Below are 56,876 nucleotides of genomic sequence, written 5' to 3'. Positions count from 1 at the left end.
CAGACTGCGGATTGGTGTTTCTGGCCTACGATACTCCCGTGCGAGACGATGACACCTCGGATCTAACAATTCTGGAGGAGGCAATCGCCAAAATTGGTTCCCACCTCAGCCCCAGAACGATTTTGATTGTCAGCGCTCAGCTGCCTGCTGGCACAGCCCGACAGTTTCGCGCCCAGCTGAAGGAGTTTGAGCCATCGCTAGAGCTGGTGTATTCTCCAGAAAATCTGCGCTTGGGCGAGGCGATCGACTGCTACCTGCATCCCGGACATATTGTCATTGGGGCGGATGATCCCCAGGCAGGGCAGACCGTCACTGAACTATTTGCGCCGATGCAGGCCGAATGCCTATTGATGAACTTGCCCAGTGCTGAGATGACCAAGCATGGCATTAACTCATTTCTGGCGGCTTCGATCACGCTGGCAAACCAGTGGGCAGATATCTGTACTGCCGTGGGTGCTGACTTTACTCAAGTTGCCGCCGCCATGAAGCTAGATCCCCGGATTGGCAAGCGGGCGTATCTTAGCTCTGGCATTGGCTTCTCCGGCGGCACTCTGGGGCGCGATCTGAAGGTGCTGGAAGCCATTAATCAACGGTCAGGTAATGAGTCTCCGATCTTTGGTACCGTCTGGCAGTACAACAAGTCCAGAGTCAAGGTGGTGGCTAAGATGTCAGAGGCGGCGATCGGCTCTCTGAAAGGTAAAAGAGTGGCGCTGCTTGGCATGACCTATAAGCCAGGAACTAGCACCCTACGCCGCAGTTTGCCTCTAGAGGTTGCCTCTGATCTGATCGCTAAGGGGGCAGAGATTAGAGCTTATGACCCTAAGGCAAATTGGAATGAAGTGCAGATTCCGGCGCAGCTACAAGTTTGTTCTACGGCATACGATGCGGCGGCGGACGCAGATCTAGTAGTGCTGCTGACGGAATGGGCTGAGTTTAAAGAGCTGGATTTTCAAGAGATTCGCGATCGCATGAAGGGCAGCACTTTCTTTGACACCAAGAATTTTCTGTTGACAAAATTTGACCAGATTCGCGAACTAGGATTCACTGTCTTGAGCATTGGGCGCAGCTGCTAGGCAAAAAATTGGGGAAAAATTAGAAAAAGTGAGGCAGAGATTGTGTCTGAGGTAGCGATCGATCTATCCAATAAAAATATCTTAATCACGGGTGGCAGCATGGGCATTGGCTATGCTGCTGCTGAAGCCTGTCTCAAAGCTAATGGGCGTGTAGTGATCTGCGCTCGCAACTCAGAAGACATTGACAAAGCTCTGAGCCAGCTTCGGGCGATCGGATCGGGGCAGGTCGTTGGCGTATCTGCCGATGTGACTCAACACGATCAGGTGGAGGCAGCGTTAGACAAAGTTGAATCTAGCTTTGGAGTACTGAATGCCGTCATCCATGCAGCCGGAATTTATGGACCGATCGGCGCGCTCACAGAGGTCGATCCGGAAGCCTGGTTCAATGCGATTCGGATTAACCTTTTCGGCTCTTTTTTGGTGGCGCGGCAAAGCTGTTTGCGGCTGCAAAAAACGGGGGGCAGAATTGCGCTGTTCTCCGGCGGCGGTGCGGCGACTCCGTTTCCCAACTACACCGCCTACGCTTGCGGCAAGGTCGGAGTTGTGCGGTTCACAGAGACGATCGCGCAAGAAATGGCTCCTTTTAAGATTCAGATCAACTGTATTGCGCCAGGTTTTGTGATTACCCGATTGCACCAACAAACCCTGGAGGCAGGGGCAAATCTGGCAGGCGAGAAGTTCTTGGAAAATACCAAAGCGCAAATTGAGAAAGGGGGCGTACCTGCTTCGGTGGGTGGCAATGCAGCAGCCTTCCTGATTTCTGACCGGGCGGACGGCATCACCGGAAAATTTGTTGCCGCTCCCTATGACGGTTGGCAAAACTGGGTTGATCATCTAGAAGAGCTAAAAACCACGGATATCTTTACGCTGCGCCGAATTTTGCCGAAAGAGCGCGGCATGGACTGGCAATAGAGGCTTGCTTGGCTCTTTCTCTAAACGAACAAGCTCAATCAATCAGGGTTCATCAGCGAGATAGGAAAGCATGAAAGTTGCAGTGATTGGGTGTGGGCTAATTGGCAAACGACGATCGCAAACTGCGATGGAACATCCGTTATCAGAATTAGCGATCGTCGTAGACATCAATCCGGCAGCGGCGGAAGCTGTAGCTGCGCAATATGGCTGTGAGTCTGCAACCGACTGGAAAGCGGCAATCGCCCATCCCGATATTGACATCGTTGCTGTAGCGACACACAACGGGCTACTGGCAGAAATCGCGATCGCCGCCCTGCAAGCCGGAAAGCACGTGCTGATCGAAAAGCCAATGGGGCGCAACTTAGCCGAAGCTTTGAAAATGGCGGAAGCTGCGAAAGCCGCCAATCGCATTCTCAAAATTGGCTTCAATCACCGCTATCATCCGGCTCTAGCTAAAGCCTATGATTTGTTTCAGGCTGGGGCGATCGGTGAGATTATCAATATCCGCGCTCGATATGGGCATGGCGGACGACCGGGCTACGAAAACGAGTGGCGCGGCAATCCAGAGCTAGCGGGCGGCGGCGAACTCACCGATCAGGGAGTGCACATAGCCGATCTGATTCACTGGTTCGCCGGACTGCCCACTGAAGCCTTCGCCTATCTACAAACGGCGATCTGGCCAATTCAGCCCCTCGAAGACAACGGCTTTGGTCTGTTTCGGTTTGGCGATGGAGCAATCGCCAGTTTTCACACGAGCTGGACGCAGTGGAAAAACCTGTTCTCCTTTGAGATTTACGGGCAGAAAGGTTCTCTGACAATTGAAGGGCTAGGCAAAAGCTACGGCATCGAACGGCTGACGATCGCCTATCGCAAGCCCGAAGGCGGTGTGCCTGACCTAGAAGATCTCGTTTTCGATTTGCCAGACACATCTTGGGAGTTAGAATGGCAAGATTTCATCGAAGCGATCGCTGCCAAAACTCCCTACTGGGGTGCTCCAGAGGAGGGGGTCAGCGCTATGCGGATGCTGGACGCGCTCTATCGATCGGCAAAGGCAGGAGCGCCGATTCATGTCTGATCGGCTTAGACTTGCCAATGAGGCTGGCTTAAGACCAGGAGTTTTTCTCGATCGCGATGGGGTAATTAATCAGGTTGTCTACCGAGATGGACAGGCTGTTTCTCCTCGTTCACTCCCAGAGTTTGTCTGGACAGCGGGTATTCAAGCGGCGGTTAACCAAATCAAGCTAGCGGCTTTGCCCGTGTTTGTGGTCACCAATCAGCCAGACATTGCCCGACACAAGATGGAGGCAGCCGTCTTGGAGCAAATGACAGCCCTGATCTATCAAACCTTGCCGATTGACGATCTGCGGGTTTGTCCCCACGACAATGGCGATCGCTGCTCCTGTCGTAAACCCCATCCTGGTATGCTAGTTGAGTTGGCGACTCAATGGAATATTGATCTGAGTCGGTCTTTTATAGTAGGGGACTCCTGGAAAGATATGCAGGCAGGAAAACAGGCAGGCTGCCAGACAATCTTAATTCAGCGAGACTACAACCAGGGCACCGAAGCCGATTTTGGAGTGCCAGATGTCTTATCAGCTGCCAATCTGATTTTAGAGTTAGTTTGAGTTTTAGATTTGATTTGTTTGAACCGCGAGGGAGGGCTTTGAAAATGGGATATGTGGCCGAATTTTTTGCAGATGCGAAAACAATTATTGATGCGATCGACATCAATATCGTTGAGAAAATGGTGGATGAAATTGTTGCAATCCGTGAAAACGGCGGGCGGCTTTTTTTCATTGGCGTGGGCGGTGGTGCAGGACATGCTAGCCACGCGGTTAACGACTTTCGCAAGATTGCAGGCATCGAATCCTATACACCCACAGATAATGTCTCAGAGCTGACGGCACGCATCAATGATGATGGCTGGGAATCGGCATTTGTTAACTGGCTGAAGGGCAGCCGTCTCAACGCAAAGGACGGCATTTTTGTGTTCTCGGTCGGAGGCGGCAATGCTGAAAAAAATGTTAGCGTCAACATTGTTTCTTCCCTGCAATATGCCAAGGAAATTGGCGCAAAGGTGTTTGGAGTCGTTGGTCGAGATGGCGGCTATACGGCGCAGGTTGCAGATGCTTGCGTAGTCATTCCCCCCATCCGCAGCGAGACTGTAACACCCCAAGCAGAGGCTTTTCAGGCTGTAGTCTGGCACCTGGTAGTGTCTCATCCTAAGCTGCAAAAGTATGAAATGAAGTGGGAATCAGTTAAATAATTGCGAAAAGCGAGAGATTTTGCGGCGCACCCGGCGATCGACTGTAGATTCAAGCGATCGCCGTAAGACTTCGATTTCTTCGACTTGCTCTCTAATCACTTGTCGCTGCTCTTTTAAGGCGGCTGTTGCCCTGCGAATCCGCAAATTTTTGCTTTGCCTCAAGGTCTGAATTTCCTGCTGCTGCTGACGCTTTAGCTGTTCGATCGCATGTTCGTTCTGGGCGATTTTTTGCTGCTGTTCCTGAATAATCTGTAGACGTTCGTCGGCAGTTTGTTTTAATACATCGATCAATTGAAGTCTTGCTTCAGCAGCTTGTTTTAATACATTGATCAATTGAAGTCTTGCTTCAGCAGCCTCAAGCAGCTCGTGCATCTGGGATTGCATCGTCTCTATCTGCTCTCTCGTCTGATCAGAAATCTGATGAGAGGTCTGGTGAGAAATTTGTCTCTCATTCCTTAAAGCACCTTGAAATCTCCGAGCATTCATAGCTATATCCCACCTATGGATGAGATCTTTAGCTAAAGCTTGAGTTGTCGAACTAGCCCCATCAAGGCGATCGTTAGCTTGCTTTAAGTCGGTAACCGCAAACAAATTTTTATAGGGATATGTGCTGTGATAAGGCTCTGGCACAAGTTGAAAATGAGTTGCATCAAAGTAACAAATTGTATAGCCAAAATCTTCTAAAGCAGTCCGCAGTTTTTGAGTTGTGCTTCCGGCAGCAACAGCATTTTCCTCAGTAAACTCAATCATCCACAGAGGAAATTTTCCTGCCTTAATGGACTGCTCTGCACCGTTAAGAACCTGAAGCTCCCATCCTTCTACATCTAACTTTGCTAGATCAACTTGCTCAACGTTTAAATCTGAGATAAGCGCATCTAACGTGTGGCTTTTGACAGATATTTTACTGGGACTCATACGATCGCCCAGTTGCTCACCCGTTGCAAAAGTGCTGAAGGCTGCTAGTCCGTCTTTACCGAGTATGAGGGTTGCATATCCCTCTTGGTCAGAGAGACCTGCTTCAATAGCAGTAAAGTTGCTAAACCCCAACTGACTGAGATTGTAATTGTAAAGCTCAAAGCAAGCTGGGTTAGGTTCAAAACCTACGATGCGCCCACTGCCCTGAAGGGCTTTGGCTGCAACACAAGAAAAAATACCGACATGCGCGCCACAGTCGAAGAAAGTGTCTCCCGATCTTAAGTAGAGCAGAACGAAAGCTTGTTCAATTCCTTCAAAAACACCTTCTTCAACCAGTTGCCCAACATGATCATGCTTTGGAAATCGAATTTTACCGATATACGGAGCGTTTAACTCATATTGTGATGGCTCTGAGTTACTCGAAGCATATCGATTAACCCTAACAAATTCTAGATTTTCCTCTAAATCATTGCTTTGCAATTGAGAAGAGATTAGTCTAAAACCTCTATCAGTCAAATACTCTAAAACTTCTTTTTTGCTAGAACTATTGACGTATAAGGGAACTTTTTGAACCTCAACAATAATATTTTTGATCACCGAGAGTGCATTACCTGCACTTTTAAGGACTTGAAGGCCATAGCCTTTAGCATCGACCTTCAGAAGATCTACTTCCTCGATTGAATGTTGCTGAATAAAGGTATCTAGGCGAGTCACTGGAACTTCAATCGTTTTAACCTCTTCTAGCTGCTCAGCATAGGGCTTCCAAGATTCACTCATCTCAACGGTAGACAAAGATGAGGTTTGCAAATCTCTGTTGAGGTGGAAGTTAAATAAACCCTCTTGCTCTCCCACAGCTGCACATAGCACATGAATGTTGGGGAGCTGGTGTGAGCGAATCACCTCAGCGAGTTCGGGAATAGGCTCAATGGCATACACAACATTGTTACTATCTTGAGCATAAGGGAGTGAAAACAGCTTGCCATCATGAGCACCAACATCAATGATAATCATTGCCTACTCTACCTCCCAATATTTTTTAACTAAGAAAAATCAGTAAACTTTAATGAAATACGCTGGGATTTGTGGATGTGGATTAAACATTAGGGTAGCAAGCTGTCTGTTGCTTTCAGCTCACTTAAGCTCAGTCCAGAAAAAGATCATAACTCAGCAGGTCTTTGCTATCGACTTAAACTTTCTGTAGTCCGTATGCAAGAAGAGGGGCGCTCTCTTCTCTAAGAAAAAATCATCAGCGCTATACATGATGATGCTAAATAGCCCCTCGTACCAAAATCACAGTCCGATCGCTGCTGCGGGCGATCGCCTCTGGAATGTTGCCTTTGATCACCTGCCTCAGCAGTCCTTCCCGACTGGCTCCCAAAATGATCACATCACAGCGCTCTTTCTCAGCCAGATGCAAAACAGCTTCAGCAACGGGCATTCCCCATAAGGGTCGAGGGGCGATCGGGTGAGTGATTTCTGCTGTCAACTCTTGAATGGTTTGCCGCAGCAGTTGGGTATCTGCCCAGGTTGGCTCCCGGTCAAATACTTGACAGAGACGAATGTGGGGGGCAGAATTCAATGCCACTAGAGCAGGCAATAGCTGCAAGGCAGCCTGAGCATTAGGGCCTCCCGCCATTGGCAGGAGCCATTGGTTAAAGGTGGGATTTTCTTTAAATTTGACCAAAACCACCTCACAGGCAGCTTGTCGGATAATGGTATCAACCGCACTGCCAAAAATTCGTCCCGGCGTAGTCGTTTTACCGTCCCAGCCCATCAAAACGCGATCGATATGGCGATCGTGAATGGCTTCTAGCATTGCCTGAGCCGGATCATGGGCAATGCAAATTTGCGTATGCACCGAAATTTGCCACTGCCGACCCACTTGCTCTGCCTGCCGTAACAGACGGCGACCGCTCGTGGTGCGTACGGTCGTTTCTGCCGGGGATTGCCCTCTAGCAATCACCATGACATGCAGACATTCCAGCTCATACTGGTGGTGATGGGCAATCGCGGCGGCTAGCTGCAAGAGCAGCGGCGCAGTTTTGGGATTGCTGAGGGGAACCAGCAGCCGACCTCTGCCCGTGGCGGGCGATCGCGTTTGGTACACGCCATAGGAGGGTTCTGGCTTAGAACCGAGCGGCTGTGCGTTACCCATCACCTGATCGGCTTCTGCCCGAATGATATCGGCGCGGGTGATGATGCCCAATAGCTTCAGCCCCTCTGTCACAGGCAAGCGGCTAACCTTATGGCGATTGAGCACGTACAGCACATGGGGCAGGGGATCGGTGGGGTTGACGGTGACAGGCTTGGGGGTCATGATGTCGGCGAGGGTAATTTCCTCAGCTTCGACCGGACGGCGGCTGGTGTCGGCAAGGTCGCTCTGGGTGACAATTCCCACCAATTTGCCATCATCTACCACCGGAAACCCACGATGGTGCGATCGCGAGAAAGCCTGAATGGCATCACTCAAAGTCATTTGGCTAGAAAGAGTTTCGACGCGGCGTTGCATCAGATCAGAGGCGGTCAGCTCTGCCCAAGATTCGCCTCTAACATCGCGATCGAGATAGATCCCGTTCCAAGCCAGCAGCCGCGTGTAAATGGAGCCGCTAGCAATGCGATCGCTAATCAAATAGGCAATCACGGAGCCAATCATCAAGGGCAGCACCAGGTTGAAGTCTGTGGTGATTTCAAAGACAATGACGATCGCCGTAATTGGCCCTCGCGTGACGGCGCTGAAAAAAGCCCCCATTCCCGCCAGGGCGTAGGTGGTCGTGGAGCTAACGCCCACCGGGACGCCCAAAGGTAACCCGACATAAAGCTCTAGCGTCTGCGCCATAAACCCCACGAGATGTCCTAGAGCCGCCCCCAAAATCAGCGAAGGGGCAAACAAGCCGCCGGGTGTTCCTGCTCCGTATGCCACCAGCGTCAGGACAAATTTGGCCACAAACGCCAGCAGCGTCACCTGCCAGACGGTATCGCCCATGCTGAGGGATTGCTGAAGTTCGGTGCTATCTCGAAAGGAAGGGGGCAGCAGCATGACAATCAAGCCAGACACCAAACCCGCCATAGCCATCTTTCCTGGCAGACCCAGCTTAAAGCCCCTGATGCCCTTGCGGTAGAGCGCCAGACTCAAGAATACGCCCTGACTCAGCAGCGCCCCAAACAGTCCGGCAAGCAGCCCCAAAATCAGAAAAAACGGCACGTCTTGCAAAGAAAAGTTAGTGAGATCGCTCGTGGTGTCGAGGGTGAGGCTGAGTCCTTGCCCGCCCAGCAGCCGGGATACAACCGCGCCAATAAACGAAGCCAGGATCGCCGTCCCCAGCGTCAGATCAGAAAAATCTTGCAGAAATTCTTCTACGACAAATAAAATTCCGGCAATCGGCGCATTAAACCCTGCCGCCAGACCTGCCGCTGCGCCTGCCGCAATCAGCTGACGACGGCATTCGGGCGAGGTGGGAATCCATTGGCTGAGCTGCGCGGCAAGGGCTGCTCCGATCTGCACCGTCGGACCCTGCCGCCCCAGATTCAGCCCAGAGCCGAGGGCAACAATGACGCTGACCATTTTGACGATCGCTACCCGCAAATTCAGCAGAATCGAGACATTCGCCAGCACCGCCTTCACCTGCGGAATGCCGCTCCCTGAAGCCTCTGGCGCAAATCGCTCAATCAGCCAGCCTGACAGCGCGCCGCCCACCAACCCCATGAGTGGCAGCACGATCCAAACCGGATGCTCAAACGACATCTGCACGCGCCAGCCCCCCAGCCAGCCAATGCCCTGCTTGAGCAGGACTGCGGCTAGTCCGGAAACCAACCCAATCACGCAAGCCTCAAAGATGGCGAGATTCTTCGCCTCAATTCGCAGATGCTGAAGTTGTCTAGGAAGAACGATGCGCACTATGCTTGAGTATGCGTAACAACTCGATATATCGCTTTACTAGAGCTGCGAACCTTTCAAAACCTTTTTGAAAAGTTCAGATGCGAACCTTTCAAAAAACAAATAGCATACTTGCGACCTCGACAGTCTGACTCAATAGACCAACCCGATAAAAAATCAGCACAATGAAAGTCAGCCGCATCATTTTAGCTTTATGACTCCTCAACCTGCCTCCACAAATGTTTGGCATCAAAAACCCTGGTGGTGTCAGCCCTGGTCGATCGCCCTTACAGGAATTGTTCTGATTAGCGGCAGCTGGCTGCCGTTTCACCGAATTTGGATCACGGCGATCGTCGCTCTACCCGTTCTCACCTGGATGGGATTTTTTCTGATTCTCTATCCTCAAGCTGTACAGCAAGAAGCCCTGCAGCAAGCCCTTTCCCAAACCGGATCTTCCCCTAGCGAATCGCAAAAACCTTTAAATTAAACCACTGAGTCAGGTCAAGAGCGCATCAGGAAGGGTATCCTGATCCTACGTCGATCGATTTTTTGGGAAGCGCTGTGAGCATTTCATCCCCCTTTTCGTCTGCCCTGTCCTCTATTCAAGTTTCGTCCTCCCCCATTCGTCAGCAGGGCTGGCGGGGACTCATTGAGGAGTATCGCCAGTACCTCCCTGTCAGTGAAGCTACGCCTGTGGTGACGCTGCACGAAGGCAACACCCCGCTGATTCCGCTCCCGGCGATCGCCGCCCTGATTGGCAAACAGGTACAGGTCTGGGGAAAATATGACGGACTCAACCCCACGGGCAGCTTTAAAGACCGGGGCATGACCATGGCCGTCTCGAAGGCAAAGGAAGAAGGGGCGAAAGTCGTCATTTGCGCCAGCACAGGCAACACCTCAGCAGCAGCAGCAGCCTATGCCCGCCGCGCCGGGATGCGGGCCTATGTGCTGATTCCCGATGGCTATGTGGCGTTGGGCAAACTGGCGCAAGCGCTGCTCTATGGGGCAGAAGTGCTGGCGGTTAAAGGCAATTTTGACTGTGCCTTGTCGATCGTCCGTGAAATGGCAGACCATTACCCCATTACGCTCGTCAACTCGGTGAATCCTTACCGACTGGAGGGGCAAAAAACCGCGGCTTTTGAGATTGTGGATGCTCTTGGCACCTCGCCCGACTGGCTCTGTATTCCAGTGGGTAATGCAGGCAACATTAGCGCCTACTGGATGGGCTTTTGTCAATATCATCAAGTCGGCAAGAGCGATCGTCTGCCACAAATGATGGGGTTCCAGGCGGCAGGAGCCTCCCCCTTGGTTACAGGTCAGCCCGTCGAACATCCTGAGACTCTGGCAACAGCAATTCGGATTGGCAATCCGGCGAGTTGGGATAAAGCGATCGCCGTCAAAGAAGCCAGCCAGGGACAGTTTCACGCCGTTACCGACGAAGAAATTTTGGATGCCTATCGGCTACTGGCTGCCCAAGAAGGCATTTTTTGTGAGCCAGCCAGCGCCGCTTCGGTCGCAGGACTGCTCAAGGTCAAAGATCAGGTGCCGCCGGGTTCAAAAATCGTCTGTGTTCTGACGGGCAACGGTCTCAAAGATCCTGATACAGCCATCAAGCACTGCCAAAATCAGTTCAAAACCGGAATTGAGCCAACGCGATCGGCAGTCGCGCAAGTGATGGGATTTTAAATCATTTGATGGGATTTTAAATCATTTGACGGCGCGTTCTTCATTAAGCTGATCGATCGCATCTCCCAATGCAGTCGTCAGGCTTTTGCGGGTGTCGGCATGGGCAATCTGCTCAGCGCGTAAAGACCGAGCAAGACGATCGCATTCCTGCAAAGCATCCACCAGCCGTTCCTTTAAGTCTTCGAGACTGGACAGCGATCCAATCTCTGACTGAAGGCTGGCGCGATCGCGTCCTAACTCTCCAGAGGGTTCCCGAAGTTCTTGCAGTTCAGTTTTGAGATGCTCTAGAGTCTTCCGAGACAGGTGGGTGTCCAAACGCCGCTGTTTCGCCTCAGTTTCATAGAGACTACGCCAGCTTGCCGCACTGACATAGGCTTCATCACGCTCTTGATGGGCGATCGTCACCTGCTGCTGAAGCGACTTAATCTCGGCTAACCACTGGACGATATCCGGACGCATAGATGGCTCTAAAGCGTCTGACTTTACAGCATCTGATTCAACAACATCTGATTCAACAGCATCTGATTCAACAACATCTGGTGCAGCGTTTAGATTCGGTGTAACCTCTTGACTCATCGCATTCCCCCATGCAGCTTCTACGAAGCTGTAATTTATAGCAACCGCCTTGGCGGTTAGGACGGGGACATTTAGGGTGAGGCGCGAGGTGCCCCACCCTAAATGTCCTAAGCAAACTGGCGACAGCTATGCATCTTTAAGCAAGTCAATCTTTGAGCAAGCCTAAAACACAATCTGCATGATGGCTTGAGGAGCAGGAAGAATAATGCTGACGAGCAAGAATAGCGCCATTAAACCCAAAAAGTCACGGCGGTTGTCTAGGTCAGACACGTCATTGAGCGCGGCTTCATCGACAACGGGCATCAAAAACAGCACCACCGCCCAGATCAACAGCTCCTGCTGCACCAATATCAACAGCACAAAAACCAACAGCTGAGAAATTCGACCAATGGAGGCTCCTACGCGCTGACCAAACATGGCGTGAACAATATGCCCCCCATCCAGCGAACCCACGGGCAGCAGATTCAGGGCAGTTAGCACGATGCCCAAACAGCCAGCGATCGCCACCGGATGAAGCTTCAGCGCCTGTTCTGCCGTCAGCGCATTGCCCAACGCCAGCTTGCTAAACAGGGCAATTAGCAGCGAGGCGGTCGGCTCAAAGGAATTAAAATTCAGCAAGCCTGATTCTTCGCTAAGCGGAATCGGCGTAGAGTGCGCCAGACCCCACAGCAAAATCGGTACGGTGACCACAAACCCAGCCAGAGGACCCGCAATGCCAATATCAAACAGCGCCTTGCGGTTGGGGATGGGCGATCGCATCTGAATAAAAGCCCCAAACGTGCCAAACGGAAAGATATTCGCGGGTGGAACCGGAATCAGATAAGGCAAGGTAACGCGCATATGATGACGACGCGCCATCAAGTAATGGGCTAATTCATGAGTTACCAGAATAGTCATGAGCGCCAGCGCATAGGGCAACCCAGTCATCCATTCAGCCTGGGTTTGCGGCATCTGTAGGGCTGGCGGCACCTGAACGGGTCTGCTCAGAATAACACCCGCTAAGGTTGTGGTCAGCAATGTAGCAAGCAGCAGTCCGATCGCTAGAAAAGGACGAGCAATTCGCTCTGGCTTTGATGATCGGGCGATTGGGGTACCTGACTCCTCCGGTATCGCCTTAGACTGCGGATTGGGGACAAGAGCAAAGAAAGGCTTGCCGTTGATACCTTCCTGGAAGACTACTAAAAAGCGATCGCTAAAGTTGGCTTCGATATTTTTTTGAACCGTGTTGTAGGCAATCTCTGGCGAGGTTCGCAATTGCCCTCGACAGATTAGCGCCTGGGGACGCGGCTCAATATTTTGAAGAAAATAGATCGACCAGGGGAAACAGGTTTGAAGACTGGCTTCCTCCTCCCGGCTCATGGGGCGCAGGGGCGATCGCGGTTCTGGCAGGGCAGCTAGCGCGGGCTGAGCATCCAGTGGCGGCTTCACCGTAGGCTTGACCTCGGCAGCGGGCAATCGCCCCCGTTGCACCAATACCCAATACAGCGTTGAGCTAACCACAAACGATACAGAGAGCAACAGTAGCAGATGAAAATCATTGCCTTGACTGCCGTTGACCATGAGCCAGCTCATCCAGGCAAACGCAGGAATCATCATCACCAGCCACAGCAGCCAGACTGGGGTACGGGTAATGCCCGCAACGCTACGTTGCACGATAAAGTAAGTAAAGATTCCAATTAGAATCAGAAGCAGCAAAATCATGCTGTAAATCTCGAATGCGGTTGTGCGGCTAAACTAGGCAGACTAACAAGCTTTGTTCTGAGAACTTGTCAGACTTGCCTGATTCAATCTTAAGTTCTAATCTTTCTCAATTTCAATTTGTCTCCAAATACTGACACTCAGGTCATAGCTAACCTCTCCGAATGACGGCTGAACTTCCCCTGCACCCCCCATTCAAACCTCCTCGATCGGTTTTCGACACGGTTCTTGCTTTTCCACCCAACCGAGAAACGCTAGGGGGAACTGCCTATCTAATTCTGGAAAACACAGGCAATATCCTGATCGATTGTCCAGCCTGGGAGCCTGGGAATCAGGCATTTCTGCAAGAAAAAGGCGTACGCTGGCTATTTTTGACCCATCGAGGGGCGATCGCTCACGTCAAGGAAATGCAGGAAACCCTTGGATGTGAAGTGCTGATTCAAGAGCAGGAGGCATACCTGCTGCCCGGAATTCCCGTCACTTCCTTTCAGCAAGAGTTTAGCCTTAGCGCCAGCAGCCAGGTAATTTGGACTTGCGGCTATTCCCCTGGATCATCGTGTTTACACTACGCTCAAGCAGGCGGCATATTGTTTAGCGGACGGCACCTCTTGCCCAATCAGCAGGGCGAACCCGTGCCCTTACGGATTTCGAGAACCTTCCATTGGCGCAGACAAATCGGGAACGTGCAGAAATTGCGCGATCGCTTTTCCTCTGAGACGCTGCAATACATTTGCCCTGGAGCTAGCACGGGCTTTTTGAGAGGTGAACGGGCGATCGATCGGGCTTATGAGCAGCTGATGCAACTTGATCTACAAGCCTGTCTGCAAGCCCGACCCATCCTATAGCAGCTAGGGCTGAGCAGGGTGCGAATCACGTCAAGCACTGGTGAGGCGCTTCACTTACAGCACCTCACTTACAGCAATTTTCAGTTGCATAAACCACAGTTATTTTTGTAGAAGCCGCGCGGAGCACGGCTTCTACAAAAATAACCCATACTTAATCAAGCGCAAAGCACTGTAAGGCGATCGATCGCCCGTACTACCTATAAGATAGATTTGAGCCTGAGAAAAGCAACCGCTATGACCGTCAATGTATCGCCACCCGCTTTTGAATCCCTCGACCTAGCTCTCAAACATTACTTTGGCTATGACACCTTTCGGCTAGAGCAGCAGTCGATTATTGAGGCGGCGCTGGAGAATCAGGACTTGCTGGTGATCATGCCCACGGGCGGCGGCAAGTCGCTGTGTTTTCAGCTTCCGGCATTGCTGAAGTCGGGTTTGACGATCGTTGTTTCCCCTCTGATTGCCCTCATGCAAGATCAGGTGGAGGCGCTGCGGGATAACGGCATCGGAGCCACTTTTCTGAACAGCACGGTCGGATCATCAGAGGTGCGCGATCGTGCCAGCCAGATTCTCTCTGGAAAGATCAAGCTGCTGTATGTCGCCCCAGAGCGGCTGCTGACCGAGCAGTTTTTGCTGTTTCTAGAGCAGGTGCGTCATCAGGTGGGCATTGCGGCGCTGGCGATCGACGAAGCCCACTGCGTCTCTGAGTGGGGACATGACTTTCGCCCAGAGTACCGCAAAATCCGCGAGGTGCGATCGCGCTTTCCTGATGTGCCCGTCCTGGCGCTGACGGCTACCGCCACCGAGCGCGTCCGGCTAGATATCATTCAGCAGTTGGGGTTACAGCAGCCGAATATTCATGTCGCCAGCTTCAATCGGCAGAATTTGTATTATGAGGTGCGCCCCAAGCAGAGTCAGTCCTATCGGGAGCTACTCCAGTTAGTACGGCAAACGCCCGGAGCAGCCATCATCTACTGCCTCAGCCGCAAGAAGGTCGATGAAATTACCCTGCGGCTCCAGCAAGACGGCATTGAGGCATTGCCCTATCATGCGGGGTTGAGTGATGGCGATCGCTCCAAAAACCAGCGCCGTTTTATTCGAGATGATGTGCGAGTCATGGTGGCAACGGTCGCCTTTGGCATGGGCATCAACAAGCCAGACGTGCGCCTCGTTGTTCACTATGACCTGCCGCGCAACCTGGAAAGCTATTATCAGGAGTCGGGGCGCGCCGGACGGGATGGCGAAGCGGCAAAGTGCATTCTCTACTTTGGGTTGGGCGATATTAAGACGATCGATTTTCTGATTGCTCAGAAAATTGATCCCGTCACGGGGAACGCCCTGGAAGAAGAGCAGCAAATCGCCCGTCAGCAGTTGCGCCAGGTGATAGACTACGCCGAAGGTTCCGACTGCCGCCGCACCATCCAGCTCAGCTACTTCGGCGAACGCTTTCCCGGACAGTGCGACAACTGCGACAACTGCCTCCGCCCGAAGCCGCTGGTGGATTGGACGATCGAAGCCCAAAAGTTTCTCTCCTGCATCGCCCGCTGCCAAGAGCGGTTTGGCATGAAGTACGTGATTGACGTGCTGCGCGGCTCCAAGGACAAGCGAATTCTCAGCAACCGACATGACCAGCTTTCCACCTACGGCATCGGCAGAGAGCACAGCCTCGACGAATGGCGGGCATTGGGACGATCGCTTCTGCATCAAGGTCTAGTAGAAGAAACCAGCGATGGCTATGCTGTCCTCAAGCTGAATGCCCTGAGCTGGGAGGTTTTGCGGAAACAGCGATCGGTGCAGGTGGCGCTGCCCAACCAGCCCACGGCCAAATCTGAAGGCAGTTCGCAGTCTAGGGCACAGGCAGAACTGCTGTTTGACCAATTGCGATCGCTGCGTAAATCCGTTGCTGATGAACATTCTGTGCCGCCTTACGTCGTGTTTGCCGACTCTAGTATCCGCCTCATGTCTCAGGTGCAGCCCCAAACCCTGGAGGAGTTTTCCGAGATTTCCGGCGTGGGCAGCCACAAGCTGCGGCAGTATGGCGATCGCTTTGTTGCCGAGATTCGCGCCTTCTGCGAACAGCAGGGGATTCCCCTCCGCTCTGCCTCAGCGCCCCAAGAGGTGCTTGCCTCTGAGTCAGCCAAGCCGCTGGTATCCCACACCCACTTTCAGACCTTGGAGCTGTACCGCAACGGCTTCAGCCCCAACCAAATCGCCGAAGAGCGTAACATTCGCCTCACCACCGTCTACGATCACCTGGCGCTGCTGATGGAGGCAGGGCAGTCGATCAACATTGATCAGATTGTGTCGCCAGAACGCCAATGCCAGATTCAGGCAGCGATCGAAACCGTTGGCGATCTATCTCTGCGAGAAATTCGGGAGCGCCTAGGCGAAAACTTTGCCTATGACGAAATTCGGCTGGTGCGGTCTTGGTGGCGATCGCAAGAAGCCAGAGTGGGAGAATAGGAAAACTACGCTTTCCTATTCTTCAAAAAACATGAACCCCACTGGCGTTATCTTCAAACTCCTCATTTTTTCTGCTCTGCTCTCGGTCGCGATCAAGTACGCTGCGCCCAGCCTTGCCATCGCCAATACCAATCAGAATGCTTTGATTGCCGTACTGCTACCCACGATTGTGATGGCGATCGCTCTGGGCTGGAGAGCTTGGAAAGCTGGCGGGAAAGCTGAGGTGTAAACAGCTCAATGATTCTCAAGATGAGATTTCCATGACCATTCTCAAGATGAGACTAGCTCTATGTAGTTTTGTAAAGGTAATCTTGCCTGTGGAAAACCTGTCTATTTCTGTGGAAAAAACTGGGGATAAGTTGAGGAAAACTCTAGCTTAAAGTAGGAAAACGATCGCCTCATCTGAATCATCCGAAAAAGAATATCATCTTTTCTAGATTTCTCCACAGCCCGTAGCGGCTTTAACCTCGCTCCCTGCTGAGCTTTCACATCTTTTCCACATTTTCCACAGACCCTACTACTACTAGATCTCTTTAAAGTTATATCTAGATATAAGAACGCTCCAAGATTTCTTTGAGGCGATCGGAGTTTAAAAAGAAATTTCAGATCTAAATTGAACGTTCTCTGAGAACGGTGTTAGGATTTGCTTCCAAGAAAGATGTGTCTTTAGAGTTAGCGATTAAGCTTTGGTGGGTAGCACATGCTCTTTCTCTAAGGTTTTGCTCAGATTTTTGTTCACTTGTCCCTGACTTGCTGCCGTTCTCCTCTCCTGTAACGTTCCTCCCATGAAATTGATCTGCGCTCAAAACGAATTCAATACCCATTTGTCGATCGTCAGTCGAGTAATTCCCTCACGTCCTAGCCATCCAGTGTTGGCAAACGTTCTGCTCGTGGCAGATGTGGAAAAACAGCAGGTGCGGCTGACGGGATTTGACCTGAGTCTAGGAATTCAGACCAGCTTTAGCGCCCAGATTGAAGCGGAAGGAACGCTGACCCTACCTGCAAAGCTTTTGGGTGACATTGTTTCCCGCTTGCCAGACGGTGAAATTACGTTAGAAACCAGCAGCGAGGACACGCTGGTTTCGCTGACCTCGGTATCGGGAAAATATCAGGTGCGCGGTATGGGAGCAGAGGAGTTTCCGGAACTGCCGACGGTGGATGATGGACAGGTGGCACATTTACCCGTAGACGCTCTGATTGAGGGGCTGCGGGGCGCGTTATTTTCGACCAGTGCGGATGAAACTAAGCAGGTCTTAACGGGGGTGCACATCTCTGCGGAAGCAGAAGGTCTGGAATTTGCGGCAACGGACGGACATCGCCTTGCGGTCGTGCAGACGATCGATCCAGAGTCAGACGCCGAGCCGATCGAGGAACTGAAGTTTAACGTCACCGTCCCCGGCAAGGCGCTGCGGGAGCTAGAGCGAATGCTGATGCTGAATGCCACTAGCGGGGCGATCGCCGTGCGTTTTGATCCCGGTCAGCTCGTATTTGAATGGGCAAATCAGCGCCTCACCAGCCGCTTGCTAGAAGGTCAGTACCCCAACTACCGCCAGCTCATCCCCCGCCAGTTCTCGCGCCAGCTCACGGTCGATCGCCGTTCCTTCAGCGGTGCCCTGGAGCGGATTGCCGTCATTGCCGATCAGCGCAACAGCATCGTCAAGCTGAGCCTGGATAGCGTCAAGCAAGAGCTAGTGCTGTCGGTAGATGCGCAGGATGTAGGAAATGGCAGAGAGGCGATCGCGGCTCAAATTTCGGGTGAAGACCTGGATATTGCCTTTAACGTCAAATATCTGGTGGAAGGTCTGAAGGCGCTGAATACCCAGGATGTGCAGATGCAGTTCAACACTTCGACCAGTCCTTCGATCTTGACTCCGTTGGGTGGAATGAAAATGACGTATTTGGTAATGCCTGTTCAGATCCGGAGTTAAGGTTTGAAGAGGCGATCGATAGCTTATGAGTGAGCCACGAGCGCTCAATAGTTCCCTCAACCCCTCACCTGTGTAACCCCAATGGCGCAACTGACGATCGAAATTCCGGATGATTTAGCCCAACGTCTTGCTCCCTTTAACGACCAGCTCTCAGAGCTTTTTACTCGCCTCATTGCCACGACTTTGCCTGGTGAATCTTCTCTTGGCTTAGGATTGCCTGCTACTGCCGAGCTTCCTCCTACGTATTTAGAAGTTCTAGATTTCTTGGTTGCACGTCCTACCTCCGAACAGCTTCTGACCTTCAAAGTGTCTGAGCAGTCACAGGTACGCTTACAGGCACTGCTGCAAAAGAATCGTGACACCTGTCTCGATCCATCAGAAACGGCTGAACTGGATGTGTATGAGCAGCTTGATGCGCTCATGACCTTACTCAAAGCTAGAGCCTACGCTGCCACTCAAAATATCTCTGACAGCCCTTATTCAGTGTGACTCCTTACATTTCTGTTTCGTTGCGGCAGTTGGTGAGCGATCGTGCTCAGGGAAAGTGTGAATATTGCCGGATGCCTCAAGACTTTTCCATCTACACCCATGAGGTTGATCATGCTGTTGCGCTTAAGCATGGTGGAGAAACGATCGCGGACAATTTGGTGCTTTCCTGCCTGCCCTGCAACCGACGCAAAGGGTCAGATTTGACCAGCATTGACCCAATTACAGGGGAAATCACGCCATTGTTCAACCCACGAGGGCAAGACTGAGCTGATCACTTCAAACTTGAAGAAGCCCATATTCTAGGGTTGAACTCTGTCGGGCGTACAACTGGTTTTCTGTTGAGGCTGAATGACCCAACGCGTCTGCAAATCCGCCAAGCCTTGATTTCGCAGCAACTTTATCCCTGAGAATCGAGGCTCAGATCCTCTTATGAAGGGAGATTCTGAGTAAGAGAGTTGTAATTACGCCTCTACCCTCAACGCATCCAATGTCCTCGGATCGGCAATCCCTGCCAAGATTGCCATCACTACCATTGATTCAGCCAGGTTAAGCGATGCACAAAGCGCATCCTCATCTTGGTTTCTGAGGAGCGATCGATTGCAGTTGATGCACCTCACGCAACTGCACCTCAATTTCCGCAGAAAGCTCAATCAATTCTTGCTCAGAAAAAAGGTTGCTCATGGTGATGGAAAGGGGGCGCTTCCATTCAAATAGAACCAGAGCACCTGAATTCCCTGCAATTTAACGCTAGATTTTGCCTATAGATTATGAGCCTGAGCACAAAGCTTTTCAACGCAATCTAGCAGCTCGTCGCTGTTGATGGGCTTGCGTATTAAGTAATTGGCACCCATAGCCATTCCTTCTGCTTGGCTAATGTCGCTGTAGGCTGTCACCAACACAATGGGAACGGTAAACTCTAGCTTATTACGAACGCGCTCGATCACCTCGTAGCCACTCATGTCGGGCATCATCACATCCAGCAGGATCAGATCAGGACAGTGAGCCTTAATTTGACGCAACGCTGCCCAACCGCCTGCTGCCGTTTCCACAGTGTATCCTTCGGTTTCCAGAAGCGTTTGCAAGAGAACGACATTGTCGTCAATGTCGTCAACAATGAGAATGCGGTACACGGTGAGAAGTCTCGCTCGATTAAAAGAACTGCACTGACCCTAGCCTTTGCTGTATTAAAACACTTTTACTACCTTCTGAAAACTGGGGCAGCTAGGTTAGGGCAACCTCTAGAAAAAATACCCGTAAGAACTGATTATCAGGCTGAAGGGCTAGATTCGATCATTTTCTCAATACTAATCTTCTCAGCGCCCATCTCAACGCTGGAAAGGTAGTTTTCCTCTTCAACAAAGCTAGGGCGAGTAGACTCGATCTTGCCTTGAAGCGCCGTCGTCATGACGCGATAGAGCCGCGCCACTTCGCGATCGATATTGAACTCCTTCTCAACCTTGGCGCGACCTGCCGTTCCTAATCTATTGCGAAACTCGGCGCTGGGTAACAGCTTCTCAATCCGATCGCCCAACGCGATCGGGTCTCCGGGCGGCACCAGGAAGCCGCTGATGCCGTCTTCTACTAGCTCACTCACGCCCGCAATTTGGGTCGCCACGACGGGCACTCCTGCCGCCATTGCCTCCATCAGCACCACGGGCACCCCTTCGGCAAAGCTAGACATGACGAAAATATCGGTTTGCTGCATACATTCGCGTACCTCTGCCTGAGACTGGTAGCCGACAAACCGAACGTTTGCTGCCAAGCCCATCTGCGTAGCCTGCTGCTCTAGCTGAGGGCGATCGGGACCATCGCCCACTACCGTTAGGGTAATGTCGGGATGCGATCGCTTCAGCGTCACCAAGCTTTCCAGCAAAATCGGTAAGCCTTTGACGACTGCCAGCCGCCCCACATAGAGCAGGTTTTTGCCAACGCCCTGATGCTTTACTTGCTCAAACAAACTTGGCTCAACGCCGCAATGGATGATGTGCATTCGATTCCAGCGATCGGCGGGAGCAAAAATCATGCCCTGACTGCGGCAGAAGTGGCTAATGCAGGAGACAAACAGGGCGCGCTTAATCTTTTCGCCAATCTGCCAGCGGTGCGGCTCAAAGAAGATAGATGGGCCATGCATGGTAAAGCTGAAGGTAAAGCCACCCAACTCCGCCGCCAGCATAGCAACCGTGCAGCTAGAGTCAGCAAAGTGATTGTGCAAATGCTGAATTTGCTTTTGGCGAATTTGGTACGCCAGGATGCCAGCCTCCAGGAAATAAAAAGCCTGGTAGAAAGTTCCCTTTAGCCCCACCTGCCGCGTAGACCAGGCGAGCTGAATTGCCTTCAGGTAGCGCGCGGGGGAGGCAATTAGCAGGGTGAAATGAGCGACTAATAGAGCGATCGATCTGACGGGCAAAATGTAGAAGGTGCGATCGCGCTCGGCGGCTTGCTCCACTCCGACAATATGCTCATCGCCTGTTCTGCGAATGGAGAAAGTCTGCACATCAACTCCCTGCTTGCGAAACGTGAACACCTCACGCTGGATGAAGGTATCAGTGGCTCTGGGGTATTCGCCAGTCAGGTAAGCAATGCGCATGGGTAACTCCTGGGTTCGCTCGAATAGGGGCTTTGAGAAGAGATTCAGGGTGCTGTCAGCAGATCGGTAGTGCTACAGCTGCGATCGATCGCAGTTTCAAAATCGTACTGGGGCTTCCAGTGCAGCAAGTCTTGGGCAACAGCATTGCTGTAGCGGAGCGGCTTGAATCGGGCGTGAAGTCTTGCCGGAACCAGCAGACCGGGCAGCTTCAGCTTTCCCTTAAGCAGCTTATTAACCTGCCAGAGCGGTTGAGCAACCAGACAAAGCACATTCCAGTGCAGCGGCACAACCAGAGGCGATTTTCTCAGATGTCGGGTGAGGGATTTTACAAATGCACTTTGAGTCGGCAGATCATTATCCACGATATTAACCGTCTGACCGATCGCCCCCTCCTGCTCAGCCGCCAGAACGATCGCCGTGGCGCAGTTTTCGACGTAGGTGAGGGGCATCTGACCATTGGCTCCAATCTGAAGCCAGAGGCGATCGCCTGCCCTGAGTCCCAAATGCGCATTCCACAGGTGATCCCGCCCGTAGATCATGCCGGGTCGCAGAATCGTCACCTGTTCCGTCTGCCCAAACCGCCGGACGGTCGCCTCCTGAATCAGCTTTGTTTGGGTGTAGGCATCACGCTGGGCGGGATTCTGCTCCAGCGGCGAGTTTTCCTCAATTGTTGAGCCATCTGGCAGGTTGAGGTAGTCAAAAACCGAGAAGGAGCTAATGGCGATCAAGCGAGAAACGCCCGCATCCTGCATGGCGCTTAGCAGATTCTCGGTGGCGGTGACGGTTCCCGCATATTGCGCCTGAAAATCTCCTTTCATGGCGGCGGCAAGGTGAATCACGGCATCCACGCCTCGAACTGCATCTGGCAGGGTTTCTCGCTGCAACAAATCAACTTTGGCGAACTCCAGGTTGGGGTGATTTTGCCAGGTCAAACTGCCCTGTAGAGGCGATCGCCCTGCCCTCACGCCTGCCCGTACCTGATGCCCGCGCCGCAAGGCTTCTGCCACCACATATTGTCCCAGAAAACCGGATGCCCCTGTGATCAGTAGCTTCATGCTCCCTTTGCTCCTCGGTGGTCGTTACTTTTACTGGGCTTTTCACTGAGATTTTTACGGGCTAACATTTGCGCTGGGCACCTTATATTCAATTAGCGTGGCTTGCTTTCCTTGCCAACGGGTCAGCCAATACTTCATCTGACCGATCGCCTCAGGAAACTTGCCCAGAATGCAGTAAAAAGCGTAGAGTCGCGCATCTGCGGCAGAGTCGCCAAAGCCGCGGCGGTACTGGTAGACCCGCCAAACTAGGACGGGGTATAGCAAAAATGCCAGCAGACTCAGCCCATTGGTAAACCAGGCAAGACCCAGTGACACGATCGGCACTATCAGCCCCCAGAGCCAGCGATTGCGGCTTTCTTTGACCCTATAGCGCTCTGGCAAATTGCCGTGCATTGCCGCGCCCTCTGCCATTGCCCAGCCGCCCCGGAGCGATCGCTTCCACCATTGGCTGAACTGAAACATGGCTGCATCGTGAAAGGTCATGTCGGCATCAATGCGGTAGATCTTCCAGCCGCGCTGCCTCAGCCGCACACACATTTCTGGCTCCTCACCCCCGATTAGCGTGGGATTGTAGCCGTTGACCTCCCGAATGGCGCTTACCCGCATCAGAGCATCGCCGCCGCAAGCCTGAGCCTCTCCCACGGGCGTATTCCACTCCATGTCGGCAATGCGGTTGTAGGGTGAAGCCTCCGGGGCACGCTCTCGCCGCCGACCGCAGACGATCGCCAGTTTTTCGTCGGTGGCGATTGCCTGTAAAGCTCGATCGATCCACCCTGGACATAGCTCACAGTCGCCATCAATAAACTGGACGTACTGAAGGTCAGGAAAATGTTCCACCAGATAGGTAAATCCAGTGTTGCGCCCTCGTGCCATGGTGAAGGGCACAGACATATCCAGGTCAATCACCTTTACGCCTAGCGCCTGAGCTGCCGCTACGCTGCCGTCTGTTGAGCCAGAATCAACATAGACGATCGGCATTCCTTCAGGAAGCTGGGCAATGAGAGACTTGAGGCACCGAATTAATCGATCGCCCTCGTTTCGCCCGATGGTGACTACGCCAATACTACTCATGTATTTACATCGCTTTGCGCTTGGTTAAGGGCTATTTTTGTAGGAGCTGTGCGGAGCGCAGCTCCTCAAAAATAACTGTGGTTTATGCAACTGAAAATTGCTGTATGGAGTGACTGAATGGAGGAGAGGTTAAATTGAGATCTTATTGTGCCCACCCTGCTCCCTAAAGTGGGTATGCGCAACCTGGACTCTAGAGGAAAGCCAAAAAATGGCGACAGCCCCTAAAATTCTAAGCGTCTTTAAGGTGGTCATAGCTACTGCACTCTAGATTCTGCTAATTCCTTAAAAATGCTGAGAGGATTTATGAAGTTTGAGCAGGGTTGCCTCTAGAATTCCCTCTGAAATTGTAAACCTACAGACATTCTCGTATTCACTCCCTTCACCCACGCAGTTCATCCACCTGGAGGAAGTAAGGGGCAGCTTTTCTGAGCGACTTTAGGGAATCGGGTTCTATGGCAGGTTAGACGATCGCGCAAAACCCCTTTAGCTCAGGCGAACGTTCAGTTAAGGCGAATGCAGAAAACCCTCAGACGACATTTTTGGGCAGTGGGCGCGATCGCCATCACCTACTTTTTGACGGCTAAACTTTCTCTATGGAGCCTAAATCTGGGAGTCGAGGCTTCGCCCCTTTGGCCTCCTGCGGGTATTGCGGTGGCAGTGCTGCTTTGGCGCATCCGATGGGCATGGGTCGGCATTGTGCTAGGTAGCCTCTGCGCCAACTATGCTATCCATGCGCCTTGGTCGCTAGCAATCAGCGATACGGTAGGCGACACCTTGCAAGCCCTGCTCGGAGCCTTCCTGTTGCAACGGAGCGGCTTTCGCAACTCTATGGAGCGTCTGCGAGATGTGCTGATCTTTGTCGGGCTGGTGGTGCTAGCGGTGCCTTTGGTGGGAGCAACGATCAGCACCACCCTAGCATACGGCGCAGGGCTGATCGGCTGGAGCCAGATCCCGCGTAACTGGGAAACGCTGTGGATCGGGGATGGCATGGGCGTTTTGGTGTTGACACCCCTGATGCTGAACTGGCAGATTAACGGGCGGGTGAGATTGCAGAAAAACTGGCAGACAGCGCGGTTACTCCTTTCTCGCTGCCGCAGCCGTAAGTTAGATTACTGCAGCTTGCATCGCCGCACTCTTGAAAAACTGCTGATGCTGGGGCTATTGATCATCGTCAGCAGCCTGGTTTTTTACTCTAAAATTCAGCTTGCGATCGCCCTGTATCCTTTGGAATATGTGTCCTTTCCCTTTGCCATTTGGGCGGCTCTGCGATTTGGCTTGCCGGATGCTGCGTTAGCTAGCTTTGTGCTGTCGGCGATCGCCATTAGCGGTACAGCTTTGGGTCGAGGCCCTTTTGCCGCCATGCCTGCCGATGCCGGACAAGAAGTGCTGTTGCTGCAAGCTTTTACAGGAGTCATTGCCATTACCAGCCTCGTGGTTGCCGCCATGAAGGCAGAGGGGCGCAAGGCAGAGGCGCGAATCCTGATGACGGATATGCTGATCCATGCGATCGCCCATGACCTTCGCACTACGGTCATAGGAATGCTAATGGTTTTGAACAATCTGAAAGCTCAAGCTGGAGAGAAAATTGCGGTGTCTCGCACGCTGGTGGAGCGGATGTCTTGCTCTGGAGAAGTACAGCTCAACAAGCTCAACTCTCTTCTGGAAGTTTACAGATATGAAACGGCAGAGGTGACGCTCGATCGCCAAAGTGCATCGCTCGCGTCGGTGCTGCCCAATGTGATTATTGAGCTAAGTGCGGTATTGGAACAAAATCAGGTGACGCTAGAGAATCATATCTCTGCCGATTTGCCGTCTGTCTGGATCGATCGATCGCAGATTCGGCACGTTTTTTGGCATTTGTTGAGTAATGCAGTCAAACACAACCCACCTGGCATCACCATTACGCTTCGAGCTGAGGTCGAGGGAGAAACAATTCGATGCAGCGTTGCGGATAACGGTAAGGGCATTCGGATGGCACAGTGCGATCGCCTGTTTAACCTAAAAATTGCCAACCTCGACGATCGGCAGCTCATGGGTATTAGCTTAGGCCTATATCTCTGTCAGCAAATTATTTCGGCTCACGGTGGGGCGATCGGGGTAAACAGCGCTCCTAGTTGTGGCTCTCAGTTTTGGTTTGTGCTGCCTCTGGCAACGAAATCATACCCAGGTTAAGCCATGCTTTCTGCATCCTAATTTTGCGCTTTGAATTGCAGGCTTTCCAGAACTACGGTCGATCGTGGCTCAAAGGCATTACGAATTTCAACCGGATAATGCGTGAATGCGTAAAAGGCTCTCCTGTTCTGCTCACCCACATAGATAGAACCCATGAAGAGTTGGGTTGGCGTACGCTGTTGATAAATGAGTTTTTCCTTTGCCCAGCCATAGCTAACGATGTCAGTGCGATCGCTTAACTCCCAACCGTTGCTTGCCATCAGTCCGCCATCCCCTATCAGTAAATCCTGCATCTCCTCAACGCTAATGGCTTGAGTCGGCAAAAAGATGTGGATGTAGGCTTTGTCATTTTTCACGCCCTTAAGGCTGTAATAAAACCGTACGCCAGTCCCTTCTTCAGAAGACCCCACTTCACTGGTGAAATCTTTGACCGGGACATAGGTGGTGAACGGCAGCGGCGGCTGGTCGAAAAGCTTTAGCTCAATCTCTGTCAGCTTCCCTTCAACATTGACAGGCAAAATTCGGGCATCGGGTCTGGAGTGATCTGCCACTCCCCCGACAGAGGCGCTAGCGCTTGCCGAGGGAGTGGCTTCTTGCCAAGGGCGGGTACAAGCCGTCAATACAGCTAGTCCTAACGCCGTCAGCAGATAAGCCACCCTTCGCAATTTCATCTCGCCTCTGTTAACGTAAGCCAAGCGTAAAGTTAGCCAATCACAAAGTTCACTAACTTTCCAGGCACCACAATCACCTTTTTCACTTCTTTGTCTGCAATATAGCGCTGCGCCAGCTCTGATTCACGAGCCAGCTGCTCTAGCAAGGCGCGATCGGCCTGAGAGGGCACCTGGATTGTACCGCGCGTTTTGCCCATGACTTGAATCACCAGCGGAATCTCATCCACCACCAGAGCGGCAGGATCGAGTTTGCACCAAGTTTGGGTATGGATCGAGTCAGCGTGCCCCAATCCATGCCAAAGCTCCTCGGTGATGTGGGGCGCAAAGGGAGCCAGCAATTTCAGCAATGTGTTGATTCCCTCAGCATACACAGGCGAACTCTTGCAGGATGAGTCTCCCAGAGCATTGCTTAACTTCATCATTTCTGAAACGGCGGTGTTGAACTGATATTCGCCCTCCAAGTCGTCGCTCACTGCCTGAATTGCCAGGTGGATCGATCGCCGCAAATCTTTCTCTTCCTTACTTAGCTCTTGAGTTAGTTCTGGCTCCCCGGCTCCTGGCTGCTCAGCAAACCCTGGCTGCTCCGCAAATTCTGTCACTAGCCTCCATACTCGATTCAAAAAGCGGAACTGCCCTTCGACATCGGCATCATCCCACTCCAGATCTTTCTCAGGTGGCGCTTTAAACAAAATAAACATTCGTGCCGTATCTGCCCCCTGTTTTGCCAATACATCTTTGGGATCAACGCCGTTATATTTAGACTTCGACATCTTTTCATAGAAGACTTCCAGCGCCTCGCCCGTGTCGGGATCATGGGGGCTAGAGGGGTCAACTTGGTGCGGCTGCACGTACTTCCCGGTCGTCGGATTCTTGTAGGTCACGGCCTGCACCATGCCCTGAGTCAGTAATCGGCTGAAGGGTTCATCGAAGTTGAGCAAACCGCGATCGCGTAGCACCTTCGTGAAAAACCGCGAATACAGCAAGTGCAAAATCGCGTGCTCAATGCCGCCAACATACTGATCTACGGGTAGCCAGTCGTTGACTTTCTGAGGATCAAACGCCTGCTTGTCGTTCCTGGCATCGGGATAGCGCAAGTAGTACCAGGAAGAACACATAAACGTGTCCATGGTGTCCGTTTCGCGCCGAGCAGGGGTGCCGCAGGTCGGGCAAGGCACATTGATCCAGGAGTCCAGTTTCGATAAAGGTGAAGCTCCGCGACCGGAAAACTCCACCCCTTCTGGCAACAAGACAGGCAAATCGGCATCGGGCACGGGCACCGCGCCGCAGTGGGGACAGTGGATCACCGGGATTGGTGAACCCCAGTAGCGCTGCCGCGAAATCAGCCAGTCTCGCAGACGATAGGTGATTGTGCCAACGCCCTTATCGTTCGCTTCTAGCCACTGAACGGCAGCTTCAACACTTTGCCCTGCCCCCTTACCTGCCGGAATGCCATCCAGCGCTCCCGAATTGACCATCACGCCTTCGTCTACATAGGCAGCAGTCATTTCGGCATCTGTCACCTGATCGACCTGACCAGACGGCTGCACCACAGACTTAATGGGCAGATTGAACCGTTTGGCAAACTCAAAGTCGCGCTGATCATGTGCCGGAACCGCCATAATTGCGCCCGTGCCGTAGCCCATCAACACATAGTCGGCAATCCAAACGGGAATTTTTTCACCGTTTACAGGATTAAGGGCGTAGCTGCCCGTCCAAACGCCCGTCTTCTCCTTATCTTCAGCCGTGCGATCGATCTCACTCTTCCCTGCGGCTGCTGCTTGGTAGAGAGCGATCGCCTCTGCCTGTTCTGGAGTCGTGAGGGATTCGACTAACGGATGCTCAGGCGATAGCACCATAAAGGTGGCTCCCCACAGCGTATCTGGGCGCGTGGTGAAGACCGTCAGCGCTTCCCCGGTTTCGGTGGTGAACGTGACCTGTGCTCCGGTAGACTTGCCGATCCAGTTTTCCTGCATCAGCTTGACGCGATCGGGCCAGCCCTCCAGCTTGTCCAGATCGGTTAAGAGCTGCTCGGCATAGTCCGTAATTTTGAGAAACCACTGCCGCAGTAAGCGCCGCTCGACCAAGGCACCCGATCGCCAGGATTTTCCCTGGCTATCTACCTGCTCATTTGCCAGCACCGTTTGATCGATCGGATCCCAGTTCACCGTCGCCTCTTTTTGGTATGCCAATCCGGCTCTGAAGAACTCCAAAAAGAGCCACTGCGTCCAGTGGTAGTAGTCGGGCGAACAGGTGGCAACCTCGCGAGTCCAGTCAATAGACAGTCCCAGCTGCTTCAGCTGATTCCGCATCTGCTCAATATTTTGCTGCGTCCACTTTGCTGGAGGAACGCCCCGCTCGATCGCCGCATTTTCAGCAGGTAGCCCAAAGGCATCCCAACCCATAGGATGCAGCACCCGATAGCCCTGCATTCGCTTATGGCGAGCGATCACATCCGTAATCGTGTAGTTGCGGACATGCCCCATATGCAGGTTGCCCGACGGATAGGGAAACATGGAGACTGCATAATATTTCGGCAGACTGCTGTTCTCAGGGGCTAGGTCTAGCCCCTGCTCTGCCCAAACTTGCTGCCACTTTTCCTCGATCGCTGCCGGGTTGTAACGGGACTCCACGGACTACTCCTAACTCAATAAAGGGGACTGCATAACTTCACTCCATTCTAGAGGGATGGAGGATGCAAGATTAAATATTAGTAGTTGGATCGTTAATTGAGGCAACTCCTTAATGGAATAGCCCTTGATAAAGGTGATTTTCTACAGCTTGCTAATTTCAAAACTGGCAAACATAGCTATTGCCAGTTTGCTTAGGGCATTTTTGGTGGGGCGCGGAGCGCCCCACCAAAAATGCCCCCGTCCTAACCGCCTTGGCGGTTGCCCTAACTCAGAGAAGGTTAACTGTGGCTAAGTTCGTCAAAGTTTTTGTATACGGAACCTTGAAACCTGGTGAGTGCAACTATGAATCTTATTGTGTAGGGCAGGTTGTCGAAGTGCAGCCAGCCGTCGCCCATGGAGAACTCTTCGATCTGCCGTTTGACTATCCTGCAATGGCACAAGGCGATCGCTCTGTCCATGGCTATCTCCTCTCTTTTGCCGACGTAGCCATCCTAAGCGACCTAGACGAATTGGAGGATTACAGCCCCGATCGCGCTGATGTAGAGAATGAGTATGTTCGGCAAGAGGTAGAAGTATTCAGCCCAGAAGGGCAATCTTTGGGAACTGCCTGGGTTTATCTAATGAGTGCCGCACGGGCGATCGGTATGGGTGGCGTTTTGCTGCCCGATGGGAAATGGACGGCTGCTGAGAAGGCTGCTGAGACAAGTTACTGAGAAGCAAGTTACTGGGGCAAAGAGCTAGGAGTCGCAACTGTCGCCTTCGGAATCGCAATCACAGGGCGATCGAGGGCAATCATCAACCCGTTGCTAGGCACCGCATTCTCAGGCTGGATTCTTGCCATAGAAGGGGCAAACTCGGTGCGAGGCACAATGCCTACCAGCGCTCCTACAAACAGAGCCGCGATCGCTAAACCGCCGCCCCACGCCATCCGCCGAGGCTTGCGCTCAATCTTGGCAAATACCTGCGCCACCGTCTGCTCTACGGGTTGCTCTGAAGGCGGAACGGGCAGACTTCGGAAGCTATAGCGCAGCTTCATCAGGCGGGTGTGCAGCCGCTGCATAGCTGGGTCGGTTGCCAGTAGCACCTCAACCTGGCGTTTTTCATCGGCGGTAACTTCACCATCTAGATAAGCGCTCAATAGCTCAAAGCGATCGCGCTTCTCAATCTCATCGGAAGTCAATTGAGTACGCTCTTCTGCTTCATGATCGAGCTTGCCCTGATCAAGCTTGTTGTGATCAAAGCGAGAAGAATCAGATTCATTGTACTCATTAAAGTTGGGCATCATTTCTATAAAATCTCTTGGGAGAGAAAGAGTGGACAGTGACCTAGTTCAACGAAGTTAATCTAAATTTACCCGGTCTACGCGATCGAAGCACCTGATTCAAGTCAATTTTCTGAATAAGCGGCTCGAATGAATTAGCTTAGGAACCATTATTAACTTAACAAGAGAAGGCTCGTCATCTGTTGAAAGGGTCAAGGTAAAGGCTAAGCCTCCAGGTACGGCTGCAGCTGAGATTGCAATCTCTGACGCGCTCTCGCAATGCGAGATTTTACCGTGCCCAAGGAAACCCCGGTTAGTTCCGCAATCTCTTCATAGGCCATCCCTTCAATTTCTCGTAGCACGATGGTGGTACGAAACACCTCCGGCAGGTCAGCGATCGCCTCTCGCAGCTTTTCGTAAAACTCCTGCGTTGCCAGCTCGTCATCCGGGCGCGGGTCGTCGGAGGCAACGTCCCAGCTCATTTCACCATCTTCTAGATTCAGGGGAGCATCCAAGGAGAGCGGTGGGCTAACCCGTTTGCGCTTGCGCAGCTCGTCATAAAACAAGTTGGTTGCAATGCGGCTCAGCCATCCCCGAAACTTTTCTGGCTCTTGCAGGCGAGTGATGTTGCGATAGACGCGAATCCAGACTTCTTGGGACAGATCGGCGCGATCGCTCCAGTCAGGTGCCAGGTGATAAAGCACCTTTTCGACATGAGACTGATAGCGGCGGATCAGTTCCGCGAACACCGACTTGCCTGGACGTAAACCCGTCTGACATTGCAAGATCAAGTCGTAATTGGAGAGCTTGTCAACGGGCATAGCAGCTTGAGTTGCGATCGCCTCAACCGCCGACCAGGATACGGGCAGAGATTCACGGCTCATGGACAGGACTTGACTCTGAGGGATTCCATTATTGAATGACGCTGACATTGGTGAAATGTTCCCTTTCTTTCTACAGGTTTGCAGGAGATCTGATGGTGCCGTGATGTGCAGGAGGAGCTTAGGTCTTGGCTTGAGGTCTACACTTAGACTTCGAACCTAGCGGCTTCGAACTTAGCGGCTTTGAACCTAGCATACTCTTCTAAATCTTCAGTTTGTTCAATTATTACTGAACATTCAAGAAATAAAAAAAGTTCAAAATGTTTTGAACCTTCTTTAGACCGTCTACAGCTTTATTTCAGAGAATCCGGAAAGTTTTGAAAAATTCTTTGAGATTCTTGAAGCCGTTGAGTAGCAGCACTTTTGCTTACCTGACTTAGTTCAGCGGAGCCGTGCGTTGTGCCCAGTTTAAAGCGCTGTCTTGCACATAGATCTAGCACTCTGGCAGGAGCGATCGCTTCACCCGGTAGGACAATTTTGCATCTGGATAGAACCTGGGCAGATAAGCCTAAGAAATCTGAGGGGTTCTGCTGGATGGCTGACGGACTGCAAGAGACGATCGCGCCAGTCATTAAAATTGGCACAGGCTCCCAACCTAGATCAAAATCGCCTCCAAAATCGGCTCAGCGCCAAAGCGGATCACGTCCGTACAGGGCAGTCCAGTTTCTTGGTGAATTGCCGCGATTGCCCCCCTTGCCTCTGCTTCCTCCAAGTGAAAAGTATTCAGAGCAATGCCCACCACCTTAACCGGAGCAAAAGCCCCCCCAGCGGTTGCCACAGACTCATACATCTCAATCACCTTGGGCAAAGGGGGAATGATGACATGGTCAAAGTTGTGGATCTGCGTCTGTCCAGCCCGATGCACTAGCACCAGATGAGTGGGCTGACTACCGCGCATCAGCGGCAAGGTTGCAGTCGAAGCCGGATTAATAAACGAGCCTTGCCCCTCAACATGCAGAATATCCGCATCTCCCTGCCGCAAAACAATCTGCTCAACGGCTCCGGCAGCAAAGTCAATTCGCACTGCATCCAGCGCTACGCCGTCGTGCCCCAGCATCAAACCAGTCTGCCCGGTTGCCAGAAAGCGCGATCGCAGCCCCCGCGCCAAGCTTGCCCTATGCAGTTCTAGGCTGGTAGACATTTTGCCCACACTCATATCCGTGCCGATCGTCAGCACCCGCCGACAGGAGAGCAGCCGCGCTTTCCCTGAACCCACCGAAAGTCCTGGCGGCTCCTGCCGCACATCCCAAATCCACTGACCGGGCTGCAATAATGCCTGCAATTCCGGATCGGTTGCCATGGGCGTATGCAAACCATTGATCACGGACAGCCCTGCTGCCACCCCCTGCTTGATCTCCTGTCGCCACACCTCTGGCAATCCCCCACCTGAAGGCGCAATCCCGATCGCCAGTACATCCGGTTGATAGGGCAGTGTATCTAGTACAGAACCGACGATCGGCGCATTTCTGGCAATCCCCGTTAGCGCTGTCAAAGACTGTCCTACGGACTGCTGATCGATCACCGCCACGATCGGATTATCGCTGTAGCGCAAAAGAGAAATTCCGGTTTTGCCCTTGGTGCCCTGAGTGCCTTCATGCATCAGAAGAGTTAGGCGATCGCTAGGTTTAAGCATGTTGCACCCCCAGACCGGGTAAGTTGTTCGGTATCAAGCAGCCCTCTTGCATCACTGCCCCCACAAACGGATCGTCGCGCAGATTTAGGTGGCTGTCTAGATCCAGATGGTCAGCATAGGGAGCCAAATGTGCCGCCGCCGTATTAGACAAGGTGCTGTCCGAATAGCAGCCATACATAATCTGCAAGCCATGCGCCTGAGCCGTGTGAATCATCCGCATTGCCTCCGTTAAGCCGCCTGACTTCATCAGCTTGATATTGATGCCGTGCACCCGATCGCTCAATGCCGGGATATCTCGACTGGTGAAACAGCTTTCGTCCACAAAAATTGGCAAGGGCGACTGGCGGTACAGGATTGGCAACTCCGCCTCCTGACCTTCAGGTAGCGGCTGCTCAATATAGGTGATGCCCTGATCCGCCAGCCAGTGGCTCATGGCGATCGCCTCCTCTAAACTCCAGCCGCCATTCGCATCGACGCTAAACTTGGCGTGGGCTGGCGCGACCTCCTGCACGGCTTTGAGCATGGCGCGATCGGCTTCTATCCCTGCCGGACTGCCCAGCTTTACCTTTACCGCCTTCACGGTCATCAGCTCTAGCCAGCTTTGAATTCTCTGCTGTGCCGCTTCTGGCGAACTAATGCCGATTGTCACTGAAGTGGGTACGATCCGAGTGCGATCGAGTCCCCAAAGCTTCCAGAGTGGCAGACCCATCCGCTTGCCGACCCAATCATGCAGCGCCAGATCTAGGGCAGTCCATACCGACGAGGGTAGATGCAGATCCTTCAGGAGAAAATCGATTTTCTGGCGATCGTATGGGGTTGCGTCTTGGAGGAGGGGGGCGATCGTTTGACACTTTGCCAAAATCACCTCCGTCGTCTGAGCAGAGCCACCCACCGAAAAAGGGGAAGCCTCACCCCAACCTTCAATGCCATCTTCCATGACCCGCAGCCAAATGTTAGTGGTCTGAGCAGTCGTGCCTCGGCTAATAGTGAGCGGTATGCGCTTGTGAACCGTAAAGGTTTCGACCTGGATTTGCATGAGATTGATTTTGATGAAAGGGGTCTAGTGCATTCGCGCGTTACAGAGACATGATATTATTTCCCTCTGAACTTCCCGAATGCCAACAGTTCTCTGCAAATCATGCGTGGCAAATTATGCCTGGATGAGAGGGCGGTTTTCCATCTAAGACAGTTTTCCCGTGATTCAAACTTCTATTCTTCTCAAAAAGCGCATGTTTGTTCAAACGAGTCAACTCGAAAAGTGGAGAAACCGCAACCTTTATTACTATCAAGATTTAGAAAAACTCTACAAGTTTTTTGTTCAACCCGGCTCTAAAGTCCTGGAGTTAGGTTCAGGGTTGGGCTACCTGCTGGAAGCGGTAAAACCAGCCTATGGTTTGGGAGTTGATATTAGCGAAACTGCCATTGAAAAGTCTCAAGAAAGGTTTCCCAATCTAGAGTTTCAGGTTGAAGATGCTGAAGAAGTCAATCCCAACCAAACCTTCGATTACATCATTTTGGCGAATACCGTGAGCTACATTCAGAATGTGCAGAGAGCGCTTCAGAATGTGCAAAAGTGCTGCCATCCCTCCACACAGCTTATTCTGACCTATCACAATCCTGCCTGGGAACCGATTCTCAATCTGGCAACGCTAATTGGTCAACGGATGCCGCTACCCGAACTCAATTGGCTAAGTTTTGAAGATGTTGAAAACCTGCTGAACCTATCAGGCTACGAGGTGGCATACCACGGCAAGCGGCTATTGCTGCCTAAAAACCTGTCGATCGTCTCCTGGTTCTTTAATCGCGTTCTGGCTCCCCTGCCGCTGCTGAATCGGCTTTGTTTGAACGAATATGTGGTTGCCCGTCCTCATCCTGGTCATGCCAGTCTTCAAAATCAGGTGCAGACTATGACCTGCTCAGTGATTGTGCCAGCGCGCAATGAGGCGGGCAATATCGAGAATGCCATCACCCGCATGCCGCGTTTAGGCCGCCATACCGAAATTATTTTCATCGAAGGACATTCCAAAGACGGCACCTGGGATGAAATTCAGCGCGTTCAGGCAAAATACGCCGATCGGTGGGATATCAAAATTGCTCAGCAGACGGGCAAAGGCAAAGGTAACGCCGTGCGTCAGGGATTCGAGATGGCGACGGGCGATGTGTTTATTATTTTGGACTCAGATCTGACAGTCCGCCCTGAAGAGATGGTGTATTTCTTTGAAGCGATCGCCTCTGGCTACTGCGAAATGGCAAACGGCTGTCGGTTGATCTACCCCGTTAGCAAAGTTGAAATGCCACTCCTCAACCGCATGGCAAATCGGTTCTTTGCCTGGTTGCTTTCTTATCTACTTAACACGCGAATTAAAGATTCTCTCTGTGGCACCAAAGCTATTTCCAAACAAAACTACGCAAGACTTGCTGCCAATCGATCGTACTTTGGAGACTTCGATCCGTTTGGGGATTTTGATTTGCTTTTGGGCGCTTCCAAACTTAGCCTGAAAATTAAAGATATCCCGGTTCGCTATGTGCCTCGCGAGTATGGCAGCTCCAACATTCAGCATTTCAAGGAAGGGCTAAATCTATTCAAGATGTGCCTTTATGCCGCTCGAAAAATCAAGTTTAGTTAAGAGGATGTCCAAAGCCCCTCATCCCCTAGCCCCTTCTCCCAAGGCAGGAGAAGGGGAACCGGAATGGAATTTTTGAGCTTGAGCCGGAAGGATTCCAGCATCTAAAACCCAAAATCGCCCCCAAAATCGCCCTAGATTGGGGTCGTTGCGGCACTACGCTGAACGCTAAAGCTATACCGTTCCCCGCTGCCCTCGGCGCTGGTGAACCGCAAATAGTAGGTACCAGAACTCAGCGTTGGAGCCAGAATAGAACCCGTTTCGCCATCATCAACATTGACAAATAAACTGCTGCCGTTGGTCTTCCTGACCGGATTGCCACTGCGATCGAGTATCGTTAGGGCGATCGGTTGACTAAAGCTGTTGTTCGTCAGGCGAGTCACGACTCGGCTCGTGCCGCCGATATCAAACTTGAAGAAATCAGGGTCGTTTGAGCTAACGCTGCCCAATCCGGTTCGGGTTTGCCCTAAGCTAATGCTGCCCAAGCTTTGAGCGTTGCCGATTGAACCGCTAGACGAGTTGTCGGATGACTTACCTATAGAGAGGCTCAGCTCATAATCCTCATCTTTGCTGCGGGGCTGGGCACTTTGAACCCTCAGAAAGTAGGTTCCGGCAGCCAGCTTAGAGTCCTTCAATGTGAAAGTTTTCAGGGCTTTAACGTTGGAAAATAGAAACTTGCCGTTACTGCCCTTCACCGCATTACCGCGACTGTCTAAAACAGTAATGGCGATCGGCTGGTTGCCGTCACTGTCGTTCTTCAGCTTTGCCGAAAAGCTGTTGCGGTTGCTCAGCTTGAACTCGAAGAAATCGAGATCATTGCCGCCCACGTCGCCCGAAAAGTTATAGCTTTTGCCAGACTTGAGCGTGCCCACATCTTTAGCGTCGTCGCGGGTGTCGCCAAATTCTTTTCTAGAGCCAAAGCTTAAGCGAGTGCTGCTGATGAGCGGGCTATTTTGAGTTGCAGGAATTTTGTGAGATGCCATATATCTTATCTGCTGTGACTTGTCTGCTGCGATTTATACTATCTTTTTGCCTCAGGAACGAGGAAGATTCAACCCGGTCTGTGACACTTGCTAAAACCCAAAGGTGTCAAACGCAGACTGCTGATCCCTTTCTAGACGCAGCAGGTGTAAGAATGGTTCCGGATCGGTTCCACGGTTTCAAATTAGATATGTTCTATGCTGGAAACATCGCCCTTGCCAATCGCAAACTTAATCTCGCGCAGATACATCAGCTCATGGCTCACTATCAGCAATTTATCAAGGTGCAAACCCAGGGCAAAACGCTCCATAGAATCACCCAAAAAGTTGCGGCGATCGTCTCAGAATCTGGCATCCAAACCGGGCTTTGCAGCCTGTTTTTGCGGCACACTTCGGCAAGCCTGATTATTCAAGAAAATGCTGACCCTGATGTGCTGCTGGATCTGGCAAATTTCTTGTCAAAGCTGGTGCCGGAAAACGATCGCTATATCCACAGTGCCGAAGGCGCAGATGATATGCCTGCCCATATCCGTACGGTCTTGACCCACACCTCAGAACAGATTCCGATCGCCCAAGGTCGGATGGTGTTGGGCACCTGGCAAGGCATCTACATTTGGGAGCATCGCAGCCACAGCAATCCGCGTGAACTCGTCGTGCATATCACGGGAGACTAGAAGCCCAGGCTTTTCGCCTCAGCTCACGCTTGAGCGGAAAACTCGTTGACTAATTTGATTCGTCCCTTACGAATCCCATAGAGCAGACGATCGATTGCCTGTTTCTCTTCGTCATCTAGAGACTCCTTTAGCAGGGCAGCCTGTAGACCATAGCGATCGGCTAACGTGAGCTGACCGGAAATGCTGGCTTGGGCAAACAGTTCGGCAAAGGCAAAGTCGAGGAGAGAGCTTTGTAAATGCATCGGAACATTAAAGAACTCGATGCTTCCTATCATTGCTGCTTATCTTTCGTATCGCTGTGATGAAATCTGGAGTGACTCTGTGACGCACATCACAGGTTTAAGCGCACAGGTTTAAGCTGGGCGCTGCTGAGGACAGTGCGGATCAGACGATCGCTCAACCCCCTCGCTTTTATAGCGCTACGCGCTTAGATCCAATGAGTTATTTTTTGAGAGCCGCGCGGAGCGCGGCTCTCAAAAAATAACTCGTCCTCACTCAATTACGTAATACCATACCCATCGTCTTCAGACTGCCGCTCAATTTGAGCGATTGCCAGCTTTGCCAACGTCCGAACGACCTGAGCCTCATCGTTCAAGGCAGCCTGTAGGGATTCAATCACTGTGCGATCGCCCGTTTTGCCCAAAGAGCTGACCGCAGCCTTTCTCACCTCCATCTCCGCATCTTGCAGCGCCAAAATCAGGTGAGGAATGGCGGGCGGATAGTTGACCTGCCCCAATACCGATGCTGCCTCTGTGCGAACCACAGATTCCGGGTCGGTTAAAGCCGAAATCAGCACATTGCAGGATTTGGTGTCAGACTGCTCTTGGGCAACATGGGCGATCGCCCCAATTACGGCGCAGCGAACATCTACCGAGTCGGAATTCAGCGCTTTGTAGAGATGCTCTGTGGCTTCAGAACCGATGAAAGCTAGTGCCCAGGCAGCATGACCTTTAGTGTCTTCAGGATGGCGATCGGATGCCAAAATCTCTAGCAGCGCAGGTACAGCAGCCTCTCCCGTTCGAGCCAGCGCCCCCGCAGATGAACTTCTGACGACTGTATCCTCGTCGTTTAGAAAAGCGTGAAGCAAGTTGGGCACTGCGCTGGGGTCAGCAATGAGGGTGAGAGTCTTCGCCGCCGCCCGCCGCACGACCACATTGCTGTGGTGCGCCAAAGCCTCCGCCAGAAACGGTGTTGCAGGTTCGCCAATGTCGCCCAAAGTTTCGGCAAAGCGTAGCCGCACCAGACCACGCGGATCGCCCAACCCCTCGACAAGCTGCTGCAAGACTTGGCGATCGCCAGAATCAAAATTGTCTAGCGTGATCTGTTGATTAACCCTTTGAACTAGCTCATCGTTAGCAATTTGCGCTTGCAAGATGGGATCGCTTTCTGCTGGATTTTTAGGCGCTGAAGTTTCGGAGTGGAGCGACATCAAAAGTTCCTTACCTTGGGTACTGCTCAATCTGCGGCTAGGCATTTGTGATCACTGGCTAGCAGTTAAAGCGATCTGCTGCTGGCGAAGTGCCTGAATCTGTCCATCAATCTGAGTCAAGCTTGGCTCCAAACTAGCAAGAGCCTGAGATTTCATCACCTTAGCCCGTTGCGCCATGGAGAGCGTGTCGTTGACCAAGCGCTCTCGATATTGCTCTAACTCGGTAATCATCTCAGCCAGGTCTTCAGGGGTTGCTTGCTCGATCGCGCTTGGCTCTGGGTTTAGCTCGTGAATATCTGCCCTTGAATCTGTCATTGGAGTCTCTGACCTTATGTTTTTAACTGAGTGTTCTTAAATGGGAGGTGCTAAAAGCGTACTTAAGCGTATGTTCAATTTTCTCAGATCCCGTTACCAACGAGCAAACCTTTTTCTCCATCCCTCGATCGCCCCAAACTGATATGCTGAGACAGCCCGTAGTGTGTTCGACAGCAGAAAAATGGAAAGCAGTTGGCTGGATGGGATAGCCGGAGGATTGGCGATCGTTATTCTTTTGGGCGGTTTGTTTATGCTGCTGAATGGCGCGTCAGCCATGGGTCAGGATGCTAATTCAAAACCCCCCAAAAAGTAGCGGCTCATGTTATCGCCCTTCGTCAATCTGAATTCGTCAGCATTGCTTTTGACCCTCCTGACCCTACACTGCGTCATGGGAATCTTGGCGGCGATCGTTGCCCAACGCAAGGGCAAAAGCTTCAGGCAATGGCTGATTTGGGGCTTGATCGGCGGCACTCCAACGCTGCTCATCGCCATTTTTCGCCCTGATCCCGCCCCGCCGCCCGCAAAGTAACGGTTCAAAGTAGCAGTTCAAGGTCTTACACGCTACCCACACCCCCTAGATGAATGCGATAGACTAGCTAAGCATTGTATGAGGTCTACAGAATGGGAAAGCAGTCAACTGGGGTTAAAGCACAATCTGAGCAGCCCGATAGTCTTCAACCTAATAGTCTTCAAACTGACGCTCAGATCGCCCATTCCCAAGCTCAGGTTAAATCAGATAGCCAGACTGCTCTCCACTCTGACCCTTCACCTCAAAAAACCTCTAAAGCCGCGCAAAAGTCCAAGCCGTCCCCTGAGCAAGCGCCAGCAAAACCCTGGACGATCGAAAGCAGCGAGGAGCTATACCGCATCAACGGCTGGGGCGAACCCTACTTTTCAATTAACGCTGCCGGACATATCACCGTTTCTCCCAAGGGCGACCATGGCGGTTCTCTAGACCTATTTGAACTCGTCAACGCCCTCAAGCAGCGCAACCTGGGCTTGCCGCTGCTGATCCGCTTCTCTGACATTCTGCAAGACCGCATCGAACGGCTCAATGCCTGTTTTGGTAAGGCGATCGCTCGCTACAACTATCCTGGCGTCTATCGCGGCGTGTTTCCCACCAAATGCAACCAGCAGCGCCATTTAATTGAAGATCTAGTGCGCTTTGGTAAACCTCACCAGTTTGGGCTAGAGGCTGGCTCTAAGCCTGAGCTGATGATTGCCTTGGCAATGCTGGATACGCCGGGTGCTCTCGTAATCTGCAATGGCTACAAAGACCGAGAGTACATTGAAACCGCAACTTTGGCGCAGCGGCTGGGTCATACTCCCATCATTGTGCTGGAGCAAATTGAAGAGGTGGAATTGGCGATCGAAGCCAGCCGCAATCTCGGTATTCAGCCCATCTTGGGGGTGCGCGCCAAGCTCAGCGCCAAAGGGATTGGACGCTGGGGAACCTCTGCGGGCGATCGCGCCAAGTTTGGGCTGACGGTGCCCGAAATCATTAAGGCCGTTGAGCAGCTCAAAGCCGCCGGGATGCTGAATGCCTTGCAGCTGTTGCACTTCCACATTGGCTCTCAAATTTCTGCCATCAGCGTTGTCAAAGATGCCATCCGCGAAGCCAGCCAAATCTACGTGGAGCTGTCCAAGCTGGGGGCAAACATGAAGTATCTGGACGTGGGCGGTGGCTTAGCCGTAGACTACGACGGCTCCAAAACCAACTTCCATGCCTCCAAAAATTACAACATGCAGAACTACGCCAACGACGTAGTGGCAGAAATTAAGGAGGCCTGCGAAGAGCGAAATCTGACGGTGCCCACCCTGATTAGCGAGAGCGGTAGGGCGATCGCCTCCCACCAATCCGTTCTGGTGTTTGATGTGTTGGGCACCAGCGAAGTGGTGTCCGATCCGCCCGAACCAGCCGAAGAAAAAGAGCATCTGATCATTCGCAATCTGTACGAAACCTATCACGCGATTAGCGCTGAAACCTACCAGGAGGCATACCACGATGCCGCTCAGTTCAAAGAAGAGGCGGTTAGCTTGTTTGGCTTTGGCTACCTCAGCCTGACCGAACGGGCGAGGGCAGAGCGGCTCTACTGGGCTTGCTGTGCCAAGATTCTGGAGATCGTCCGGCAGCAGGACTATGTGCCCGACGATCTGGAAGATCTAGAAAAGATCATGGCATCGATCTACTACATCAATCTGTCAGTCTTCCAGTCGGCTCCTGACACCTGGGCGATCGACCAGCTTTTTCCAATCATGCCCGTGCATCGCCTCGACGAAGAGCCGACTCGCCGCGCTACCCTTGCCGATCTCACCTGCGACAGCGACGGCAAAATTGACCAGTTCATTGACCTTTGGGATGTGAAATCTGTGCTAGAGCTACACCCGCTGAAGCGCAAGCCAGAAGTCACGCCCTCGGCGTATGAACCCTACTATCTCGCCATGTTCCTCAACGGCGCATACCAGGAGATTATGGGCAACCTGCACAATTTGTTTGGCGACACTAACGCCATTCACATCAAGCTTACGCCCACAGGCTATCAGATTGAACATGTGGTCAAGGGCGACACCATGAAAGAGGTTTTAGGCTATGTGCAGTACGACTCAGAGGATCTGATTGAGAATATTCGGCAGCGATCGGAGCAAGCCCTTCAAGAAAATCGCATCACCCTCCAGGAAGCCCAGCTCCTGCTGCAAAACTATGAGCGGAGCTTGAGCGGCTACACTTACCTGTCTTCGTAAGGGGGACATTGTTCATGAAGGGTGATAGGCGCGCTCAGCACCTATTACCCTGAACTATCAATTAGAGGCAGATTTTGTCCACCATGCTAGGGCGTAGTCCTGGACTGGCTCGTTGGCGCGATCGCCATACAATACCCGCAGCTTATAGCGTCCGGTTGTGGGAATGGAGTAGAAGATATGTTCGACGCTATCCACTTTGCTGATGGAAGATGTAATGCTTTTCTTGGTGCGGGTTGCATCGGCGGGCATCAGGTAAAGATTCAGATCGTTTAAGCCTTTGTCCTGAAAGGTTTCACCCGAATCAAATGTCTCGTTGCCGTTCCTGTCCTCAAGCTCGACCCGGCGATTCCAGTTCAGCGTCGCGGCGATGAAGCTACCGCCCTGCAAGGGTTGCTCAAACACATAGTCTCGATACGTAGGAATGCCTTCTGTATCGCCGACGGTATTGGCATCCCAGGCGATCGCCGGAATAGGCTGATCTGCGTTCCACTGACCCGGACTAAACTGCTGATAGGCGCGGTAGGCGTTGAGGTGCCCGGTGCCCATCTGCGCATCTAGCGGAATCTCTGGATCGGTGTAGGCATCTGATTCTAGCCAGCTTTTGTTGCGCAAATCCAGCAGCGTCCGGCTCATGCCTAGGCGTAGACCGTCGCCGCTGTCCTCAATTTTATCGGTTGAGTTCATGAGCACGGCTTTCATTACTTCCTGCCGTCGCGCTGCCAAGCCCCAGTGCTCCGATTTTTCCTTTAAGGCTCTGCGAATTGCCGCATCGCCAAACTCTTGCAGCAGCGCCACCGTTGCCGTTACATGGGGCGAGGCAAAGCTGGTGCCGCCTAGGTCGGGAGCCGATACGGTGCCGTCCGGAGCCAGCGTGGTAATTCGCCGTCCGGGAGCCACCAAGGAGACCGATCGCCTTGCCCCAACGTTGCGCTCTGTTGCTGGGTCGCGGCCGATCACGGTTGCAGGAATGCTGCCCAGGCTAAAGAAATCAACTTTGGTAAACTTGCCGTCGATGGGCATGGAGTTGGCGATCGTCATACCGTTAAAGGTGTCGGTCGGAATGGGAAAACCGCCTCTGCCCTGGTTTCCAGAAATTGAGTACAGCACGTTGTGCAGGCTTGCCGACCAATCGACGCATTGAGTCAGCAGCGCGTTGCCGTCTAGCACAGCATCCGGGCGCGGATCGCGGTTAAGCGATTCTCCGAAGCTAAAGTTGATAGCCCGGACATCGCCGCCGTTTTGCAGGGCAATGGTCTGGCTAGCCAGACATTCCTGCACCTGTCCGCTGCGCTGCTCAGCACCTACCCCAGCAGAGTACAAAACTGCGTCTGGCGCAACGCCCCGCACCGTTTTGTCGCGGCTAACCATGATGCTGGCAACCCTGGCGGCATGTTCGTCTACGCCCTGATTAGCGGTAGCAACTGCATCTCCAGTAAACAATCTGCCGATGGGGAGCGATCGGTTATTCACGGCTGCTTTATCCAAGCCAAACAGCGCCGGACGACCGATTTCGACTTGCCCAATGGCAATCTTTCGCCCCGTCAAATTATAGGGCGCGTCCTGCAATCGATAGGCATCAATGCCGTTTTCGCCCACCGAAGCAACGAGTGCCCATCCGGGTAGACTCACAAATGTCAGAATCAATCCCAGCGTCCAAGACAGCGCAAATCCCCCTAATCCGCCCATTAGGCGCTTCATCGTTTTTCGTCCGAGCTTTAACAGGGGCATAGAGGCGAATTTCCATAAATTTCTGATGAACTTGTATGTTCCAATGGAATTAGGTGCGAGTGCGTAATCCGACCTTAGAACATACCTTGTTACACTGAACACACTTTGGTTTTCACAAGAGTTTCCACAAGTTTAGATAGGCGGCTAGGTCAGCCGCTATGCCAGTTATATCAAGCACACCTAATCACCAGACAGGACGCAGGAGAACACAAGTCATGGCACAAACTCAATTGCAATCTCAGAAACCGATCGTGATTGCCCCATCTATCCTATCAGCAGATTTTAGCCGCTTGGGAGATGAGATCAGAGCCGTCGATGCGGCAGGTGCCGACTGGATTCATGTGGATGTAATGGATGGTCGGTTCGTTCCCAATATCACGATCGGCCCACTGATTGTGGAGGCTATTCGTCCCTGCACCCAGAAGCCACTGGATGTGCATTTGATGATTGTGGAACCGGAGAAGTACGTGGCTGATTTTGCCAAGGCAGGCGCAGATCACATCTACGTTCATGCCGAGCATAACGCCTCCCCCCACCTGCACCGCACTCTGGGTCAAATCAAGGAACTGGGCAAGCTGGCAGGCGTGGTGCTAAATCCCGGCAGCCCGCTGGAGCTGATTGAGAATGTGCTGGATCTGTGCGATCTGGTGCTGATCATGAGCGTCAACCCTGGCTTTGGCGGTCAGAGCTTCATCCCGACGATGATTCCTAAAATCCGCAAGCTGCGCGCCATGTGCGAAGAGCGCGGCCTAGATCCTTGGATTGAAGTAGATGGCGGATTAAAAGTGAACAACACCTGGCAGGTTTTGGAGGCGGGAGCCAATGCGATCGTCGCAGGTTCAGCAGTCTTCAATGCGGCTGACTATGCCACGGCGATCGAAGGCATTCGCAACAGCAAGCGTCCCGCCCCTGAGCTGGCAGCAGTCTAGGAGGGCATAAGGCGCTACGCGCTTAGATCCAATGAGTTATTTTTTGAAAGCCCCACTCCACGGGGCTTTCAAAAAATAACTCGTCCTGACTCAATTACGTAATGCTATAAAAAAAGGGGCACGCTGCGCCCCTTTCTTGATCCGGATGCTATGCGCCCACCGACTCCTTGGCGGCGTACAGCACCTCAGCCGTAATCTGTTCGATCTGCCGCTCACGGGCAAACTTCTCGGTATTGCGCTTCACCTTGCCGCGCACAAAGCCCGGAATCTTGTTCAGCTCTGCTAAACCATCCCGGCTCCAGGCGAGATCAGAATCGGCAGAAATGCCCTTGGTAATGCCCTCTTTGGTATCGTGACCGCCGAAGATTTCCAGCAGGTGATCCTCCATGCCCAGAGTGAAGGAGTTGTAGATCAAGTCTGTGATCTGATTGGTGCCTTCATAGCCCATGAATGGCTTGTAGCCGATCGGGAAATTCTGGATATGAATCGGAGCCGCAATTACGCCACAGGGAATATCCAGCCGCTTCCCCACATGGCGCTCCATTTGGGTGCCGAAGATAGCCGAAGGTTCTAGGCGGGCGATCGCATCTCCAATTTCGCCGTTATCTTCGCTGATCAGCACCTCGTCGCAATATTCGCTCACCTGCTCTCTAAACCAGTCGGCATCATACTTGCAGTAGGTTCCAGCCAGCACGACATGAATGCCCATTTCCCGCGCCAGGATTTTGGTCATTGCCGCCGCGTGGGTGTTGTCACCAAACACGACCGCCTTCTTGCCCGTCAGGTTTTGGCAGTCGATCGATCGCGAGAACCACGCTGCCTGAGAGACGTGCAGGGTTTGCTCGTTGATGAAGGCTTCGTAGTCTACCGCCGCGCCCTGCTCGTTCAAGATCTGCTGAATCTTGCGGATGCACCGAGCGGTTTCCACCACGCCCATGGGGGTAATATCGACAAAAGGCGTGCCAAACTGCTCTTGCAGATATTGGGCAAGGGGCAGCCCCAGCTCCCGATAGGGCACCAGATTGAACCAGGCGCGGGGCATCTTCTGGATGTCATACACCGTCGAGCTTTCCGGCATAACGACATTTACCTCAATTCCCAGATCCGCCATCAGCCGCTTTAGCTCAGTGCAGTCGTGCTGGTTGTGAAAGCCCATCGTCGAAGTGCCGATGATGTTCACCGAAGGCTTCTCGGTTTTTTGGGTAGGCAACTCGCCGCGCTTCAGGGCTTTCTCAATATAGAACTGGGCAATCTGATGGAGAGTGCGATCGGCGGCTTGCAGCTCGTTGTACCGATAGTGATTGACATCGGCAAGCATGACATCGCCTTTGGACTCCAGCTGTGCCCGTTCGACAAAGTTTTGCAAATCCTCTTGCAGAATGCTCGACGTGCAGGTGGGAGTCAGGACAATCAGATCGGGATGCTCTTCGGCATCTTTGCGGGTGATGTTGTCCACCACCTTTTCTTGAGAGCCACGCGCCAGCACATTCCGATCGACTACGCTTGTCGTCACGGGCGTAAAGTTGCGTTCCCGCTCCAGCATCGATCGCATGACGTTGAAGTAGTCATCTCCCAAAGGCGCATGCATGATGGCATGGACGTTTTTAAAAGAACTGGCAATGCGAAGTGTGCCGATGTGTGCAGGACCGGCATACATCCAGTAAGCCAATTTCATAGATAAAATCTCCGTTTGCTGTATGGCGCTAGGCTTAGGTCTGATTCTGATTGTCTCAAAGATAGGGTGTCTCTGGGCAAATGAGCGCAGGATTCTTAACCGTTCGTGATGTCTCTAGAATTAATCGTCTGGAATCAATTGTCTGGAATGAATTGCCTGGGAAGTCTTCGTGTATGGATCGATCGCTTTTCATGTTCTGAGGATGGCTCTAGATTTGCTACCTTTGGAGGAGTATTTTGGGGAGATACTCAAGGTCGGCATAGGCTTGAATACTTGAATAACAGTACAGCGACCTCTGAGTAGCGGCACCCGTAGCGTTGCTGACCTCTAGTTCATCACCAGCGGATTACAGCAATTTCAATTGCATAAACCACAGTTATTTTTTAGAAGCCGTGCTCCGCGCGGCTTCTAAAAAATAACCTACACTTAACCAAGCGCAAGGGGACACCCTGCAAACGGCGTTGCTGAATACAAGTATGAAAGCCCCCCAACCCCCCAATTCTGGGGGACTTTGAATGGCTCGGAAGTCCCCCAGAATTGGGGGATTTAGGGGGCGAGAAAACTGTCAAGTCAGATAGATTCATACTTCGATTCAGCAACGCCCTGCAAACTATAGTGTTGAAGTCACAGTGCCAATTATTGAAACTAACTATGCAAGACGAAGTATTAAGGAAAGAGCAGGAATTTCACGATCGCTGGGCGGCGGCGATCGATATTGAGGGCATTCGGGTCAAAGATTATTTTGAGGCTTGCACTGCGCCTGAGAATCGATTTATTTTGCGGCGGTTAGGGGATGTGAGCGGTCAGTATTTATTAGATCTAGGCTGTGGGGCAGGGGAAAACAGCGTTTATTTTGCCACGCGAGGGGCGCATTGTGTGGCGGCAGACTATTCGCCAGGAATGGTGGAGGTGGCGTTGAAGCTTGCCCGCAGCAATGGCGTAGAAGTGGAAGGAAAAGTGGTGAACGCTATGGCGATCGATTTTCCAGATAACACTTTTGATATTGTCTATGCCTCTAATTTATTGCATCATATTCCCGATCCCAAAGTTGCGATTCAAGAGGCGTATCGCGTCCTGAAACCGGGCGGCACCTTGTGTTTTTGGGACCCGCTAAAGCACAATCCTATTATCAACATCTATCGCAAAATCGCTACCGAAGTGCGCACAGAAGATGAAACGCCGCTGGATATTGCGATCGTTCATCATGTGAAATCCTTGTTTTCCAAAACTTCCTATGACACCTTTTGGATTGCGAGTCTCTGGATTTTCCTCCAGTTTTATCTCATTGAAAGAGTTAATCCGAATCAAGAGCGCTACTGGAAAAAAATTATTCTGGAACAGCAGCGGCTGAAGCCAGAATATTTGTTTTTAGAGAAGCTGGACATTTGGGTCAAAAAGATTCCCTATCTCAAGCGCTTCGCCTGGAACCTGGCTGTTGTTGCCCAAAAGTAGTGTTTATAATAAACAACGCGCATTTGTCCCGCTCTAACGGCTGTGGATATGAGTCCCCAATACTCCCTCGTGGTGCCCATCTACAACGAAGAAGATAACATTCTGGAGCTGCATCGGCGGCTGCGGAGCGTTATGGACAGCCTGGATGGGGAAACAGAGCTGATCTTGATCGATGATGGCAGCCGCGATCGCTCTTTGCTCTTGATGCGAGAGCTGCATGAACAGGATTCTCGTGTGTCTTACCTCAGCCTTGCTCGCAACTTTGGACACCAGGTTGCCGTCACGGCAGGGCTAAATTTTGCCAGAGGTGAAGCGATCGTGGTTCTGGATGCCGACCTGCAAGATCCGCCAGAGCTGATCCCCGAAATGATTGCTCTGTGGCGGCATGGCTATCAGGTGGTGTATGCCCAGCGGACGCAGCGCCAAAAAGAGCGGTGGCTCAAGCGAGTGACGGCCTATTCGTTCTACCGGGTGTTGCGGCATCTCGCCGATGTGGAAATTCCCACCGACACCGGGGATTTTTGCCTGATGGATCGGCGCATTGTAGACTTGCTCAACGCCATGCCGGAGCGCAATCGCTACATCAGAGGGTTACGGGCGTGGGTGGGCTTTCAGCAGACCGCAATTCAATATATCCGCGATCCGCGCTATGCCGGAGAGGTGAAATACACCTTCAGCAAATCGTTGGCGCTGGCAATTAATAGCCTAGTGTCTTTCTCCAGAGTGCCTCTACGCCTCTCGACTTACTTAGGATTAGGGGCGGCGGCGATCGCGCTTCTCATGGCGGTTCTGGTGGTCTACTGGCGCTTTTTTGCGCCTCACTCTCCGCTAACAGGCTATGCCACAATCACGGTAGTCGTGTTCTTTCTGGGAGCCGTTCAGCTTATCAGCATCGGCATTTTGGGCGAATACATTGGGCGAATATACGAAGAGATCAAGGGTAGACCGCTTTACACGCTCTCAGAAGTGGCAGGTTTTCAAGACCATCGTGAAATAGCCAGGAATTCTAGGCGATCGATTCCTAAAGAGGAAAATTTGGAGTAGCCCGATTGATACCGCCAGCCCCTTCCCTTTAGGTCAGCAGCAGGTAGCGGAGCAGGATGCTCATGAATTCACCCGGAGTTTGGGTAGATTGAGGTCGGCTCCAGGCTCCGGCTTCCGCGTAGCTCTGGTTGTGGAGCAGGCATCTTGACCGCCCCACAAAGCTGAGAAGTCAGTGACTATTCGCCTATTCATTCATCACATTCAAAGTCCTCCTCGATCGCCTTTCGCCAGGATGACTAGAGCTTTATCAATGTCTCGAATTTTGATCGCCCGAAGTGCGGTAAGGATGGCTCTGATTAGAGCCACTTCATCATCGGAGAGTATAACCATAGGGTTTTGCCTCAATAAGGTTGAATTGATCTTGTCCGCATATACGCATATACGCAAGTAGAGGTGAGAAGATTCTTCTGGTACTTTTGCGGCTAAATGTAGCGAGTGGCTCCTAAGAAAAGACCGGAACTAAGAATATATCTAGACTCTGACCTAGATAAGTTGGTAAAGACGATCGCCACTATTCGAGAAGAGTCAATCAGCGCCGTTGTAGCGGAAGCACTGGAGTCATGGCTGCAACAGCCTAGACAACAAGAAATTATTGAAAAGCATAGGCTAGATGAATTGGATTAGATAAGCCTGCTTGAATGATCGATATAAAAACTTAAACGTTTCTTATTAATGCTTGAATCTGAGCTACAAACAATCGAATCTGAGCTGCAAAGATTACAACTTGACCTGCAAACACTTAAACATTTGTTGCAAATAAAATAATATTTACTACTCCGGTTAAAGCATGAGCTTCTCACACTTCAACTGGAATAGCTCATGCTTTAACCGGAGTAATTCATGCTTTGACTTAAGCTGCAAAGCAAACTGGATTTGCAACAACGGCTTAAAAGTTTCTATGTAAGGTTTGCGATCGCTACTCTATATCTTAACAATGCCAAGCAGAATAACTTAAATTGAGGTGAAGATAATCTATGCTGAAAGACTTGCTCTGCCTAGATATCTTTTGCTTACTTAGACTTATCTACTTAACTGCTCCATTGTCATGCAAATACAAAAGCTTAGCTCTCGAATATCAAAATAGAGTGAAGCTGTGTGATCAAGTAGAAGTCTTAAGCGTAACTCTCTACAACATCATTATTAGCGGCATCTTCAAATATTTCACGATCTCGACTAGGATGCAGATCGCAGCCGCTAGGTAACGTCACCTTGTAGAGTTTCGCTTCGCTTAGCTGTTCTAAACTCCAATTTGTAATATCTGTCAAGTTAGTATTCTCGAATTGAGCGTCGTCGAGAATAGCATTTTCCAGATTGGAACCTGTGAGGTTAGCATTAAGAAGAATCGCCCCTGTAAGGTTAGTCCGTGTAAGATTAGCACCTCTCAAATCAGAATCTCGAATATCAGAATAACTGAGGTCAGCATTTGAGAGATCGGCACCACTGAGGTTAGTGCGAATAAGATCAGCGCGGATAAGCTTCGCTTTCTTGAGTACAGCGCGGGTTAGATTTGCACGAGTAAGTTTAGCTTCATGAAACTCAGCCTCGTTGAGGTAAGCATAACTAAAATCTGCTCGAATAAGTATAGCCTCTGTAAAGTCAGCGTAACTAAGGCTTGCACCTTTAAGTTTTACTCCAGGGAGGTAAGCTTGGCGTAGGATAGATTCTCGCAAATCTATCCTCAGATTGCTCACAAGATTTGCTTCGGCTAAGAACGATATGACACTTGCTTGACGTGCCGAATCCTTAGCAGCTTTGAGCATTCGCAGTAATGATAAAGTTCTTGCACGGATTATATCCTTTGCTGTATCTGCAATTGTTGGTTGAAGGCAATCCTCCCGATGAAAGGCTTCCTTTCCAGCACTTTCAGGATATCTCTTAACCTCTTGATGAATATCGTCCGTTACTCGAAAAGAGACTTCATTCTCATCTCCTTTGTCAACCATTGAAACCGTAACTGTTGTATCGTGAGAGAAATCCTCTTGAGCTAACAAGAGAGCAACTTTTTGATTAATTAGTAAATCTGACAAACGGTCAAAATAAGTTTGGAGAGCATCTTCTCGTTGCTTATCTTCAGCTCGTTCTTTTTCTAATTGTTCTTGTTTTCTATTCTGTTCCTGTTCAGTTTTTTCTCTGTCACGCTTTACACTTTCTTGTTTATCCTGGAACCAAAAGCTGAGCCCTGCTAACGTCGCAGGGGCAAGTAACAAATTCATCCAATCCCAAAGAGTTTTTTCCGATTCACGCTTACTAATGTCAGATGTCTTTGTTGTGATATTGCCCCTTGTCTCTATTTTCTCGACAGAGTAGGTTGCTTTCTCTTCAATATCTTCTCCAAAGCCAGTCCATTCACGAGCATTTACAGATAAGCGTGGAAATGTCCCATTAATCTCAAAGCAAAGGATAAAAACAGAAATAACGATAGATGGGAGTAATAACTTAGAGGTAAGAGATAATTGCTCGACTTTTTCTAAAAGTGAAGGTTGTCTATCACTATTCATGGCACCTATCCTCAATAGCTAGCTTTATTTTTCTTCTAAAGAAAGAAATTCGCCTATTCTTATTGAATTAAGAATTACTTATCCTTTCATAATATATAGGCATAGAGAATGGTTACGCCATATTAAAGCCTGTAAAGTTAATTTCATTTCCAATGATACGATTAACAAAAGTGTACATATATCAAGGTTTGACGTGTGTAAGGCTCTGTGTGCTTGTCATGTACTATTGAAGATACTGTCTTGGCAATGTAAAGAGATCTCCCACTAGAAAAACTTGCTGACTAAATATCTAAAATCCGGAAGTACATGGCTAATGAGTTCATCCTAAGAATACAAAGTTGCTGCAAGCCTTAAGACGACATTTTCACGACGATACACCTCAACCATTTGTTCTTGTCAACTCACAATCCAGTATTCCAGCACGCCTCGAACTGAATAGAGCTTCAGCTTGGCTTCTCGATCGCGCCGCTCATTAGTTTTGCCAGGAGACAGCACCTCAATGACCAGTTCTGGTGCAGCGGTCAGATGTCCTGCCTCATCCAGCAGTCGCTCCAGTCGCTCATGGCTTGCCCAAACCACATCTGGAATCACGTTATCCGATTCTGAGAAGATAATGCCAGGGTTAATTGCAGCTTGACCCAGTCCACTCTGGTCAGACCAAAACTTCAGCAGAGCAACAATATTGCTACAAACCGCTTGATGCTTCCAATCGGGTGCCCTAGTCACAAATAATTCTCCATCAATAATCTCGTAGCGCTTGGAGCGATCGCCCTCAAAAATTGCTAGATCAGCAGTTGTCCAACGGATAGGATTGGTGGTTGTGGACTGCATAGAACCCTTCGCCCTGTTATTCTTCAATCATGTTCTCTAATCATAGGTCGCTAAATAGCCCCTCGCACTAGGATCACCGTCCGATCGCTGCTGTGGGCGATCGCTTCTGGAATATTGTCTTTGATCACTTTTGCTACAACATTTGTGTATCTGCGCCTAGGTTGGCTCCCGGTCAGACACTTGATAGAGACAAATGTAAGGGGCAGAGTTCAAAGCCAAGAAAAAAGTAGTGCATTAGGCAACGCCGTAACACACTACTGCTAATTATTTTGGTGCGTTAGGCGATCGCTAACAGCACCCTACAAGAATGTCTGCTTGCCTAGAACTCTGCAACAACCTTGTCTTCTTCAATCTGGCTCCCTTCGGAGACAATTTGATTCAGCATAGAACGAAGATGATCGCCCTCAATCACCTCAGTCTCTAGAAGCTGGAGGGAAATCGTTTCCAAAAGCTCTCGGTTTTGCTTGAGAATGTTGAGTGCCTGCTGATGGGCATTCTCTACGATCGCCTTCACTTCTTGATCGATCGCCTCTGCGGTCTGAGGGCTAACCAGACGACGGGGATTCATCGGGTCGCCTCCCAAGAACTGATTTTGCTGACCTTGCTGGTACGCCAGAGGCCCCAAAACCTTGCTCATGCCGTAGGTTGTCACCATGCGCTCTGCCAAATCCGTTGCCCGCTGCAAATCGTTAGATGCGCCTGTGGTAATGCTGCCAAAGACAACTTCCTCAGCCGATCGCCCACCCAGCAGGGTCGCAATCTGACCGTGCAACTCCTCTTCACTCATCAAAAAGCGATCTTCAGTTGGCAATTGCAGCGTGTAGCCCAATGCCGCCATGCCGCGAGGCACGATCGAGATCTTTTCGACTTGGCTGGTTCCGGCTACGGCACTGCCCACCATGGCATGACCGACTTCGTGATAGGCAACAATCTTTTTCTCTTTCTCGTTCAAGACGCGACTCTTCTTCTCCAGACCTGCCACTACTCGCTCGATCGCCTCTGCAAAATCAGCTTGGGCAACCTCTGTCCGGTGATTTCGAGCTGCTAAAAGCGCAGCTTCATTGACCAAGTTAGCCAAGTCGGCTCCCGCAAAGCCAGGAGTGCGAGTAGCAATCACCTTCAAGTCAATATCAGCGCCTAACTTCACCTCTTTGGCGTGAATTTCAAGAATTGCCTGCCGCCCAATTAGGTCAGGGCGATCGACTAAGACCTGACGATCGAATCGACCGGGTCGCAGCAGCGCTGGGTCAAGCGTCTCAGGACGGTTGGTTGCCGCTAGCACAATCACCGTTGCGCCTCCTGCCGCGAAGCCATCCATCTCGGTCAAAAGCTGGTTGAGGGTTTGCTCACGCTCGTCGTTGCCGCCGTAGAAGCCGTTGGAGGCTCTAGATTTGCCGATCGCATCCAGCTCATCAATGAAAATGATGCAAGGAGCCTGTTTCTTGGCTTGTTCAAATAGGTCACGCACCCGTGAGGAGCCAACACCAACAAACAGCTCAACAAATTCTGAGCCAGAGATACTAAAGAAGGGAACGCCTGCCTCACCCGCTACAGCCTTCGCCAGCAGCGTTTTACCTGTTCCGGGAGGGCCAATTAGGAGCACGCCTTTGGGAATTCTTGCCCCAATTTGGGTGAAGCGTTGCGGGGTCTTGAGGAAATCTACAATTTCCACTAGCTCAGTCTTGGCTTCTTCAACTCCAGCAACGTCAGCAAACGTAATCTTGCCAGATTCACCTTCCACATAGACTTTTGCCTTGCTCTTACCAATGGACAGCGCTCCTTGAGGTCCGCCGCCCCGATTGAGGAAAAACTGCCAAATGCCGACAAAAATCAGCGGTGGAATCACCCAGCTCAAAACGCTTCCAAACCAGGCATTCTTGGGTGGCGGAGCAGCTGCAAACTCAACGCCATTGTCTTCCAGACGCTTCGGCAGCTCTAAATCAAAAATAGGGGTAGTTGAAAACAGCTGTCCCGGCTGCCCATCTGCTTCCTTGAGCTGGTAACGAATTTCATTCTGCCCAACCGAAACCCTCGCCACCTCTTTGTCCTGCACCTGATCAATGAACAGGCTATAGGGGACTTTGGGAACGGCAGGCCCCAAGAGGCTAGGTAAAAGGACATTCGCTAATAAAAACAGCCCCGACACGAGCAACAAGATGTTGCCAATCTGACGAGAGCGGGGGGGCTGAGGTTGGTCTTTAATCGCCATTTCGTTTAGCGTTCCTTTCGTTAGAGATTACTTTAGTCAATCAGCCCTCTGCTGATCTACAGCGCTACTTGCTGAACTCACAGCTTGCTAGTCTAGGCATTCGTTGTCTATGCATTCATTTACTCTCGCTAGGGCACCTCTAGCGCTACTCAACAAAAGGCTGAAGTTTTGTAACGTATCCATATGATCATTCTATAGGGTTTAGCTTGTGGAGCTTTGTACGGGGATCACGCCATTGCGGCGATCGCACAAGCCCTAAAAGCTAGGCTCAGTAAGCTTTTTCCATCCAATCAAAAATTTTGTCTAGTTGCTCTAAGGTGATTAGCCCGTACTGCCACAACACCATAGGCAGGTTGGTAGCCTGCTCTGGCTGGCGGAGGGCTAGGGCGATCGCCGAGGTAGGAAGGGCTAACTCCTCCCGCAAAAACTGAACTAAGCGAACCGTGGATTCTGTTGCCATAGCTTTGAGGGTGCAAAATAAACGAGTTTTTTAAATTTTGTAAACTAATCTAATAATTATTCTGATGGAATCATAGCGAGAATTCAACACATTTGGGATGTTCTTCTGGAAAGATTACGGTTGTATCAGAGCGTTTCTGATTAGCTTAAGATCTAGCCTTGCTGACCTGTAGCCATCCGTTCAGACCCATGGTGGCGCAAGTCAAAAGCCAGAAAATCATCCTAGAGACCGATAAAGAGCAACATTTACCTTTCTCATCTTTGAGCCTCTACTATGAGAAGACTCCTGTGTTCTATAGAACCTATGTACTATAGCGTAGAAATACGCTTCAATCCTTGTAAGTCCCTTTCAATAAACCTTTTGCAGATTGAAGCGAATTTCGCCACCAACCTCAATTCTGGGGAACCGGAGTTCAAAGTCCCCAGAATTGGAGGTTGGGGGCAGATGCGTAAGTCCTATTCAATCTAGAAATCCTCATCTGCCAAAGGTCTAATAACCAGAGGTCTAATAAAGTGAGAGGATCAGAAGCTCTGCCCTAAAACGTTTATTTAGACAACTACTGGACAATCTGATGGCGAATGCTAAACGCCAGCCTGCCTGGAAGACTGAGTTAGATGACTTAATGCGTGCTGTCGCAGGGGCATTTCTCTTTGGTGCGCCTTTCCTCTACACCATGGAAGTCTGGTGGAAAGGTAACTTTACGTCACCTCCACGAATGCTATTGCTGCTTGGCATTGCCTATGCTGCTCTGATTTTGCTGAACCTGCAAGGCGGCTTTCGTGGGGAGCGTTCAAAAACCCGAATGCGCGTTATGACCGATAGCCTAGAAGCGCTGGCGATCGCCCTACTATCGGCAACCCTGAGCCTGATTCTAATTGGCGTTATCCATCTAGATACCGGACTTGAGGCAGCTATGGGTCGTGTCATCAATGAGGCGTTGCCCTTCAGCTTAGGGGTGGGAATTGCAGATAACGTGCTTCATCCAGATGACGACACTGCCTCTGAACCCGATTGGCAGGATCAAACCTGGCGTGGAACTTTCGCCGATGCGGGTGCGACTGCTCTAGGTGCCATTGTTGTGAGTGCTTCCATCGCCCCCACCGATGAAATTCCGATGATTAGCAGCATGATTTCTGTGCCTTGGCTGCTGATCATCATTGCCGCTTCTCTCCTGCTGTCCTATTTGATCGTATTCCAAGCCAGCTTTGGCGCACAAAACAGCCGCAGGTCACAGCCCGGATTTTTTCAAAGCCCGATTAGCGAAACCCTCGCCTCCTATTTAATTTCTTTGCTCATATCGGTCTTGATGCTCTGGATCTTTCAATTGGTTCGATTGGAAGATCCTGGGGTGCAGTGGGTAAGCTACACGGTGATTTTGGGGTTTCCCGCTACGATCGGCGGAGCAGCAGGCAGGTTGGCACTATGACAAACTCAACGGGTAAGAAAATTGGCACCGATCCGCGCACCAAGGCTGAGCAAGTCTCGCTGGCGATCGCGCTGGCATTGCTGGCTGGCGTGATTGGCATTGTGATTTCGCTCTGGTTAAATTCATCTGGCGAACCTGCGCGATTCCGCGTCGATCGAGGATTAGTTCGCAATGAGGTGGGAGTCTATTACCTGCCGATTACCGTCACTAATGAAGGCGCTGAGACAGGAGCGCAAGTCACGGTTGCTGGAAAGCTAAGAGGAACAGACGACCTAGAATCCACGACTACGTTTGACTTTATCTCTGGAGGAGCGAGCGTGACAGGGGTTCTGGTCTTCCAGACTGAACCGACTTCGGCAGAAATTCGCGTCGTTGGCTATCAGCAGCCCTAAGTTCGCCGATCGCCCTTCAGGCTTTTCTTTGCGATCGGTTTACCGAAGTAGCCGCCATTTCTAGCCGCTACTTCGGCGAACTTCGGGTCAACACCTGCCAAATGATAAAAGCTGCAAAGGCGCTGTAGCCAATGACAGTCAGCCATTCTAGCGATCGGTCAGCCGCAGAATAATCCATGGGCGCATGGGATATAGACTGAGTAAATTATTCACTATAGCGCTACGTGCTTAGATTCAATGAGTTATTTTTCGAGAGCCGCGCGGAGCGCGGCTCTCGAAAATCATCTGCCACCTCATCTTAAATTGGTATGAGATTCAAAATCTAAGCTCCAAAATCTAGGGCGTGTTTTAAAACCCTTTGGAACGATTAGCTAGCCTAGATCTGATGGGTTCAGCCTCCTTCCATGATTCTTCCTCCAAATTCAATTCACCGTCGGGGTGACTTAAACGAGTCGCAATGGCAACGACTCAGATGTCTACTGCCTGCCCAAAAGCCTCCTGTGGGTCGTCCGAGTCACGATCATCGCAGAATCATCAATGGCATTTTGTGGATTGTCAGAACTGGTGCACCTATAGCCCTTCGGGCATTCAAGAAAGGCGAGACTTGCCCGAATGCTATGGGGCATGGGCAACCGTGTCAGGACGCTTTTACCGCTGGTGCAAACAAGGGCTGTGGCAGCAGATTTTGCAAAAGCTGCAACAGCTTGCCGATGCTAAAGGTCAACTCGATTGGGCTCTTCCCAACTTTTGGTGATCTTACGGCATGATCAAGATATCCCTCGTTT

Annotated in this window: 53 protein-coding genes and 2 pseudogenes (1 of these 55 running past the window's edge); 28 read left to right on the top strand and 27 right to left on the bottom strand. The window is 51.5% G+C overall.

Annotation, left to right across the window (positions count from 1 at the left end):
• From AC5JMP_RS04570 to AC5JMP_RS04550, 5 genes are all read left to right on the top strand, one after another.
• On the top strand, positions 1 to 1,073 hold the 3' portion of the coding sequence (locus AC5JMP_RS04570) for a UDP-glucose dehydrogenase family protein (RefSeq protein WP_495850248.1). 232 nt of this gene lie to the left of the window's left edge; 1,073 of the gene's 1,305 nt are visible here — the last part of the coding sequence; its start codon lies off the left edge, out of view; the stop codon is at positions 1,071 to 1,073.
• A gap of 42 nt (positions 1,074 to 1,115) precedes the next feature.
• A complete protein-coding gene (locus tag AC5JMP_RS04565; protein ID WP_495850247.1) occupies positions 1,116 to 1,985 on the top strand; it encodes an SDR family NAD(P)-dependent oxidoreductase in 870 nt (289 codons plus the stop codon).
• 70 nt (positions 1,986 to 2,055) lie between these two features.
• Positions 2,056 to 3,060 (top strand): Gfo/Idh/MocA family protein, encoded by a 1,005-nt coding sequence (locus AC5JMP_RS04560; RefSeq protein WP_495850246.1) that lies wholly within the window; start codon positions 2,056 to 2,058, stop codon positions 3,058 to 3,060.
• On the top strand, positions 3,053 to 3,610 hold the full coding sequence (locus AC5JMP_RS04555; RefSeq protein ID WP_495850245.1) for an HAD-IIIA family hydrolase: 558 nt from the start codon (positions 3,053 to 3,055) through the stop codon (positions 3,608 to 3,610). Before AC5JMP_RS04560 ends, AC5JMP_RS04555 begins: the two co-directional genes overlap by 8 nt.
• A 44-nt stretch (positions 3,611 to 3,654) precedes the next feature.
• Positions 3,655 to 4,251 carry an SIS domain-containing protein gene (locus tag AC5JMP_RS04550; RefSeq protein WP_495850244.1) on the top strand — a complete coding sequence of 199 codons (597 nt, stop codon included), beginning with the start codon at positions 3,655 to 3,657 and terminating at the stop codon, positions 4,249 to 4,251.
• On the opposite strand, the gene AC5JMP_RS04545 is transcribed toward AC5JMP_RS04550, so the two are convergent.
• Together AC5JMP_RS04545 and AC5JMP_RS04540 are read right to left on the bottom strand one after the other, a co-directional pair.
• Positions 4,240 to 6,177, bottom strand: a complete 1,938-nt coding sequence (locus AC5JMP_RS04545) for an FkbM family methyltransferase (RefSeq protein ID WP_495850243.1) — start codon at positions 6,175 to 6,177, stop codon at positions 4,240 to 4,242. The genes AC5JMP_RS04550 and AC5JMP_RS04545 overlap by 12 nt on opposite strands.
• Positions 6,178 to 6,433: 256 nt before the next feature.
• Positions 6,434 to 9,061 (bottom strand): chloride channel protein, encoded by a 2,628-nt coding sequence (locus tag AC5JMP_RS04540; protein ID WP_495850242.1) that lies wholly within the window; start codon positions 9,059 to 9,061, stop codon positions 6,434 to 6,436.
• 193 nt (positions 9,062 to 9,254) lie between these two features.
• Between AC5JMP_RS04540 and AC5JMP_RS04535 the strand changes: the two genes are divergently transcribed.
• Together AC5JMP_RS04535 and thrC are read left to right on the top strand one after the other, a co-directional pair.
• On the top strand, positions 9,255 to 9,527 hold the full coding sequence (locus AC5JMP_RS04535) for a DUF6737 family protein (RefSeq protein WP_495850241.1): 273 nt from the start codon (positions 9,255 to 9,257) through the stop codon (positions 9,525 to 9,527).
• A gap of 113 nt (positions 9,528 to 9,640) precedes the next feature.
• Positions 9,641 to 10,726, top strand: a complete 1,086-nt coding sequence (thrC, locus tag AC5JMP_RS04530; RefSeq protein ID WP_495850268.1) for a threonine synthase — start codon at positions 9,641 to 9,643, stop codon at positions 10,724 to 10,726.
• A 21-nt stretch (positions 10,727 to 10,747) separates the two neighbouring features.
• On the opposite strand, the gene AC5JMP_RS04525 is transcribed toward thrC, so the two are convergent.
• Positions 10,748 to 11,302 (bottom strand): hypothetical protein, encoded by a 555-nt coding sequence (locus AC5JMP_RS04525; RefSeq protein WP_495850240.1) that lies wholly within the window; start codon positions 11,300 to 11,302, stop codon positions 10,748 to 10,750.
• Positions 11,303 to 11,464: 162 nt separating this feature from the next.
• Positions 11,465 to 13,003 carry a site-2 protease family protein gene (locus AC5JMP_RS04520; RefSeq protein WP_495850239.1) on the bottom strand — a complete coding sequence of 513 codons (1,539 nt, stop codon included), beginning with the start codon at positions 13,001 to 13,003 and terminating at the stop codon, positions 11,465 to 11,467.
• 161 nt (positions 13,004 to 13,164) lie between these two features.
• Here AC5JMP_RS04520 and AC5JMP_RS04515 point away from each other — a divergent pair, with 161 nt between their 5' ends.
• The 6 genes from AC5JMP_RS04515 to AC5JMP_RS04490 all read left to right on the top strand — a co-directional run bounded on the left by AC5JMP_RS04515 (position 13,165) and on the right by AC5JMP_RS04490 (position 18,988).
• Entirely contained in the window at positions 13,165 to 13,845 is a 681-nt protein-coding gene (locus AC5JMP_RS04515) for an MBL fold metallo-hydrolase (protein ID WP_495850238.1), read from the top strand.
• Positions 13,846 to 14,079: 234 nt separating this feature from the next.
• Positions 14,080 to 16,305, top strand: a complete 2,226-nt coding sequence (gene recQ / locus AC5JMP_RS04510) for a DNA helicase RecQ (RefSeq protein WP_495850237.1) — start codon at positions 14,080 to 14,082, stop codon at positions 16,303 to 16,305.
• 31 nt (positions 16,306 to 16,336) lie between these two features.
• Entirely contained in the window at positions 16,337 to 16,534 is a 198-nt protein-coding gene (locus AC5JMP_RS04505) for a hypothetical protein (RefSeq protein WP_495850236.1), read from the top strand.
• Between the two features lie 556 nt (positions 16,535 to 17,090).
• On the top strand, positions 17,091 to 18,233 hold the full coding sequence (dnaN, locus tag AC5JMP_RS04500; protein WP_495850235.1) for a DNA polymerase III subunit beta: 1,143 nt from the start codon (positions 17,091 to 17,093) through the stop codon (positions 18,231 to 18,233).
• 81 nt (positions 18,234 to 18,314) lie between these two features.
• Positions 18,315 to 18,722 carry a hypothetical protein gene (locus AC5JMP_RS04495; protein ID WP_495850234.1) on the top strand — a complete coding sequence of 136 codons (408 nt, stop codon included), beginning with the start codon at positions 18,315 to 18,317 and terminating at the stop codon, positions 18,720 to 18,722.
• Positions 18,719 to 18,988, top strand: a complete 270-nt coding sequence (locus AC5JMP_RS04490; RefSeq protein WP_495850233.1) for an HNH endonuclease — start codon at positions 18,719 to 18,721, stop codon at positions 18,986 to 18,988. The genes AC5JMP_RS04495 and AC5JMP_RS04490 overlap by 4 nt, the downstream gene beginning before the upstream one ends.
• A 492-nt stretch (positions 18,989 to 19,480) precedes the next feature.
• Here the strand turns inward: AC5JMP_RS04490 and AC5JMP_RS04485 are convergent, their stop codons facing one another.
• From AC5JMP_RS04485 to AC5JMP_RS04470, 4 genes are all read right to left on the bottom strand, one after another.
• Positions 19,481 to 19,852, bottom strand: coding sequence for a response regulator (locus AC5JMP_RS04485; protein ID WP_495850232.1), 372 nt, complete (start codon positions 19,850 to 19,852; stop codon positions 19,481 to 19,483).
• Positions 19,853 to 19,989: 137 nt separating this feature from the next.
• Positions 19,990 to 21,309: a glycosyltransferase gene (locus AC5JMP_RS04480; protein ID WP_495850231.1), complete on the bottom strand. Its 1,320-nt coding sequence runs from the start codon at positions 21,307 to 21,309 to the stop codon at positions 19,990 to 19,992.
• Between the two features lie 44 nt (positions 21,310 to 21,353).
• A complete protein-coding gene (locus AC5JMP_RS04475; RefSeq protein ID WP_495850230.1) occupies positions 21,354 to 22,364 on the bottom strand; it encodes an NAD-dependent epimerase/dehydratase family protein in 1,011 nt (336 codons plus the stop codon).
• Positions 22,365 to 22,418: 54 nt separating this feature from the next.
• Complete coding sequence (locus tag AC5JMP_RS04470) at positions 22,419 to 23,435, bottom strand: glycosyltransferase family 2 protein (protein ID WP_495850229.1); 1,017 nt, start codon at positions 23,433 to 23,435, stop codon at positions 22,419 to 22,421.
• A gap of 513 nt (positions 23,436 to 23,948) precedes the next feature.
• Here AC5JMP_RS04470 and AC5JMP_RS04465 point away from each other — a divergent pair.
• A complete protein-coding gene (locus AC5JMP_RS04465) occupies positions 23,949 to 25,607 on the top strand; it encodes a sensor histidine kinase (RefSeq protein WP_495850228.1) in 1,659 nt (552 codons plus the stop codon).
• 17 nt (positions 25,608 to 25,624) lie between these two features.
• Here the strand turns inward: AC5JMP_RS04465 and AC5JMP_RS04460 are convergent, their stop codons facing one another.
• Positions 25,625 to 26,278, bottom strand: coding sequence for a hypothetical protein (locus tag AC5JMP_RS04460; RefSeq protein WP_495850227.1), 654 nt, complete (start codon positions 26,276 to 26,278; stop codon positions 25,625 to 25,627).
• 32 nt (positions 26,279 to 26,310) lie between these two features.
• On the bottom strand, positions 26,311 to 28,908 hold the full coding sequence (leuS, locus tag AC5JMP_RS04455; protein ID WP_495850226.1) for a leucine--tRNA ligase: 2,598 nt from the start codon (positions 28,906 to 28,908) through the stop codon (positions 26,311 to 26,313).
• 284 nt (positions 28,909 to 29,192) lie between these two features.
• Here leuS and AC5JMP_RS04450 point away from each other — a divergent pair, with 284 nt between their 5' ends.
• Positions 29,193 to 29,621 carry a gamma-glutamylcyclotransferase family protein gene (locus tag AC5JMP_RS04450; protein ID WP_495850225.1) on the top strand — a complete coding sequence of 143 codons (429 nt, stop codon included), beginning with the start codon at positions 29,193 to 29,195 and terminating at the stop codon, positions 29,619 to 29,621.
• An 8-nt stretch (positions 29,622 to 29,629) separates the two neighbouring features.
• Here the strand turns inward: AC5JMP_RS04450 and AC5JMP_RS04445 are convergent, their stop codons facing one another.
• From AC5JMP_RS04445 to AC5JMP_RS04425, 5 genes are all read right to left on the bottom strand, one after another.
• A complete protein-coding gene (locus tag AC5JMP_RS04445; protein WP_495850224.1) occupies positions 29,630 to 30,193 on the bottom strand; it encodes an anti-sigma factor family protein in 564 nt (187 codons plus the stop codon).
• A 200-nt stretch (positions 30,194 to 30,393) separates the two neighbouring features.
• Positions 30,394 to 31,053, bottom strand: coding sequence for a sigma-70 family RNA polymerase sigma factor (locus AC5JMP_RS04440; protein WP_495850223.1), 660 nt, complete (start codon positions 31,051 to 31,053; stop codon positions 30,394 to 30,396).
• A gap of 290 nt (positions 31,054 to 31,343) precedes the next feature.
• Complete coding sequence (locus tag AC5JMP_RS04435; protein WP_495850222.1) at positions 31,344 to 31,634, bottom strand: hypothetical protein; 291 nt, start codon at positions 31,632 to 31,634, stop codon at positions 31,344 to 31,346.
• Between the two features lie 11 nt (positions 31,635 to 31,645).
• Positions 31,646 to 32,683, bottom strand: coding sequence for an N-acetyltransferase DgcN family protein (locus tag AC5JMP_RS04430; protein WP_495850221.1), 1,038 nt, complete (start codon positions 32,681 to 32,683; stop codon positions 31,646 to 31,648).
• On the bottom strand, positions 32,676 to 33,719 hold the full coding sequence (locus tag AC5JMP_RS04425) for a dipeptide epimerase (protein ID WP_495850220.1): 1,044 nt from the start codon (positions 33,717 to 33,719) through the stop codon (positions 32,676 to 32,678). Before AC5JMP_RS04425 ends, AC5JMP_RS04430 begins: the two co-directional genes overlap by 8 nt.
• A gap of 193 nt (positions 33,720 to 33,912) precedes the next feature.
• On the opposite strand from AC5JMP_RS04425, the gene AC5JMP_RS04420 reads away from it, so the two are divergent.
• Positions 33,913 to 35,310 (top strand): glycosyltransferase, encoded by a 1,398-nt coding sequence (locus AC5JMP_RS04420; protein WP_495850219.1) that lies wholly within the window; start codon positions 33,913 to 33,915, stop codon positions 35,308 to 35,310.
• 131 nt (positions 35,311 to 35,441) lie between these two features.
• Here AC5JMP_RS04420 and AC5JMP_RS04415 read toward each other — a convergent pair whose 3' ends face one another.
• Positions 35,442 to 36,290 (bottom strand): hypothetical protein, encoded by an 849-nt coding sequence (locus AC5JMP_RS04415; RefSeq protein ID WP_495850218.1) that lies wholly within the window; start codon positions 36,288 to 36,290, stop codon positions 35,442 to 35,444.
• 254 nt (positions 36,291 to 36,544) lie between these two features.
• Here AC5JMP_RS04415 and AC5JMP_RS04410 point away from each other — a divergent pair, with 254 nt between their 5' ends.
• Entirely contained in the window at positions 36,545 to 36,961 is a 417-nt protein-coding gene (locus AC5JMP_RS04410; RefSeq protein WP_495850267.1) for a secondary thiamine-phosphate synthase enzyme YjbQ, read from the top strand.
• A gap of 23 nt (positions 36,962 to 36,984) precedes the next feature.
• Here the strand turns inward: AC5JMP_RS04410 and AC5JMP_RS04405 are convergent, their stop codons facing one another.
• The 3 genes from AC5JMP_RS04405 to AC5JMP_RS04395 form a co-directional block, all read right to left on the bottom strand.
• Positions 36,985 to 37,203 (bottom strand): hypothetical protein, encoded by a 219-nt coding sequence (locus AC5JMP_RS04405; RefSeq protein ID WP_495850217.1) that lies wholly within the window; start codon positions 37,201 to 37,203, stop codon positions 36,985 to 36,987.
• Between the two features lie 257 nt (positions 37,204 to 37,460).
• Positions 37,461 to 38,390, bottom strand: coding sequence for a HEAT repeat domain-containing protein (locus tag AC5JMP_RS04400; protein WP_495850216.1), 930 nt, complete (start codon positions 38,388 to 38,390; stop codon positions 37,461 to 37,463).
• 51 nt (positions 38,391 to 38,441) lie between these two features.
• Positions 38,442 to 38,705: a DUF8630 family protein gene (locus AC5JMP_RS04395; protein WP_495850215.1), complete on the bottom strand. Its 264-nt coding sequence runs from the start codon at positions 38,703 to 38,705 to the stop codon at positions 38,442 to 38,444.
• Positions 38,706 to 38,886: 181 nt separating this feature from the next.
• On the opposite strand from AC5JMP_RS04395, the gene AC5JMP_RS04390 reads away from it, so the two are divergent.
• The 3 genes from AC5JMP_RS04390 (at position 38,887) to speA (ending at position 41,447) form a co-directional block, all read left to right on the top strand.
• Positions 38,887 to 39,018 carry an NAD synthetase gene (locus AC5JMP_RS04390; protein ID WP_495850214.1) on the top strand — a complete coding sequence of 44 codons (132 nt, stop codon included), beginning with the start codon at positions 38,887 to 38,889 and terminating at the stop codon, positions 39,016 to 39,018.
• Positions 39,019 to 39,024: 6 nt separating this feature from the next.
• Positions 39,025 to 39,234: a hypothetical protein gene (locus AC5JMP_RS04385; RefSeq protein ID WP_495850213.1), complete on the top strand. Its 210-nt coding sequence runs from the start codon at positions 39,025 to 39,027 to the stop codon at positions 39,232 to 39,234.
• Between the two features lie 92 nt (positions 39,235 to 39,326).
• The gene (speA, locus tag AC5JMP_RS04380; RefSeq protein ID WP_495850212.1) at positions 39,327 to 41,447 is read left to right on the top strand and encodes a biosynthetic arginine decarboxylase; all 2,121 of its coding nucleotides are present in this window, start codon (positions 39,327 to 39,329) and stop codon (positions 41,445 to 41,447) included.
• Positions 41,448 to 41,504: 57 nt separating this feature from the next.
• On the opposite strand, the gene AC5JMP_RS04375 is transcribed toward speA, so the two are convergent.
• Positions 41,505 to 43,175 carry a S8 family serine peptidase gene (locus AC5JMP_RS04375; protein ID WP_495850211.1) on the bottom strand — a complete coding sequence of 557 codons (1,671 nt, stop codon included), beginning with the start codon at positions 43,173 to 43,175 and terminating at the stop codon, positions 41,505 to 41,507.
• 215 nt (positions 43,176 to 43,390) lie between these two features.
• On the opposite strand from AC5JMP_RS04375, the gene rpe reads away from it, so the two are divergent.
• Positions 43,391 to 44,104, top strand: coding sequence for a ribulose-phosphate 3-epimerase (rpe, locus tag AC5JMP_RS04370; RefSeq protein ID WP_495850210.1), 714 nt, complete (start codon positions 43,391 to 43,393; stop codon positions 44,102 to 44,104).
• Positions 44,105 to 44,252: 148 nt separating this feature from the next.
• Here the strand turns inward: rpe and bchB are convergent, their stop codons facing one another.
• Positions 44,253 to 45,779, bottom strand: coding sequence for a ferredoxin:protochlorophyllide reductase (ATP-dependent) subunit B (bchB, locus tag AC5JMP_RS04365; RefSeq protein WP_495850209.1), 1,527 nt, complete (start codon positions 45,777 to 45,779; stop codon positions 44,253 to 44,255).
• A 651-nt stretch (positions 45,780 to 46,430) separates the two neighbouring features.
• Here bchB and AC5JMP_RS04360 point away from each other — a divergent pair.
• Both AC5JMP_RS04360 and AC5JMP_RS04355 read left to right on the top strand, forming a co-directional pair.
• Positions 46,431 to 47,231 (top strand): class I SAM-dependent methyltransferase, encoded by an 801-nt coding sequence (locus AC5JMP_RS04360; protein WP_495850208.1) that lies wholly within the window; start codon positions 46,431 to 46,433, stop codon positions 47,229 to 47,231.
• Between the two features lie 48 nt (positions 47,232 to 47,279).
• Entirely contained in the window at positions 47,280 to 48,275 is a 996-nt protein-coding gene (locus AC5JMP_RS04355; RefSeq protein WP_495850207.1) for a glycosyltransferase family 2 protein, read from the top strand.
• Positions 48,276 to 48,303: 28 nt separating this feature from the next.
• Here AC5JMP_RS04355 and AC5JMP_RS04350 read toward each other — a convergent pair whose 3' ends face one another.
• Positions 48,304 to 48,432, bottom strand: a complete 129-nt coding sequence (locus AC5JMP_RS04350) for a hypothetical protein (RefSeq protein ID WP_495850206.1) — start codon at positions 48,430 to 48,432, stop codon at positions 48,304 to 48,306.
• Positions 48,433 to 48,476: 44 nt separating this feature from the next.
• A complete protein-coding gene (locus AC5JMP_RS04345) occupies positions 48,477 to 48,605 on the bottom strand; it encodes a hypothetical protein (protein WP_495850205.1) in 129 nt (42 codons plus the stop codon).
• A gap of 105 nt (positions 48,606 to 48,710) precedes the next feature.
• Between AC5JMP_RS04345 and AC5JMP_RS04340 the strand changes: the two genes are divergently transcribed.
• Entirely contained in the window at positions 48,711 to 48,899 is a 189-nt protein-coding gene (locus tag AC5JMP_RS04340; protein ID WP_495850204.1) for a hypothetical protein, read from the top strand.
• Between the two features lie 488 nt (positions 48,900 to 49,387).
• On the opposite strand, the gene AC5JMP_RS04335 is transcribed toward AC5JMP_RS04340, so the two are convergent.
• The 4 genes and pseudogenes from AC5JMP_RS04335 to AC5JMP_RS04320 all read right to left on the bottom strand — a co-directional run bounded on the left by AC5JMP_RS04335 (position 49,388) and on the right by AC5JMP_RS04320 (position 54,273).
• Complete coding sequence (locus tag AC5JMP_RS04335) at positions 49,388 to 50,773, bottom strand: pentapeptide repeat-containing protein (protein WP_495850203.1); 1,386 nt, start codon at positions 50,771 to 50,773, stop codon at positions 49,388 to 49,390.
• 324 nt (positions 50,774 to 51,097) lie between these two features.
• A pseudogene (locus AC5JMP_RS04330) lies at positions 51,098 to 51,604 on the bottom strand (Uma2 family endonuclease).
• 319 nt (positions 51,605 to 51,923) lie between these two features.
• On the bottom strand, positions 51,924 to 53,813 hold the full coding sequence (gene ftsH4, locus AC5JMP_RS04325; protein WP_495850202.1) for an ATP-dependent zinc metalloprotease FtsH4: 1,890 nt from the start codon (positions 53,811 to 53,813) through the stop codon (positions 51,924 to 51,926).
• A gap of 268 nt (positions 53,814 to 54,081) precedes the next feature.
• On the bottom strand, positions 54,082 to 54,273 hold the full coding sequence (locus tag AC5JMP_RS04320) for a DUF2949 domain-containing protein (RefSeq protein WP_495850201.1): 192 nt from the start codon (positions 54,271 to 54,273) through the stop codon (positions 54,082 to 54,084).
• A 571-nt stretch (positions 54,274 to 54,844) separates the two neighbouring features.
• Between AC5JMP_RS04320 and AC5JMP_RS04315 the strand changes: the two genes are divergently transcribed.
• The 4 genes and pseudogenes from AC5JMP_RS04315 (at position 54,845) to AC5JMP_RS04300 (ending at position 56,845) form a co-directional block, all read left to right on the top strand.
• On the top strand, positions 54,845 to 55,699 hold the full coding sequence (locus AC5JMP_RS04315; RefSeq protein ID WP_495850200.1) for a TIGR02587 family membrane protein: 855 nt from the start codon (positions 54,845 to 54,847) through the stop codon (positions 55,697 to 55,699).
• On the top strand, positions 55,696 to 56,091 hold the full coding sequence (locus AC5JMP_RS04310) for a hypothetical protein (RefSeq protein ID WP_495850199.1): 396 nt from the start codon (positions 55,696 to 55,698) through the stop codon (positions 56,089 to 56,091). The genes AC5JMP_RS04315 and AC5JMP_RS04310 overlap by 4 nt, the downstream gene beginning before the upstream one ends.
• Before the next feature lie 404 nt (positions 56,092 to 56,495).
• Positions 56,496 to 56,606 (top strand): annotated as a pseudogene (locus AC5JMP_RS04305) (hypothetical protein); the annotation flags it as partial.
• A complete protein-coding gene (locus AC5JMP_RS04300; RefSeq protein WP_495850266.1) occupies positions 56,564 to 56,845 on the top strand; it encodes a transposase in 282 nt (93 codons plus the stop codon). The pseudogene AC5JMP_RS04305 and the gene AC5JMP_RS04300, both read left to right, overlap by 43 nt.
• The last annotated feature ends 31 nt before the right edge of the window (positions 56,846 to 56,876 follow it).

The sequence above is a fragment of the Drouetiella sp. genome, assembly GCF_059504425.1.
Note: the sequence above shows the minus strand (reverse complement) of the source record. Positions and strands in the feature narration are given on the sequence as shown.

Excerpts from the sequence above, each read along its gene's own strand:
- AC5JMP_RS04560 (WP_495850246.1), top strand. The coding sequence starts at position 2,056 with ATGAAAGTTGCAGTGATTGGGTGTGGGCTAATTGGCAAACGACGATCG.
- AC5JMP_RS04555 (WP_495850245.1), top strand. The coding sequence starts at position 3,053 with ATGTCTGATCGGCTTAGACTTGCCAATGAGGCTGGCTTAAGACCAGGA.
- AC5JMP_RS04550 (WP_495850244.1), top strand. The coding sequence starts at position 3,655 with ATGGGATATGTGGCCGAATTTTTTGCAGATGCGAAAACAATTATTGAT.
- AC5JMP_RS04545 (WP_495850243.1), bottom strand. The coding sequence starts at position 6,177 with ATGATTATCATTGATGTTGGTGCTCATGATGGCAAGCTGTTTTCACTC.
- AC5JMP_RS04535 (WP_495850241.1), top strand. The coding sequence starts at position 9,255 with ATGACTCCTCAACCTGCCTCCACAAATGTTTGGCATCAAAAACCCTGG.
- AC5JMP_RS04525 (WP_495850240.1), bottom strand. The coding sequence starts at position 11,302 with ATGAGTCAAGAGGTTACACCGAATCTAAACGCTGCACCAGATGTTGTT.
- AC5JMP_RS04520 (WP_495850239.1), bottom strand. The coding sequence starts at position 13,003 with ATGATTTTGCTGCTTCTGATTCTAATTGGAATCTTTACTTACTTTATC.
- AC5JMP_RS04515 (WP_495850238.1), top strand. The coding sequence starts at position 13,165 with ATGACGGCTGAACTTCCCCTGCACCCCCCATTCAAACCTCCTCGATCG.
- recQ (WP_495850237.1), top strand. The coding sequence starts at position 14,080 with ATGACCGTCAATGTATCGCCACCCGCTTTTGAATCCCTCGACCTAGCT.
- AC5JMP_RS04505 (WP_495850236.1), top strand. The coding sequence starts at position 16,337 with ATGAACCCCACTGGCGTTATCTTCAAACTCCTCATTTTTTCTGCTCTG.
- dnaN (WP_495850235.1), top strand. The coding sequence starts at position 17,091 with ATGAAATTGATCTGCGCTCAAAACGAATTCAATACCCATTTGTCGATC.
- AC5JMP_RS04495 (WP_495850234.1), top strand. The coding sequence starts at position 18,315 with ATGGCGCAACTGACGATCGAAATTCCGGATGATTTAGCCCAACGTCTT.
- AC5JMP_RS04480 (WP_495850231.1), bottom strand. The coding sequence starts at position 21,309 with ATGCGCATTGCTTACCTGACTGGCGAATACCCCAGAGCCACTGATACC.
- AC5JMP_RS04475 (WP_495850230.1), bottom strand. The coding sequence starts at position 22,364 with ATGAAGCTACTGATCACAGGGGCATCCGGTTTTCTGGGACAATATGTG.
- AC5JMP_RS04470 (WP_495850229.1), bottom strand. The coding sequence starts at position 23,435 with ATGAGTAGTATTGGCGTAGTCACCATCGGGCGAAACGAGGGCGATCGA.
- AC5JMP_RS04465 (WP_495850228.1), top strand. The coding sequence starts at position 23,949 with ATGCAGAAAACCCTCAGACGACATTTTTGGGCAGTGGGCGCGATCGCC.
- AC5JMP_RS04460 (WP_495850227.1), bottom strand. The coding sequence starts at position 26,278 with ATGAAATTGCGAAGGGTGGCTTATCTGCTGACGGCGTTAGGACTAGCT.
- AC5JMP_RS04445 (WP_495850224.1), bottom strand. The coding sequence starts at position 30,193 with ATGATGCCCAACTTTAATGAGTACAATGAATCTGATTCTTCTCGCTTT.
- AC5JMP_RS04440 (WP_495850223.1), bottom strand. The coding sequence starts at position 31,053 with ATGAGCCGTGAATCTCTGCCCGTATCCTGGTCGGCGGTTGAGGCGATC.
- AC5JMP_RS04430 (WP_495850221.1), bottom strand. The coding sequence starts at position 32,683 with ATGCTTAAACCTAGCGATCGCCTAACTCTTCTGATGCATGAAGGCACT.
- AC5JMP_RS04425 (WP_495850220.1), bottom strand. The coding sequence starts at position 33,719 with ATGCAAATCCAGGTCGAAACCTTTACGGTTCACAAGCGCATACCGCTC.
- AC5JMP_RS04420 (WP_495850219.1), top strand. The coding sequence starts at position 33,913 with ATGTTTGTTCAAACGAGTCAACTCGAAAAGTGGAGAAACCGCAACCTT.
- AC5JMP_RS04415 (WP_495850218.1), bottom strand. The coding sequence starts at position 36,290 with ATGGCATCTCACAAAATTCCTGCAACTCAAAATAGCCCGCTCATCAGC.
- AC5JMP_RS04410 (WP_495850267.1), top strand. The coding sequence starts at position 36,545 with ATGGCTCACTATCAGCAATTTATCAAGGTGCAAACCCAGGGCAAAACG.
- AC5JMP_RS04405 (WP_495850217.1), bottom strand. The coding sequence starts at position 37,203 with ATGCATTTACAAAGCTCTCTCCTCGACTTTGCCTTTGCCGAACTGTTT.
- AC5JMP_RS04400 (WP_495850216.1), bottom strand. The coding sequence starts at position 38,390 with ATGTCGCTCCACTCCGAAACTTCAGCGCCTAAAAATCCAGCAGAAAGC.
- AC5JMP_RS04395 (WP_495850215.1), bottom strand. The coding sequence starts at position 38,705 with ATGACAGATTCAAGGGCAGATATTCACGAGCTAAACCCAGAGCCAAGC.
- AC5JMP_RS04390 (WP_495850214.1), top strand. The coding sequence starts at position 38,887 with ATGGAAAGCAGTTGGCTGGATGGGATAGCCGGAGGATTGGCGATCGTT.
- AC5JMP_RS04385 (WP_495850213.1), top strand. The coding sequence starts at position 39,025 with ATGTTATCGCCCTTCGTCAATCTGAATTCGTCAGCATTGCTTTTGACC.
- speA (WP_495850212.1), top strand. The coding sequence starts at position 39,327 with ATGGGAAAGCAGTCAACTGGGGTTAAAGCACAATCTGAGCAGCCCGAT.
- AC5JMP_RS04375 (WP_495850211.1), bottom strand. The coding sequence starts at position 43,175 with ATGCCCCTGTTAAAGCTCGGACGAAAAACGATGAAGCGCCTAATGGGC.
- rpe (WP_495850210.1), top strand. The coding sequence starts at position 43,391 with ATGGCACAAACTCAATTGCAATCTCAGAAACCGATCGTGATTGCCCCA.
- bchB (WP_495850209.1), bottom strand. The coding sequence starts at position 45,779 with ATGAAATTGGCTTACTGGATGTATGCCGGTCCTGCACACATCGGCACA.
- AC5JMP_RS04360 (WP_495850208.1), top strand. The coding sequence starts at position 46,431 with ATGCAAGACGAAGTATTAAGGAAAGAGCAGGAATTTCACGATCGCTGG.
- AC5JMP_RS04355 (WP_495850207.1), top strand. The coding sequence starts at position 47,280 with ATGAGTCCCCAATACTCCCTCGTGGTGCCCATCTACAACGAAGAAGAT.
- AC5JMP_RS04345 (WP_495850205.1), bottom strand. The coding sequence starts at position 48,605 with ATGGTTATACTCTCCGATGATGAAGTGGCTCTAATCAGAGCCATCCTT.
- AC5JMP_RS04335 (WP_495850203.1), bottom strand. The coding sequence starts at position 50,773 with ATGAATAGTGATAGACAACCTTCACTTTTAGAAAAAGTCGAGCAATTA.
- ftsH4 (WP_495850202.1), bottom strand. The coding sequence starts at position 53,813 with ATGGCGATTAAAGACCAACCTCAGCCCCCCCGCTCTCGTCAGATTGGC.
- AC5JMP_RS04320 (WP_495850201.1), bottom strand. The coding sequence starts at position 54,273 with ATGGCAACAGAATCCACGGTTCGCTTAGTTCAGTTTTTGCGGGAGGAG.
- AC5JMP_RS04315 (WP_495850200.1), top strand. The coding sequence starts at position 54,845 with ATGGCGAATGCTAAACGCCAGCCTGCCTGGAAGACTGAGTTAGATGAC.
- AC5JMP_RS04310 (WP_495850199.1), top strand. The coding sequence starts at position 55,696 with ATGACAAACTCAACGGGTAAGAAAATTGGCACCGATCCGCGCACCAAG.
- AC5JMP_RS04300 (WP_495850266.1), top strand. The coding sequence starts at position 56,564 with ATGTCTACTGCCTGCCCAAAAGCCTCCTGTGGGTCGTCCGAGTCACGA.